This window comes from Pelomonas sp. Root1444 (genome assembly GCF_001426885.1).
Classification (GTDB): Bacteria; Pseudomonadota; Gammaproteobacteria; order Burkholderiales; family Burkholderiaceae_C; genus Pelomonas.
Genome location: NZ_LMFP01000028.1, coordinates 1,096,174 through 1,153,844, shown reverse-complemented (window position 1 = coordinate 1,153,844; position 57,671 = coordinate 1,096,174). Strand labels below are relative to the sequence as shown.

The window sequence follows — 57,671 nt, the reverse complement described above, 5'->3', positions numbered from 1 at the left end:
TCGTGCTCGTCGCCGCCCCGGTGCCCGAGCCGGCGAGCGCGCTGCTGCTCGTGCCCGGCCTGCTGGCCGTGGCCGCCATGGCGCGCCGCCGCAACCGCTGATCCCCCACCACAACCACACGGAGACATCCCATGAAACGCATCCTGACCCTGACCGCCCTCGCTGCCACCACCCTTGCCGCCCAGGCCGCCGGCACCGCGCTGACCCAGACCGACTTCGCCTTCACCGGCGTGAACGGCAACACGACGGTGGGCGGCTGGTCCTTCGTCAGCTTCGTCGACATCGCGGCGGGCACGACCATCTACTTCACCGACACGAACGTGCTGCAGACGACGCCGGCGGCCGGCGTGTTCTCGACGACGGCCGAGACGTTCTGGTCGTGGACGGCCGCCGCCGATGTCAGCGCGGGCACCTCCGTCGCGCTGCGTGGGACGGGCGTCAGCGGCCAATACGCCGCCAAGTCCGGCGCTGCGGGCGGCACGGCCAATGGCGTCGTCACCAATCTGAATGGCGCGTCGTCCAACATTTCCAGCGGTGGAGACATCCTCTACGCCTTCCAAGCCGCGTCCTACGCCACCAACTACCAGCCGTCGGCCATCACCTTCCTGGGCGCCATCTCCAACCGCGGCACCTACACCACCTCCGACAACCCGATGGCCGCCACCGGCCTGAGCGGCATCCAGCTGCGCGAGTACAAGGTCGGTGCCGACGCGACGCGCTACACCCAGTTCACTGCCCAGGTCACGACGAACGATGCACCGTTCGCTTCGATGGCCGAGCTGAAGACGGCGCTGGCCTCGAACGCGAACTGGACCACCATCGCCGCCTCCAACACCACGCCCATCGTGTCGGACGTGCTGGCCGTCGCGGCCGTGCCGGAGCCCGAGAGCTACGCGCTGATGCTGGCCGGCCTGGCGGTCGTCGGCGGGATCGCGCGGCGCCGCCTTCAGCGGTAACGCGCCAGCACGCGCTCCACGCTGCCGTCGCTGACGAGGCGGTCCAGCACCTGGGCCACCTCGGCGAACGGCACGCCGGAGCGCGCCGAGAAGGCACAGCGCGCGTCGAAGCGGTCGATGACCCAGGCGGTGCGCACCGGCGCATCCGGCTGGCCGCGCAGGAAGTACTGCAGCGAGGTCTTCTCCACCAGCGCGTAGCGCACGCGGCCGGCCGCAAGCGCGCGCAGGTTGGCGGCCATGCTGGGCTGGTCCGCGCGTTTGAGCCTCTTCTCCAGCAGTTGCTCGACGCGCGGATAGCGATAGCCCTGCACCGTGCCGACCGGCGTGCCGGCCAGCTCGTCCAGGCTCTTCAGCGCCGGCGCGTCGGCATGGGCGGCAACGAGGCTGGCGTCGGGAATCAGGCCGCGCGTCCAGCGGAAATCACCCTGCAGCCACTGCGGCAGCACGAAGCAGACCGCGTCGGCCTCGCCCGCCGTCAGGGCGGCGCTGACCCGCGAGGCCGGCAGCGGCACGAAGCTGACCGGCCGGCCCAGGCCCGTGGCGATCAGGGTGCCCAGGTCCTTGGCGATGCCGCCGACGAGCTGTTCGCCGGCGTCGAACTCGGCGATGGGCAGGGTGTTGCTGGTCGCGGCGACGAAGCGCAGCGGTGGGGCGGCGGCAGGCTGCGCCGTGGCCGCGCCGGTGAGCACGGCGGCCAGCAGCGGCGCTGCCAGCGGTTTCACGGCCTCAGCAGCTCCAGCAGCCGGTCGAGCCCACCTTCGTTGATGGCGATGCGAGCCTGCTCGCGCACCTTGGGCTTGGCACGGTAGGCCACCGACAGGCCGGCCGCGCCCATCATCGGCAGGTCGTTGGCGCCGTCGCCGACGGCGATCGCCTGGTCCGGGCGGCAGCCGATGGCCGCGCAGCTCTGCAGCAGCATCAGGCGCTTTTGCTCGCCGTCGCAGATGTCGCCCCAGTCCTGCATGACGACCCGGCCGGTGAGGGCACCGTCCTCGATCTCCAGCTCGTTGCTGCGCACGAAGTCCATGCCCAGCTCGGCCGCGACGAAGCGCGTGAAGAAGGTGAAGCCGCCGGACACCAGCACGAGCTTGAGGCCCGCGGCCTTGAGCGCTGCACAGAGTTCGCGCGCACCGGGGTTGAACGTCAGGCGCTCGGCCAGCACCCGGTCCAGCACGCCGGCCGGCACGCCGGCCAGCAGCGCCAGGCGACGGCGCAGGCTGTCCTTGAAGTCGGTGATCTCGCCGCGCATGGCGGCCTCGGTGATGGCGGCGACCTGCTCGCCCTTGCCGGCCAGCGCGGCGATCTCGTCGATGCACTCGATGCTGATCAGCGTCGAATCCATGTCGAAGGCGGCGAGCTTGAAGTGGGAGAGCGGCGGCAGCGCCGGGCCGTCGCGCAGGACGAGGGCGTCAGAGGCAAGGAGGGTCACGAGGTCGGGATGAAGCGGGCGGTCGATGTCCCGGATTATCCCGTTGTGTTCAGCGGCGAAGCCGGCCGTCGCGCCGCCCTGTCGGCGCCGGCTGAGACGGGCCTGAGACGCTGGCGCTGCAAAGTGCCTGGGCCCGCCTGGCGCCCAGGCACCCTGATGCGAAAGACCGCCCATGCCACGCCTTGCCCTGCTGCCCGCCGCCGCCCTGGTGCTCGCCTTTGCCGCCCCTGCAGAGAGCGCCGCCGCGAGCGCCGGCCTGAACCTGCTGATCGGCGACTTCAACGCCGCCGACTGGACGCTGCTGGCCATCACCGACGAGGGGCCGGCGGAAGCCGCCATGGTCATCGACGCCAACCTGGGCAACCCCGGGTCGCATTGGGTCATCAGCTACTCGACGCCACGGGGCGGCGGCGTGTCGAGCTCGGTGAACCGGCTCGGCGCCTTCTACACGGCGGCGGCGTACGACCCGGCCGTGTCCGGCGGGCTGCTGTCTCTGGCGTTCAGCGCCGACATCAAGGGGCTGTCCAGCAGCTTTGCCTTCGACTCACTGGGCCAGATCCGCCCGGCCCTGCTGCAGGACGGCGTGACCTACACCGTCATCGGCAGCGACTTCGTGGGCAGCAAGGCGCAGATCGGCACCTACCTGTCGCGCCGGTGGTCCTTCGAGGCCACGGCGGCGGACTGGGTGCCGGCCGTGGCGGGCTCCGCCCAGCGCCCCGACTTCAGTGCCGGCGCGGCGCCGATCTACGCCGGCTTTCGCTATGCGCTCGGCACCAGCTGCAGCAGCGCAAGCGGCTGTGCCGGCGCCAGCGCATTCCTCAGCCTCGACAACTTCTCGGCCACGCTGACGCCGGTGGCCGCGGCGGTGCCCGAGCCGTCGACCTGGCTGTTGTGGATGGCGGGCGTCGGCCTGGCCTGGCTGCGCCGTCGCGCTTGACCGGCCGGGGCGTCGCGGCACACTGCGCGCCATGCTGAAGCTGCTGGGAGTGCCGGCCTGGCAGGCCGAGGGGGCCGATCGTCCGCTGCCCACCACGCTGCCGGGCTGCCTGCTCATCCACCTGGCCTGCGCGGGCCACTGGGTGGAGCGCGGCCAACTCGCGGCGCTGTTCTGGCCCGATGCCGAGCGTGAGCAGGCACGCCACCACCTGCGCGTCAACCTGCACCGGCTGCGCCAGTGGCTGGACGGCATCGGGCAGGGGGACGCGTTGCTGGCCGAGCGCCAGCGCATCTGCCTGACCCTGCCGGGCGACCTGGCGCTGCTGGAGCAGGCCTGCCTTGAAGCGGATGGCGCTGCATTGCTGGCGCGGCCGGCGGCGGCCTGGCTGCAAGGCTTCCGGTCGGACGGCCTGGACACGTTCTGGGACTGGGCCGATCGCCATGGCGCGCGGCTGCAGCGCCGCTGGGACGACGCCGCCCGCCGCGCGCTGCAACGCGCCGGCAGCGCGGCTTGGCGGGCGCCGCTGCGGGCGCTGCTGGACGACGGCCCGGCGCCGCGGCAGACCGACGACGACGCGCTGTGCGGCCGGGCCGAATGGCTGGGCCGCGTCCGCCGCGAGACAGCGCCCGCGCTGGTGCTGCTGGGCGAGGCCGGCGTCGGCAAGACCAGCGTGCTGAAAGCCGCTTTCCCCGGTGCCCCCGTGCTGCAAGGCCGCGAAGGCCTGGCGCAGATGCCCTACCGGCCGATCGTCGAGCTGCTGCTGCCGCGGCTGGACGTGCTGCGTGCGCTGCTGCGCCAGCCCGAGCGTGGGCTGGCCGCTTACCGGCTGGACCTGGCGCGGCTGCTGCCCGAGCTCGCCGTCGACGAGCCGCTGCCGCCGCTCGACGCCTTGAGCGCCCGCGCCCGGCTGCTGGAAGGCCTGGCCCGCGTGCTGGAGGCGCTGGGGCCGCTGCTGCTGGTGGACGACCTGCAGTGGGTGGATGCAGCCAGCCTGGAGCTGCTGGCGCTGCTGAGCCACCGCGGCAGGCTGCGCTGGCGCGGCGCGGCGCGGGGCGAAGAGCTGCCGGCCGATCACCGCCAGTGGCTGGCTCGGCAGCAGGACCTGCGCTGCCTGCCGCTGCCCGGGCTGGCGCTGGAGGCGGTGCAGCTGCTGCTGGGCCGCGCCGGCCAGGACGCTGCCGACGCGCCCGCGCTGCTGGCGGCGAGCCACGGCAATGCCTTCGTGCTGGGCGAGCTGCTGCGCGCGCGGGCCGACGGCGTGGCCGTGTCGCCGCGCGTGCACGAATTGCTGCTGCGGCGCTGGCAAGCCCTGAGCGCCGCGGCGCGTGGCCTGATCGGCGCTGCTGCCATGCTGGCCCGGCCGCTGCCGCTGGCGGTGCTGGGCCATGTGGCCGCGGTGCCGGACGCCGAGCTGCTGACCGCGGCCCGGCAGGCCCTGGAGGCCGCACTGTTGCGCGAGGAGCCCGACGGCGCGCTGCAATGCCGGCACGACCTGGTGCGCGAGGCGGTGCTGGCCGTGCTGCCGGCGTTCGAGGCGCAGTCGCTGCGCCAGCGGGCCGCGCTGGCGCTGGGCGCGCGACCGGAAGGGGCCGCCGAGCCGCTGGCCGTGGCCGCGTTGTGGCAGGCGGCCGGCGAGACGCAGACGGCGCTGGCCTGGCTGCACCGCGGCGCGGCGCAGCAGAAGCTGCGCGGCCGCTACGAGGAGGCGCAGGCGCTGTGGCAGCGCATCGCGGCCGAGTCGCGCGAGCCGGCGCTGGCCTTGCAGGCGCGGCTCAGCCTGGCCGAATGCGCGCTGCTGCACGACCTGCCGGCCGGCCGCCAGGCGCTGCAGCAGGTGCTGGCGCTGGCCGGTGCGGTGGCCGACCCGGCGCAGCGCGAGCAGATCGAGGGCCAGGCGCTGGCCGGCCTGGTCGACAACGCGGTGTTCTCCGGCGACCTGGCCGCCGCCGCCGCGCTGGCCGAGCGGCTGCGGCCGCTGCTGCCGCGCCTGCCGCTGGCCGAGCGCTGCAATGCCTGCGAGGTGCTGATCGAGCTGGCCATGCGCGAGCCCGACATCCCCGCCGCCTGGGCGCTGCTGGGGCAGCTGCGCCAGCTGGCGCCGGCACGGCCCACGCTGCTGAGCTACGAGGGGCAGATCCACTGGTTCGGCGGCCAGGTGCGCGCCGCGCGCGACGCCTTCGAGCTGCTGCTGGCGCGCCACCCGGACTACTGCCGCGGCCTGACGATAGAGAGCGACCTGGGCGTCATGCTGCAGGCGCTGGGCGACCTGCCGCGCGCAGAAGCGATGGCGCGGCGCAGCCTGCAGAGCTGGCAGGGCGTGGCGCACACGGAAACGCTGTCGCTCTTGATGCTGGGCCTCACGCTGACCAGCGCCGGCCGCTACGGCGAGGCGCGCGGCGTGCTGGACCAGGCGCTGGCCCTGGGCCGCGCGCAGGGCTCGGCGCTGTTCGAGGCCGAGGCGCTGACGCGGCGCGCGCGGCTGTACTGGCAGAGCGGCTGCATCGAGCTGGCCGAGGCCGACCTGGCCGCTGCCGAACCGCTGTTGGCGGGCAGCCGCGACCCGCTGCGCGTATCGCACCTGTCCTGGCTGCGCGGCCTCGTGCGCGAGGCCCGCGGCCTGCCGCCCGACCCGGCGCTGGCGGCGCGCGTGCGGGCGCTGCTGCCGCGCAGCCACCATCCGCTGTTGCTGATCCGCCTGGCGCGGCTGGATGGGTTGGCCGGCGACGTGGCGGCCGCGGCGCGCCAGGTCGCCATCGCACGGGACGCCGGCCTGCTGGAGCCGCTGGCCGAAGGGTTGCTGCTGCAGGCGAGCGGCCTGCCCGCGCAAGAGGCGCGGCCGCTGCTGCTGGAGGCCGTGGAGCTGGCGCAGCGCCAGGGCTTCGTCGAGCTGCTGGGCCGTGCCGACGCCGCGCTGGCGTCGACCGGTCGCTAGCGGCGGCGCCGGGCCGCCAGCAAGGCGAGGCCGCCGACCAGCAGCGCGGCGCTGGCGGGTTCCGGCACCGGGGCCGTCACGAGGCTGAGCTGGAAATAGGCATCGGCGCCCACATGCAGCGCGCGCATGTCAACGTTGACCATGTGGTCCCCGAACGTGACGCGGGAGGCGTCCAGGCCGGCGATGTTGGTCGAGAGCTGCACGCCGGTGATGGCCGTGTCGTCGCCGTAGAGGGACGTGAACTGGAACCGGTTGTGCTGCACGTCCATGAAGTCCGCGCCGCCGCCCACGTAGGCGTAGCGGATGGCGTTCTCGCTGAAGTCCAGGCTCTGCGTCGGCGCGGTCAGCACGTTGCAGAGGTCGGCGCTGCTCGAGCAGGTCAGCTCGACACCGGCGCCCACCACGACCTTGTCGAGCGTGTTCACGGTCTGCGACCCGTCGACGAAGTGGTAATGCACGTTCACGGTGGAATCGAGCAGGCCAGCGGCACTGGCCAAGGTGGGCAGCAGCGCAGCCAGGGCGAGAAGCTTTTTCATGAGAGGGGGTCTCCAACGAGTTGTGGCGGCACTCTAGGCAGCCGCCACCGCGCCCGCAGTCCCTAGTTCGGTTGAATTGGTTTCCCGAGTAACCGCAAAACCTCTCTCACCGCCTGGGCGCGGTCCTGCGGGTTGCTGAGAACCTTTTCAATGCGCAACTTCTCGTTACCTACAAGCTTGATGTTGCGGTTCTTCTGCACCAGCTCGATCACGCGCAGCGGGTCGATGGGTGCGTCCTTGTGGAAGTTGATGTTGATCAGCGCCGGGGCCGCGTCGATCTTGCTGACGCCGTAAGGCCTGGCCAGCACGCGCAGGCGGTGCGTGTCGAACAGCGTCTGGCCTTGCGTGGGCAGCTTGCCGAAGCGGTCGGTGACTTCCTCGAGCATCGCGTCGATCTGCTCGTTCTTCTCTGCCGTGGCCAGCCGCTTGTAGAGCGACAGCCGCACCTGCACGTCGCCGCAGTAGGCGTCGGGCAGCAGCGCCGGTGCGTGCAGGTTGATCTCGGTGGTCGCGGCGAAGGGCGACAGCAGGTCCGGCTCGCGGCCGGCCTTCAGCGACCGCACGGCCTCGGCCAGCATGTCGTTGTAGAGCTGGAAGCCCACCTCCATCATGTTGCCGCTCTGGTTCTCGCCCAGCATCTCGCCGGCGCCGCGAATCTCCAGGTCGTGCATGGCCAGGTAGAAGCCCGAGCCCAGTTCCTCCATCGCCTGGATGGCGTCCAGCCGCTGCAGCGCCTGCTTGGTCAGGCCTTGCAGGTCCGGCACCATCAGGTAGGCGTAGGCCTGGTGGTGCGAACGGCCGACGCGGCCGCGCAGCTGGTGCAACTGCGCCAGGCCGAACTTGTCGGCGCGGCTGATGACGATGGTGTTGGCGCTCGGCACGTCGATGCCGGTCTCGATGATGGTGGAGCACAGCAGCAGGTTGTGCTTGCCGGCCACGAACTCGCGCATGACGCGCTCCAGCTCGCGCTCGGGCATCTGGCCGTGCGCCACGATGATGCGCGCCTCGGGCACCAGCTCTTCGAGCTTCTGGCGCCGGTTCTCGATGGTCTCGACCTCGTTGTGCAGGAAGTAGACCTGGCCGCCGCGCTTCAACTCGCGCAGCACCGCCTCGCGGATGGTGCCGCTGCTCTCGGCGCGCACGAAGGTCTTGATGGCCAGGCGGCGTTGCGGCGCGGTGGCGATCACGCTCAGGTCGCGCAGGCCTTCCAGCGCCATGCCCAAGGTTCTCGGGATCGGTGTGGCGGTGAGGGTCAACACGTCGACCTCGGCGCGCATCGCCTTCATCGCCTCCTTGTGGCGCACGCCGAAGCGGTGCTCCTCGTCGATGACCAAGAGGCCAAGGCGGTTGAACTTGACCTCCGCTGAGAGCAGCTTGTGCGTGCCGACGACGATGTCGATGGAGCCGTCGGCGATGCCCTCCATCGCCGCCTTGATCTCCTTGGCCGAGCGGAAGCGGCTCATCTCGGCGACCTTGACCGGCCAGGCGCCGAAGCGGTCCGAGATGTTCTGGAAATGCTGCTCGGCCAGCAGCGTGGTGGGTGCCAGGATGGCGACCTGCTTGCCGCCCATCACCGCGACAAAGGCCGCGCGCAGCGCCACCTCGGTCTTGCCGAAGCCCACGTCGCCGCAGACCAGGCGGTCCATGGGCTTGGGCGAAATCATGTCCTGGATGACCGCGTGGATGGCGGCGCGCTGGTCGGGCGTTTCCTCGAAGCCGAAGGACGCGGCAAAGGCCTCGTAGTCCTGGCCCGAGTAGCGGAAGGCATGGCCCTCGCGGGCGGCGCGGCGGGCGTAGAGGTTCAGCAGTTCGGCGGCCGTGTCGCGCACCTGCTCGGCGGCCTTGCGCTTGGCCTTTTCCCACTGGCCCGAGCCCAGCTTGTGCAGCGGTGCTTCCTCGGGCGACACGCCGGTGTAGCGGCCGATCAGGTGCAGCTGCGCCACCGGCACGTAGAGCGTGGCCTTGTCGGCGTACTCCAGGTGCAGGAACTCGGAGCTGCCGTCGCCCACGTCGATGTTGATGAGGCCCTGGTAGCGCCCGATGCCGTGGTTGATGTGCACGACCGGGTCGCCCACCTTCAGCTCCGACAAGTCCTTGATCAGCGCGTTGACGTCGCTGACCTGCTCCTGCTTGCGGCGGCGGCGCGTCGTCGGCGTCGTCGCGAAGAGTTCGGTCTCGGTGAACAGTTGCAGCGGGTGCTGCGCGTCGGTCCAGAAGAAGCCCTCGGCCAGCGGTGCCGCGGCGATCGCGTACTTCTCGTCGCTGGCCTGGAACTCCGCCAGGCTCTTCACCAGCGGCGGGTCGATCTTGTGGTCGCGCAACTGCTCCAGCAGGCTCTCGCGCCGGCCTTCGCTTTCGGCCAGCAGCAGCACGCGGTGCGGCGTGCTCTGCAGATGCTGGTACAGGCGCGCCAACGGCTCCTGCGCGCCGCGCTCGACGCTGATGTCCGGCAGCGGCCGCGCGAACTCGACCGGGTCCGACCCTCGCACCGACAGCACCGCATGCGGCTTGGTGAGGCCGAAGAAGTCCTCCGCCGTGAGGAAGATCTCCTGGGGCGGCAGCAGCGGCCGCTCGGGGTCGTGCTGCAGGAAGCGGTGGCGTTCCTTGGTGTCGGTCCAGAAGCGCTGGATGGCCTCGTCCACCTCGCCGTGCAGCGCCAGGCCGGCCTCGGCGCCCAGGTAGTCGAAGACCGTGGCCGTCTGCTCGAAGAAGATGGGCAGGTAGTACTCGATGCCGCCCGAGGCCATGCCGTCGCCGATGTCGCGGTAGATGCGCGACTTGGTCGGGTCGCCGTCCATCTTCTCGCGCCAGCGCTCGCGGAACTTCTTGCGCGCCGCGTCGTCCATCGGGAACTCGCGGCCCGGCAGCAGGCGCACGTCGGGCACCGGGTACAGGCTGCGCTGCGTGTCGGGGTCGAAGGTGCGGATGGAGTCCACCTCGTCGCCGAACAGGTCCACGCGGTAGGGCACGGCCGAGCCCATCGGGAACAGGTCGATGAGGCCGCCGCGCACGGCGTACTCGCCGGGCTGCACGACCTGGCTGACGTTCGTGTAGCCGGCCAGCGTGAGCTGCGAACGCAGCGAGGCCTCGTCCAGCCTGGCTTTCAGCTTGAAGTTGAAGGTGGTGCCGGCGAGGAAGCTCGGCGGCGCCAGCCGCGTCAGCGCCGTCGACGCCGGCATCAGCACGACGTCGATGGTCTTGCTCTTGCTGGCCTGCAGCAGCTCCCACAGCGTGGCCAGCCGTTCGGAGATCAGGTCCTGGTGCGGGCTGAAGCTGTCATAGGGCAGCGTCTCCCAGTCCGGGAACACGGCCACCTTCAGCTCGGGCGCGAAGAACTTCAGCTCGTCTTCCAGCCGCTGCGTGTCGCCCGGTTCGGCGGTGAAGATGGCGGCCATGCGCCCGGCGTCGCGCTGCTGCTGCACGAAGCGCGCGAGCAGCAGGGCGTCGGCGGAACCGACGGGGCGGGGGTGGGTGAACTTCTTGCCGGGCTGGATGGCCGGCAGCGAGGGCAGATTCATCGGGGCCTACAAACGACGACAGCCCCGGGGCGGGGCTGACGGAATTCTAGGGAACCCGTGCCCTTTGGCCTGCGCGCGGGGTCATGGCTAGCATCGCGGCACTGCCCATCGGAGATTTCATGCGCCGCCGCCACGCCATCAGCCTGCTCGCGACCTCACTGTCCCTGTCATTGCCCGCCTTCGCCGCCCCCACCGAGAGCCAGCGCTTTCACCGGTGGCTGGACGCCCAGTGGGAGCTGACGCTGCAGCGCCAGCCCATCCTCGCCACGTCTCTCGGCGACCCGCGCTACAACGACCGCCTCATCGACACCACGACCGCCGCCTACCGCGCCCAGGCCCGGCGCGAGCTGCAGGCGCAGATCAAGGCGCTGGCCGGTTTCGACAGGCGCAAGCTCGACCCCAAGGACCGCGTGTCCTACAGCATCCTCAAGCTCGACCTGGAGCAGAACCTGGCCGGCGAGCGTTTTCCGGAGTGGATGCAGCCCATCAGCCAGATCGGCGGGCTGCCCAGCTTCCTGGCCCAGATGGGCACGGGCCAGTCCATCCAGCCCTTCAAGACGACCAAGGACTACGACGACTGGCTCAAGCGGCTGGCGCTGGCCGTGCCGGTGTTCGACGGCAGCATTGCCAACATGCGCGCGGGCCTGAAGGCCGGCGTCACGCAGCCGCGTGCCGTCATGGACAAGGTGCTGCCGCAGCTGACGGCGCTGGCGGTGAGCGAGCCCGAGAAGAGCCTGTTCTGGGGGCCGATCAAGGACTTCCCCGAAGCCGTGCCGGCCGCCGACCGCGAGCGCATCACGGCGCGGATGCGCCAGCTGCTTTCCACCCAGGTGCTGCCGGCCTACGGCCGCCTGCTGGCCTTCGTGCGCGACGAGTACATGCCGCGGGCGCGGGCCAGCACGGCCTGGTCCGCGCTGCCCGACGGCAAGGCCTGGTACGCCCACCGCGTGCAGCAGTCCACCACCGTCGCGCTCACGCCCGACGAGATCCACGACATCGGGCTGAAGGAGGTGGCGCGCATCCTCGGCGAGATGGAGGGCGTGCGAAAGCAGGTGGGCTTCCAGGGCGACCTGAAGGCCTTCTTCAAGCACCTGCAGGACGACCCGAAGTACTACTACACCAAACCCGAGGACCTGCTGGCCGGCTACCGCGAGCTGCAGAAGAAGATCAACGGCCTGACACCCAAGCTGTTCGACATCGCGCCCAAGGCGGACTACGAGGTGCGCGAGGTCGAGGCCTTCCGCGCCGAGAGCGCCGCGGGTGCGTCCTACCAGGGCCCGTCGGCCGATGGCTCACGCGCCGGCGTGTTCTACGTCAACACCTTCAACCTGAAGGCCCAGCCCATCTTCGGCATGGAGACGCTGTCGCTGCACGAGGCCTCGCCCGGCCACCATTTCCAGGTCTCCATCGCGCAGGAAGACGCCAACCTGCCCAAGTTCCGCCGCTTCGGTTCGTTCTACGTCGCCTATGTCGAAGGCTGGGCGCTCTACGCCGAAAGCCTGGGCAAGGAGCTGGGCCTGTTCACCGACCCCTACCAGTGGTACGGGCGCCTGTCGGACGAGCAGCTGCGCGCGATGCGGCTGGTGGTGGACACCGGCCTGCACCACAAGGGCTGGACGCGCGAACGCGCGATCCAGTACATGCTGGACAACTCCTCCATGGCGGAGAGCGACGTGGTGTCGGAAGTCGAGCGCTACATCGTCTGGCCCGGCCAGGCGCTCGGCTACAAGATCGGGCAGCTGGAGATCAGCAAGCTGCGCGCCGAGGCCGAAGCCGCGCTCGGCGCGAAGTTCGACGTCAAGGGCTTCCACCGCGTCGTGCTGACGGCCGGGCAGGTGCCGCTGCCGGTGCTGCGGGAGCTGGTGCAGGAGTGGGTGGCGGCCAGCCGCTGAGCGCCGTCCGTCGCCGCCGGCTGCACCCTGTCCGGGCCGTCGGCCGGTGCGTCGCCCGCGGGTCGTGCTTGCCGTCCGCTATTCCGTAGGCTGCGGCTCATCCATCGAGGAGATCGTGATGAGCCAACGCATGTCGCGCCGTGTCGCAGCCGGATTGTGGTGGGGCTGCCTGGCGGCCTCGCCCGCCTGGGCGGACGACGCCAAGGCTTTCAGCATCGGGCTGCAAGGCAGCGGGCACGCCACGCTGGCCGACGTCGGCCTGCCCGGCTACCCAGGCGCCATGCCCAACGGCGAAAGCCATGGCGATACGCCCGCGGCGTCGTTCGGTGCGTGGGCTGGCTCCTTCGGCCTGCGCATCAACGTGATGAAGTTCCAGGTCGCCGACTCGCCGGCCCGCGTCGCCGCGTTCTACGCCAGGGCGTTGGGCAGGCATGGTGCGGTGCTGGATTGCCGCGAGCCGGCCGCCCGCGTGAAGCCACCCAAGGATTCGGACAAGCTCAGCTGCGACGAGGGCGTGCCGCCGGCCGGCGAATACGAGTTCCGCGCCGGCACTGCCAGGCAGTTCCGCGTCGTGCATGTCAGCCCGCAAGGCGATGGCGGTGCGCGCTTCGAGCTGGCGCGAATCGTTCTCGGAAACTAGGAACGCACGCGCGCCTGTCAGTCCTTGCCGCCGTCCAGCAGCGCGTCGCGCAACGGCTTGTCGGCCGGCGAGTCGCCGAACCAGATGCGCAGCACCAGCGTGAAGAACTCGTCGTCGCCGACCGGCTCGCCCTGCGCCTGGCCCTGGATGTAGAACTGCGTGCCCTTGCCGGGGACGAAGTCCATCGCGAAGGTGTCGCCCGGCATCAGCTTGGGCTTGCCCGAGAAGATTTCGATGAGCCGCGTCGTCGCCAGCGTGTGTCGGGTCAGTTGGGCGGCGGGCGTGTTGTCGCTGATGCCGCGCAGGAAGAGGCGGCCAAGGTCGGTGCCCGGCAGCTCGCGCAATGCGATGAACTGCAGCCGCTTCGCGCCAGGCAGCGCCAGCAGCTCCGCCGGCGTGCCCACGCGCTTGGTGGTGTACAGCCCCATGTCGTAGGCCTTGAAGACCAGCCGCACCCGCGTGCCCTTGCCGTTGAGCTGCAACGCGCTGCCGCCCACCTGCGCCGCGGGCTCGAACTTGTTGACGGTGGGCGCGGCCTCGGCCTGCAGGCACAGGGCGGTGCCGGCCATCACGAGTGCCATGCGCGCGCGCTGGGCCAGCGTCTGAAATTGGGTCATCTCTCCTCCGAATGGATGTGTTCTCACACCGGCCGGGGCCGATGCGGTGCCGCATTCTGCGGTTGGAATCGCCAGCACCCATCGCCATTCGACAGGTGAGGCTGCGGATATCAGGCGTGAATCCTCACCACCCGCGCCGGCCGGCCGACGGCTTCGCGGGCGCGCAGCTGGCCGCAGCCGCCTTCGACGTCCTGGCCGGCCGAGTCGCGCAGCTTGGTCAGCACGCCGCGGCGCGACAGCTCGGCGGCGATGGCGCGGGCGCGCTCCCAGCTCGGCCGCGTGAAGCCCAGGCCCGGCACCTCGTTGTACGGGATCATGTTCAGCAGCCCGTAGCGGCCATGCAGCAGCCGCACGATGCCGTCCAGCTCGGCTTCGTCGTCATTGACGCCCTCCAGCAGCGTCCACTGGTACTGCACCGGATAGCCGCTGGCGCGGGCGTAGGCCTCGGCGGCTTCGACCAGTTGCTCGGGCGTCAGCCGCGGCGCGCGCGGCAGCAGCTGTTCGCGCTTGGCGGCATCGGTCGTGTGGAGCGACAGCGCCAGCGCCGGCTTCACGCGCGCGGCCTGCAGGGCCGCGAAGGCGCGCTCGTCGCCGACGGTGGAGAACACCAGCTGCTTGTGCGCGAAGCCGCCCTCGGTGCCCAGCAGCTCGATGGCGTCCAGCACATTGGCGAGGTTGTGCGAGGGCTCGCCCATGCCCATGAAGACGACCTTGCGCAGCGCCGCCCGCTTGCGCCGCGCCAGCACCACCTGGGCCACGATCTCGGCGCTGCCGACCTGGCGTATCAGGCCGTCCACGCCCGTCATGCAGAACCGGCAGCCCACCGCGCAGCCGACCTGGCTGGACACGCAGACGCCTTCGCGCGGCAGCAGCACCGTCTCAACCGTCTGGCCGTCGGCCAGCCCCAGCAGCAGCCGCGCCGACGTGCCGTCGCCGCCGGCATGCTCGCTGCGCAGCTGGACGAGGCCGTCCAGCTCCGCCATCAGCCCCGGCAGCGCCGCCATGACGGCCTTGGGCAGCCAGCCCTGCAGCGGCTGCTTGCCGGCATCCAGCGGCAGCGCGCGCACCCAGTGGCGCAGCACGCGGCTTTCATGGGCGGGATTGGCGCCGAGCGCGCTCAGGCGCTGGCGGAGGTCGGCAATCAGCATGGGAACGGAGGTGACAGCAGCGCCGGGATTGTCGACGCTATGCTGGCCCACGCCTTTTGACGAGGAGACGCCCGTGATGCCCTATTGCGCCCCGGAGGAATGGGCCGCCCGCTGCGACCTGGCGGCGCTGTACCGCCTGGCCGCGCTGCACGGCTGGGACGACCTCATCTTCACGCACATCTCCGCCCGCGTGCCCGGCCCCGAGCACCACTTCCTCATCAACCCCTACGGGATGATGTTCGAGGAGATCACGGCCAGCAGCCTCGTGAAGGTCGACGAGGCCGGCGAGAAGGTCGCACCCAGCGACCACGGCGTCAACCCGGCCGGCTTCATCATCCACAGCGCCGTGCACGAGGCGCGCGAGGACGCGAAGTTCGTCATGCACCTGCACACGGTGGCCGGCGTGGCGGTCAGCGCGCAGCGCGAGGGCCTGCTGCCTATCTCGCAGCACAGCCTGTTCCCGCTCGCCAGCCTGAGCTATCACGACTACGAAGGCGTGGCGCTGAATCCCGACGAGAAGGCCCGCCTGGTCGCCGACCTCGGCCGCGCCTCGCTGATGCTGCTGCGCAACCACGGCCTGCTGACGCTGGGCCACAGCGCCGCGGACACCTTCCTGAAGATGTTCATGCTGCAGCGCGCCTGCGAGATCCAGATCGCCGCGCAGGCCGGCGGCGGTGAGCTGATCCGCATCCCGCCGCAGATCCTTGCGGGCATCCGCGCGCAAAGCGACAAGGTCATGCGCGGCTCGGGCGCGGAGCTGGCCTGGCCCGGCCTGCTGCGGCGGCTCAGGCGTCAGAACCCCGGGCACGACGCCTGAGAATGCCGGGGATGACGAATCCCCGCTTTTTCGCCCTCGTCCCCGCTGCCGGCGTCGGCGAGCGCTCCGGCGCCGGCATGCCCAAGCAGTACGTCGAGATCGCCGGCCGGCCGATGCTGGCGCACACGCTGGCCGCGCTGGCCGAGGTGCCGCGGCTGGCGCAGACGCTGGTGGTGCTGTCGCCCGACGATGAACGCTTCGAGGCTGCGCTGCCGGGCTATGCAGGCTGGGTGGCCCGCGTGGGGGGCGCCAGCCGCGCGGAAAGCGTGCTGGGCGGCCTGGCCGAACTCCGCCGCCGCGGTGCGGCCGACGACGACTGGGTGCTGGTGCACGACGCCGCCCGCTGCCTGCTGCGGCCCGAGTGGGTCGATGCGCTGATCGACGCCTGCCAGCACGACGCCGTCGGCGGCCTGCTGGCCCAACCCATCGCCGACACGCTGAAGGCCGGCGATGCCGGGGGGCGCGTCACCGCGACGGTGGACCGTCGCGACAAATGGGCCGCGCAGACGCCGCAGATGTTCCGCGCAGGCCTGGTCCAGCGCGCACTGGCTGCGCTGGGCGCTGCCGCGACCGACGAAGCCAGTGCGGTCGAAGCGTTGGGCCTCGCGCCGCGCCTGGTGCGCACGTCGATGGGCAACTTCAAGGTGACATGGCCGGAAGACTTCGAGCTGGCGCGCCGCCTTCTTGAGAACAAATAGATTTGTGTATTTTCCGTGGTTTGCTACATTCTATGAATGCCGAAGCAATCCAGCGCGCTGCAATCCATGCCCCCCGCGGTGCTTGCGCAGTTGCGCACCCTGGGCGATCACCTGGCCGTGGCGCGCAAGCGCCGGCTGGCATCGCGCAGGGCGTGGGCCGAGCGCGTCGGCGTGACAGAGCCCACGCTGGCGCGCATGGAAAAGGGCGACCCGTCGGTATCGATGGCGGCCTATGCGACGGCACTGTGGTTGATCGGCCGCTCGGCGGCGCTCGCTGAACTCGCTGCCCCCGTGCATGACCTCGGCGCGCTCGAGAGCGAGGTGAGGGCGGCGCAGGCGCGCGCGGTCCGCAAGCCCGCCTCGCTCAGCGCACGCCTGCAGCGTGGCGACGAGGAGGGCGGATGAGCGCTCCCGCCGGGCCGCCCCGTCCGCCTGGCGGGGCTCACCCGGTGAACGCCCCTTACGTGCCCTCCGCCACGCTCTTCCTCTGGTGGCTCGGCCAGCCGGCGCAGCCGCGCTGGGTGGGCACGCTGGCGATGGTGCAGGCGAGCAAGGGCGTGTCGCTGCGCTACGCGCCGTCCTGGCTGCGTCACGGCTTTGCGCTGAGCGAGGACCTGCCCCTGCTCGACCAGGAATGGCTGCCCGAGCAGCGTGAAGCCGTCGCTGGCGCGGTGGATGACGCCCGGCCGGACCGCTGGGGCGAGCGGGTCATCCGGTTCATAGACAAGCCGCCGCGGCTGGCGTTGCTGGACTACCTGTTCTTTGCGGGCGACGAGCGCTTTGGCGCGCTCGGCGTGTCCACGTCGCCCGACGTCTACATGCCGCGCCCGTTCGGCCCGCTGCCGGCGCTGGGGGACCTCGCCACCATCGACGAACTGGTGCGGCAGGTGCAGGCCGGCCAGCCGGTGCAGCCAGCCCTGCAGCGCCTCATCGCGCCTGGCGCCACGCTGGGCGGCGCGCGACCCAAGGCGCTCATCTCACTGGACGGCCACCCCTGGGTGCTGAAGTTCTCCGAGCTGGGCGAAGCGCTCGACATGCCGCTGATCGAGCACGCGACGATGACCCTTGCGGCCAAGGCGGGCATCACCCCTGCCGAAACCCGCCCGCTGCCGTTGCCAGGCGGACGACATGCGGTGGCAGTGCGTCGCTTCGACCGGGCGCCAGGGCAGCGCGTTCACGCGCTGTCCGCATTCGTCGCGCTGCGTGCGGCGGGCGAGGCCATGGGCTATCCGGAGCTCGCGCAACTGTTGCGGCGGCGCGGCGCGCTGGCCGAGGGTCGCAGCACCGCGGACCGACGTGAACTGTTCCGCCGCATGGTGTTCAACATCCTCATCGACAACACCGATGACCACGAGAAGAACCACGCGCTGCTGATGAACGATGCCGGTGACTACCTGCTGTCGCCCGCATTCGACGTGCTGCCCTCAGGCCAGGCGCTGGGCTACCAGCAGATGCGCGTGGGCCGCGACATGGCGGACTCGACGCTCGCCAACGCAATGTCCGAGGCCGCGGCCTTCGGGCTCAAGGTCAAGGAGGCTGCGGCCGAGGCGCGGCGCGTGGCGGCGGTGGTGGACGGCTGGCAGGCGCATTTCCGCGCCGCAGGGGTCCGCGCAGGCGACGTGGCGCTGCTGGCCGAGCAGATCGACCGCGAGCACCTGCGGCAACAGCGGCAGGTGGCGGCCTGACCTCAAGCGCGTGGGCGCTCCCGCGGCCAAGCGGCTACCAGCTCGGCCCCAGCAGCAGGTAGGCCGCCGTCTCGCCCTGGCGCGTCGTGCCCAGCGCCAGGTAGAACGGCCCGAAGCGCGTGTCCACGCTCAGGAAGCCGCTGGCGGCCTGCTTCCAGCCGCTGCGCGGCACGTTGGCGAACTTCAGGCCCGCGCCGTCGCCGACCGCGCCGGCCTCCAGCGAGAAGCCGATGCGCACCGCGCCGCCCAGGCCCACCGGCATCTCGCCGATGCGCCGCGCCATGACGACGCGGGCGAGCACCATGTTCTCGCCGACCAGCGAACCGTCCGGCGTGCCCGACAGGCGCAGGTAGCCGCCCAGCGAGCGCGCCTGGCCGCGCTCGGCGTGCGCGAACTCGCCGTACAGCTGGCCGGCCCATTCGCCCAGGCGGAAGGCCGTCAGCCCCAGCAAGGAGGCGTTGATGACGCTGCCCTCGCCGCGCGGGTGCAGCCATTCGATGCGCGCCGTCGTCCACTGGCCGCGGCTGGGGAAGGCCAGCGAGTCCAGCGTGTCGGTGTGCAGTTCCAGGTATTGCTGGCCATACGTCTGCGAGCGCCGGCCGTTGGTGGGGCTGACGGGCAGCACGACCTCGTCGCTGGCGCGCAGCTGGCCGACGCCGAAGCGCAGGTCGCCCAGGCCGGCGACGCGGTGGCCCAGTTCGAGCTGGGCGCTGGTCAGGCTGCTGGACAGGCGCAGCGCGCGCTGGCCCTGGTTGAAGACGTCGTTGTTGCCGGCCTCGTAGCCGAGCTTGGCGCTGGCGAACCAGCGCGAGCCCGGCCCCAGCGGCTGGTAGAACTCGGTGTTGAGGCCGCGCGTGGAGCCGATGCGCGCGACGCTGCGCAGCTCGGCGCCCCAGCGGTTGAGCCAGTTGGCCACGTGCATGGCGACCAGCGAGTAGCTGTTGGCGTCGGCGAAGTTGCTGTACAGCTCCAGCCCCAGGCGCACGCGGCTGGCGGCCCAGTCGGCCTCGGTGAGGCGGAACTCGACGCTGCGCCTGCCGTCGCGGTCGTCGATCTCGGTCTCGATGCGCTCGAAGTCGCCCGTGCCCTCCAGCTGCTCGACGGCGCGGTTCAGCTCGTTGCGCGCCACCGGCGTGCCGGGCGGCAGGGCCAGCTCGGCCTTGAGCGCCTCGGCGTTCAGGCGCCGCGTGCCGCTGATCGTCAACTCGGCCAGCGGCAGCGCGGGCAGCGCGGACTCCGGCGGCGCGAGGCGGCGCGACTGAATGGCAGCCTGGGCGGCCGGCGAAGCCAGCGCGGCCAGGCGCTCGCCGGCGGCCAGCGCCGCGCGTCGGCCGGTGGCCATGGCCTCGTCGGCGCGGTAGAAGTCCATGAAACCCATGCCGGGCAGGTCGGGGTCGATGATGATGTCCCGCGGGCGCAGCTCGCGCAGCGAGCGCTGCACGTTCTGCTCGGTCAGGATCTGCAGCATCTGGTTGGCCACCATGACGGCGCTGGTGATCTCGCCGTCTTCCAGCAGCGGCGTGCCGACGTTGACGGCAATGATGATGTCGGCGCCGAGCTGGCGCGCGATGTCCACCGGCAGGTTGCGCACCAGGCCGCCGTCCACCAGCGGCCTGCCGTTGACGCGCAGCGGCGCGAACACGCCGGGCACGGCCATCGACGCGCGCAGCGCGAGGAACAGCGGCGTGTCGGCCTGGTCCAGCATGGCGCCGGAGAGCAGGTCGGTGGCAACGGCGCGGAACGGGATGGGCAGCTTGCGCAGCGGTTCCTCGGCCATGGCCGCGGGCAGCAGCGACGACAGCGTGGCCTCCAGCTGGCCGTTGCCGGCCGCGCCGCCGGGCAGCATGGCGCCGCGCTGCAGGTTGAAGCCGAACTCGATGCGCGAGGGCAGGCGCTCGTCGTCCTCGCGGCGGCGGATGGACAGCCGGTCGCGCGCCGGGCGGTCGGCCAGGATGGCGTTCCAGGCGGCGCTCTTCACCAGCGCCTCCAGCTCGTCGACGCTGCGGCCGGAGGCGTAGGCGCCGCCGACGACCGCGCCCATGCTGGTGCCGACGATGAGGTCCACCGGCACCTGCATCTCCTCCAGCACGCGCAGCACGCCGATGTGGGCCAGGCCACGCGCGCCGCCGCCGGACAGGACGACGCCGATCTTGGGGCGGGGCGCTTGGGCGAGGGCGGCCTGGGCGATGGCCAGCAGGCAAAGGAGGGCGAGGCGTTTCATGGCGGGCCGCACCATAGCAGCGTCCAACGACAATCACGGCATGAACCCGCTGCCTCTTCTAAGAATCGGCGAGGGCTGGGACACGCACCAGCTCGTCACCGGCCGCCCGCTCATCCTCGGCGGCGTCACGATCCCGCACACGCACGGCCTGCTGGGCCACTCCGACGCCGACGCGCTGGCCCATGCCATCACCGATGCGCTGCTGGGCGCGGCGGCCCTGGGCGACATCGGCAAGCTGTTTCCCGACACGGCCGCCGAGTTCAAGGGCGCGGACTCGATGGTGCTGCTGGCCGAGGCCTGCCGCCGCGTGCGCGCGGCCGGCTGGCAGATCGTCAACGTGGACAGCACCATCGTCGCCCAGGCGCCCAAGATGGCACCGCACATCGCGGCGATGCGCGATCGCCTAGCCGAGGCGCTCGGCGTGGAGGCGGGCCGCGTCAACGTGAAGGCCAAGACGGCCGAGAAGATGGGCCCGGTGGGCGAGGGCAGGGCCATCGAGGCGCGGGCGGTCTGCCTGCTGGCCGGGGCATAGCAGGCGTCCCGCATCCCGTTCGTGGGCGCCGAAAAGGGCGGTTCATGACCGGTTTATCCCAGGGAGAGACGCGCCGGCCCGCGGGTAACATCGGCCGCATTCCCGACGACCGTTTTCCAATCATTTCGCCCGGTTCGGTACCGCCGGCGTGCCGAGTGAGAGGGTGAGATCCGATGCATGCGTGAATCCATCCTGCTGTTCCTGCGCGCAAATCGGCGTCACCTCGCCGACTTGGCCTTGGCGAGCCTGGGGGTCAATGCTTTCACGCTGGCGTTGCCGTTGTTCTCGATGCTGGTCTACGACAAGGCGGTCGGCAACGAGCTGCACGAGACGCTGTGGGCGCTGGCGCTGGGCATGGGGCTGCTGTTCGCGCTGGAGCTGGTGCTGAGGCTGTCGCGCGTGCTGCTCGTTGAGCATGCCGGCGCGCGCTGGGACATGCACCTGGACGAGCGCCTGTTGCGCGGCGTGCTGGCCGCACCGGCTTCGCGCCCGCTGGCCGTGGGCACGCTGCTGTCGCGCTACCGCGAGCTGTCGGCCTCGCGCGAGGTGTTGTCGGCCCAGTTCCTGCTGCCGCTGGCCGACCTGCCGTTCGCGCTGCTGTTCGCGGTCGTGCTGGCCGTCATCGCCGGGCCGCTGGTGCTGATCCCGCTGGGCACCGGCGCGCTGCTGCTGCTCGTGGGCGGGGTGCTGCAGGCGGCCGCCTCGCGGCGCTCGCAAGTGGCGGTGCAGGCGTCGGCCACCAAGTTCTCCTGGCTGGCGGACGTGCTGCTGGCGCGTGAAAGCATCATGTCCGCGGCCGGCGCGCGCGTGGCCGAGCGCGGCCTGCGCGAGCCCTCGGCCATCGCCGCGCGGGCGGCGTCGCGGGCGCGGGTCTGGCAGCAGGTCAGCCAGCAGCTGCTGCCGCTGGGCATGTCGGCCTGCACGGTGGCGACGCTGGTGGCCGGCGTCTACCGCATCGAGGCGCAGGCGCTGAGCATCGGCGGGCTGATCTCCACGGCGATGCTGGGCGGGCGCCTGGTCAGCTCGATGTGCATGGTCACGCCGGTCGTGCTGCGCTGGCAGGAGTTCATGCGCGCGCTGCGCGAGCTGGGCCAGGCCGTGGCGCTGGACGCCGCCGCGCTGACCGAGCGCGAGGCCGGCGGGCCGCTGGGCGCCGCCGCGGCCGAGGGCGTGCGCCTGGCCGGCGTGGGCTTCGCCTACCCCGGCCGGCCGCCGGTGCTGGCCGAGTTGACCGTGACGCTCAGGCCGGGCGAGCTGGTCGCCGTGGTGGGCAGCTCGGGCGCGGGCAAGTCCACGCTGCTGCGCCTGCTGGCCGGCCACCTCGCGCCGACCGAGGGGCAGTTCGCGATCGGCGGTCGCGTCGTCGCCGACGACCTGACGCGGCGCTGGCTGGCCGGCGCGGTGGCCTACAAGCCGCAGGAGCCGGGCTTCCTGGCCGGCCGGTTGCTCGACGTTGTCGCGCCCGGCGAGGGCACTCGGCGCGAGGCCGAGCTGCTGCACGCGTTGCGCGTGGCCGGCCTGGGGCCGCAGCTGGATCGCGGCGAGCTGGGCTTGAACACCGAGCTGGGCCCCAACGGCGCCGGCCTGTCCGGCGGGCAGCGCCAGATGCTGGCGCTGGCGCGCGTGTTGCACCAACCGTCGGACCTCGTGCTGCTGGACGAGCCCACGCTGGGCCTGGACCGGCAGGCCCAGGATGGCCTGCTGACAGCGTTGCCGGCTTGGCGGGACGGGCGCTGCGTCGTCGTCGCCACGCACAGCGCCGAGCTGATCCAGATCTGCGACCGCGTGCTGGTGCTGGAGCGCGGCCGCCTCGTCGCCGACGCGCCGCCGCAGCGCCTGCTGGCCCCCGGTGCCGTGGCCACGCCGCGCCGCCCGGCCGCGGCCGGCCCCACGTCTGCCTGAAGGAATGCGATCCATGTCTTTGCCCTTGCGTCGCTGGAGCGGGTCGGTCCTGCTCTGCCTGGCGCCCGCCTGGGCCGCCGCGCAGGCGGAGCCGCCGGCCGTGGCCGCATCCGCCCCGGCCGCCGAGGCCGCGCGGCCGCGCGTCGCCAGCCTGCAGCAACTGCTGGGCATGCCGCCGGTGCTGGCCCTGAGCGGCAACGGCCCGGCGCTGTCGCTGGGCGACGCGCTGCAGCTGGCCTGGCAGAACAGCCCCGAGGTGGCCGCCGCGCGCTTTCGCTCGGAGAGCTTCGACTACACCCGCAAGGCCGCGCGCGGCGCGCTGCTGCCGCGGCTGGAGGCGCGCTTCGCCGTGGGCCGCGGCCATTTCGAGACGCCCGACCGCAAGGACAACCTGGGCCGCGCCGACCATTCCGCCGTGCTGAGCCAGGCGCTGGTCGACGAGACCGCGCGCCACGAATGGACGCGCCAGGAGCTGCTGGCCGCCTCCGCCGAGGTGCAGCTGGCCGGCGTCGAGTCGCAGACGCTGCTGGACACCGGCACGGCCTGGTTCGCGGTGCTGCAGCAGCGCGTCGGCGTCGAGCTGGGCCACACTTACGAGGCCTCGCTGAACGAGCTGCTGCGCTACATCAGCGACCGTGTGGCGGCCGGCGGCGCCAGCCCCGCCGAGCGCGAGCGCATCACCGCGCGCGTGGCCAACGTGCGCTCCGGCCTGGCCGATTCGCGCGCGGCGCTGGCGGCGGCGCTGCGTAACTTCCAGCGCCTGTCTTCGGTGGCGCCCTTCGGCCTGGCGCTGGACGCGCCCCTGGACCTCTACCTGCCCGCCGACGCCGACGCCGCGATGACCGAGGCCGAGGCCGGCAACGCCGAGATGCAGTCGTCGCGGCTGGAGCAGCAGGCGGCCGAGGCCGAGCGCCGCAGCAACCGCTCGGCCTTCCTGCCGCGCCTGGCCGTCGAGCTGACGCATTCGCAGAACCGCAACGCCGCCGGCACCGAGGCGCAGCAGCGCGACAGCAAGGCGATGCTGGTGCTGACCGTGCCGCTGGCCAACGGCGGCGCCGACTACGCCCGCATGCGCGCCACCGAGGCCCGCCGCAACGAGCTGGAGGCGCGCGGCGAAGGCGTGCGCCGCCGCGTGCTGCAGGACCTGGAGACCAGCTACGCCAACCTGCGCGCGGCGACCGAGCGCTACGCGTCCGTGCGCGACGAGCTGGAGGCCAACCGCAAGGTCGTCGACGCCTTCCGCGCCCAGCTCACCGGCGGCAACCGTCAGCTGCTGGACGTGCTGGACGCCTACCAGCGCCTGCACCAGAGCCGCCTGGACGTGGTGCAGGTCGTCGTCAGCGCCGCGCAGAACGAGTGGCGCATCGCCCACCTGACCGGCGCGCTGCGCCAGGTCGTCGCGAGGTAAGCCATGGCAGGCGGCGGCAGCAAGAACGGGGACTACTGGCCGGGCTTCGTGGACGCGCTGACCAACGTGGTCATCGCGATGGTCTTCGTCATCGTCGTGCTGGCGATCGCGTTGAGCTTCTCGGCGCAGATGCTGGCCAAGCGCATGGCGGCCAAGATCGCCGAGCAGCAGGCCGAGCTGGGCCGGGCGCGGGCCGCGATCGCCGCGCCGGCCGCCGAGAAGGAGCGCCTGCCCGCAGGCGCGCCGCTGATCGAGTCCCAGGCGCCGCAGCGCACCCGCATCGCCGTGGCCGGCAACGAGGCCGCGCTGGCCGCCAGTGCGGCGTCCGCCAAGGTCAAGCCCGCGGAGCGCTTCCTGCAGCTGGACTTCGCGCCGGGCGCGCTGACCGTCGACGCGGCGGCCGCCAAGGCGCTGGCCGGTGCGCTGCAGCCGCTGAAGCAGCGCCTGGCCGAATCGCCGTCGGCGCGGCTGGAGATCGTCGCGGTCGGCCCCGAGATCCACCTCAGCGAGAACCAGCGCGCCGCGTTCATCCGCGCGATGGCAGTGCGCAACGAGCTGCTGGGCCAGGGCATCGCTGGCGACCGCCTCGTCACCCGCATCGACATGAAGGCCAGCGCCGCGGCGCCGGCCGTCGCGGTGCGGCTGGGGGACAAGCCATGACCGCGCCGCCCACCGCAGCCGCGGCGCCGGTGGACCTGCTGCTGTCCTGCTTCGACAGCACGCTGGGCCAGGGCCGCCGCCTGCGCCGGCCGCGGGCGCTGATCTATGCAGTGTCGGGCCTGACGCTGGCGCTGCTGGTGTGGACGGCGCTCGCCCGGGTGGACCTCGTCGTGCACACGCAGGGCCGCATCGTGCCCTCGGGCCGGCAGCAGCTGGTGCAGCACCTGGAGGGCGGCATCCTGTCCAAGGTGTTCGTGCACGAGGGCGACGCGGTGACCGCCGGCCAGCCGCTGGTGGCGGTGTCGGACCTGCAGGCCAGCTCCTCGCGCGGCGAGAAGGGCGCGCGCATGTCCGGCCTGGCGGCCCGCGTGGCGCGGCTGGACGCCGAGGCCAGCGGCGCTGCGCGCTTCCAGCCGCCGGCGGGCACGTCGGCCAGCGACCCCGCCGTGCAGGCCGAGTCCGAGGCCTTCGCGGCGCGCGCGGCCAAGCTGGCGCAGACGACCCGCGTGCTGCAGGAGCAGGCCACGCAGCGCCGCCAGGAGGCGGCCGAGGCGAGCGCGCGTGTCAAGGGCCTGCGCGCCGAGCTGGACGTGGCGCGCTCGCAGCTCAGCCTGGTGCAGAACATGGTGGCCCGCAACGCCGGCTCGCAGAGCGAGCTGCTGGACGCGCGTGGCCGCGTCGAGCGACTGACGACCCAGATCGCCGAGACCGAGGCCTCGTTGCCGCGGCTGGCGGCCGCCGCCGCCGAGCTGACGGCCCGGCAGGCCGAGACGGTGGCGCAGTTCCGCAGCGAGGCGCGCACGGCGCTGTCCGACGCGCGCGTGGAGCAGCGCCGGCTGGAGCAGGACATCAAGACCGAGGACGACCGCGTGCGCCGCACGGTGCTGACGGCGCCGGTGTCGGGTGTCGTCAACAAGCTGGCCAGCAACACGGTCGGCGGCGTCGTGAAGCCGGGCGAGACCTTGCTGGAGCTGACGCCGCAGGACGACGCGCTGGTCATCGAGACCCGCGCATCGCCGGCCGAGCGCGGCACGCTGCGCGTGGGCCTGCCGACGCGGGTCAAGGTGGCGGCGTTCGACTACACGTCCTACGGCACGCTGGACGCGCGCGTCACCGAGATCAGCGCGGACAGCCTCGTCGACGAGCGCGGCGAGCGTTACTTCCGCGTCATGGCCGCCGTGGACCCGGCCAGCGTGCGGCGCTTCGGCCAGCCGCTGGGCCCCGGCATGAGCGTCAGCGCCGACGTCGTCACCGGCCAGCGCACCGTCCTGCAGTACCTGCTGTCGCCCATCCGCGGCCTCGCCGACACCGCCTTGCGCGACCGTAAATGAACTCGAGGGACCGGAGATGAATTTCAAAGCCAACCGCAGAGACATAGAGACACAGGGGATCCACGGAGCGCGCTTCCGCGTGGCTGCGTGCCTCTCGGGTCGCATTTCCGCATCGGCCCAGGGATCCATGCCATGAATGCTCCCCACACCGCCACCGTGTCCGAGCCGCTGCCGCCGCGCGGGCCGCGGTCGCCGCATGAGCATGGCATCGGCGCGCGGCATGTCTTCTTCGTCGCGCTGCCGCTGCTGGCCATGCTGGCCGGCGCCGCGTCGATGTGGCACTTCGTGTCCTTCGCGGTCATGTCCAACCCCATCCTCAACGGCATCATCATTGCCGTGCTGTGCTGGGGCATGTGGACGATGGTGGGCCACCTGGTGGAGCTGTTCGGCGAGGACCGGGTCTTCCGCGCCGGCATGCGCTGGCTGCATGACGGCGACGCCAGCGGCGAGCAGCACCCGCGCCTGGGCCCGCCGGCCTTCGTGACCGGCATGCTGGACCGGCTGCAGAAGCTGGGCCTGGGCCACCAGGTCTACATCCACAGCTCAGCCATGGAGCCCGAGATCGAGGCGCTGGAGCAGTACCTCAACAAGCGCCAGGAGCTGAGCCAGTTCCTCGTCGGCCTGATGGTCGGCCTGGGCCTGCTGGGCACCTTCGTGGGCCTGCTGGAGACGCTGGTCGAGACCTCGGGCCTGATCGCCACCATCGCCAAGAGCGCCGGCGGCGGCGGCGACATCGAGGGCGAGTTCGCCAAGATCGTCGGCGGCCTGCAGAAGCCACTGTCGGCCATGGGCACGGCGTTCTCGGCGTCGATGTTCGGCCTGGTGGGCTCCATCGTGCTGGGCTTCCAGATGGTGGCCGTGCGCAAGGCCGCGACCGACCTCGTCGAGACCGTGCGCGGCCAGGTGCTGTCGCTGGCCGAGAAGAGCAGCGTCAACGAGAACGTGGAGATCAGCGAGCGCTTCCTCGCCACGTTGCTGGCCGACATCCTGGAGCAGCACCGCGCGTCCACGACCGGCCTGGCGGACGTCGTCTCGCGGCTGGACATGCTGGTGCCGCAGGTGGCGCAGATGGCCGGCGCGACGGCCAAGCTCACCCAGCGGCTGCACAGCCAGGAGGACGTGCTGGAGCGCACGACGGCGACCGTCGGCGGTGTCGGCGAGGTGGTGCCGGCGATGGCCAGGCTGGCCTCCGCCGCCGAGGGCATGCTGCAGGAAAGCGGCGCGTCCAACGCGCGTGTCGGCCGCATGCTGGACTTCCTGCCCGCGCAGGAGGCGCTGGTGGGCGACGTGCGCCTGGCGCTGAGCCGCGTCGAGAACCTGGAGCGCGAGATCGCCTCGCTGACGACCGCCAACCAGGGCCTGAAGGACGAGGTGATGCAGCAGGCGGCGCTGGTCAAGCGCATGGACTCGACGCTGTGGAACCTGGAGAAGGACCAGCTGCGCGACGCGCTGTCCGACGGCAAGGGGCCGCGTTCGTGAGCGCCACGCCGGGCCGCCCCGAGCAAGCTCGCTCCCGCTCGGCGCGAGAGGCCGCAGGCCGAAGGGTGCACCCATGAAAGCGCGCATGGACCAGGTGCGCGCCGCGGCGGGCGGGCAGCTGGCGCTGCCCTCGGTGCCGCGCGTGGTGCGCCGCCTCATCAGCCAGCTGCGCGACCCCGGCGCGTCGGTGAGCGATGTGGTCGACGAGCTGGAGCAGGAGCCGCAGCTCGCCGCGCGCACGCTGCGCATCGCCAACTCGCCCTATTACTGCGGCCGGCGCAGCCTCGCCAGCCTGAAGGACGCCGTCGCCATCGTCGGCACCGACACGCTGCGCACGCTGGTCATCAGCGGCGGGCTGGAGGCCGTGTTCGTGGCCGTGCCGGGCGTGAACCTGCGCCAGTTCTGGCTGGACGCGACGCTCACCGCCAAGGCCGCGCGCAGCCTGGCGCGGCTGGCCGGCGCGGATGCCGAGGCGGCCTTCCTGGCCGGCCTGCTGCACAACGTGGGCCACCTGATCCTGTGCCAGGCGTTTGCCGGCACGCTGCCCGCGCGGCTGGCCGGCGCGCGCTCGGTGCGCGGCGCGGAACTCGCGGCCCTGGAGCGCGCGGCCTGCGGCATGGACCATGCGCAGGTCGGCGCGGCCTGGCTGGACGAGCTGGGCTTCCCGGCCAGCGTGGTCGATGCCGTCGCCCACCACCTCGATGCCGGGCCGGCGGCCGGCACGCTGGCGCCGCTGCTGGCCCTGGCCACGCAGGTCGCGGCGGCCATCGAGGCTGGCGACAACGCGCAGCGGGCGCTGCTCAAGCTGGACGCCGGCCTGCTGGCCGCGGCCTCGCTGGTGGCCGAGAACCTGGACGCGCGCTTCGGCCCGCAGTACGAACAGATCGCCGCCGGGGGCGAGCCATGAGCATCGGCAGCGCCACGCGGCGGGCCGGCCTGGCCGTGGCGGTCGGCTTCGCGTTGTCCGCCGTGATCAACCTGTGGCTGCTGCGTGCGACGCTGACCGCGGGCCAGCTGGGCTGGCTGGCGCTGGTGCACGCGCTGGCCGCGGCGGCGACGCTGGCGGCCCTGGTGCTGCTGTCGCGCTGGTGGCTGCGCGGCGGCGAGCCGCTGATGGCGCAGCTCGACGCCGCCGGGCAGGGGCGCATCACCGAGCGCGTGCAGGACGGCCCGGTCGAATGGGCGCCGATGTCGCGCGCCATCAACGTCGCGCTGACCCGCATCAAGGCGCAGCTGGACGACCGTGACCACCGTTTGGGCGAACTGCATGCCGAGCTGTCGGTGGACCCGGTGACCCAGCTGTCGGCGCGTGCGCAGTTCATGGACCGGCTCGCCACGCTGCTGCACGAGCCGGCAGACGCCGTCGGCGGCATCGCGCTGCTGCGCATCGACGACCTGGCCGGCCTGAACCAGCGCGCCGGCCGCGAGCGCGCCGACGAGCTGCTCAAGCAGGTGGCCACGCTGCTGCGCACGCGCGCGCCGCGGCTGGTCGACGCCGGTGGCGTGATCGCGCGGCTCAATGGCGCCGACTTCGGCGTGCTGATGCCCTGCGTGCAGGCCGAGGCGCTGAACGCCTGGACGCGCGAGCTGTCCGAGGCGCTGCACGGCCTCAAGCAGCGCGAGCTGACGGACCGGCCGCGCGTCGGCTGGCTGGCGGCGGGCGTCTTCCATGGCGGCGAGACGATAGGCGCCGTGATGTCACGCATCGATCACGCGCTGCAGACCGGCGAAGGCGGCGACGCGCCGTGGATGATGGCGCGCGTCACGCGCTCCGGCCCGGCGGTGTCGCTGGCGCAGTGGCGCAGCCTCATCGACGAGGCGTTGCTCACCGGCCGCGTGGACCTGCAGCTGTCGCCCGTCACGACGCTTGACGGGATCACCACGCAACAGCTGGCGCAGGTGCGGCTGCAGAACGCCGAGGGCCGCGCCTTCGGTGCCGACGAGGTGCTGCCCTCGGCGCTGCGCACCGCGCGCATCGCCGACATCGACCTGCGCGTGGCCGAGCTGGCGCTGGCCCGCATCGCCGGGCATGAGCAGGCGCGGGAAGAGATCGCGATCCGCGTGTCGGCGCGCTCGGCCGAGCGGCCCACCTTCGTCAGCCGGTTCGAGGAGGCGTTGGCCGGCGTGGGCCCGCTGGCGCAGCGGCTGTGGGTGGAGTTCGACATCGACGGCGAACGCAACGTGGCCAGCGTGCTGGGGCCGCTGACGACGATGCTGCAGCGCCGTGGCGTGCATATTGGGCTGCGACGCGTGGTTACACCGCCCGAAGACCTGGCGCTGCTGCGCCGCCTTGGCGTAGGCTACTTGCGCCTGGGGCCGGCGTTGGGCGCCGACCTGGCTGGCGATGGCAGTGCGGGCAAGCGCCGCCTGCTGCAATTGATGGTGGAGCTGGGGGCGGCTGAGGGTTTGCGCGTGCTGGCCGGCGAGGCCGCCAGCGATTCGGATGCCCAGCTGCTGCGCAGGGTCGGCATCCCCTGCGCCTCGCCCGCCGAATCGCCGCCGACGCGCTGACACGGAGTAAGCAAACGATGGACAACGTCCCGGGCAAAGTCGTCATTCACGCCCCATCGAGCGACGCGACCATCAAGCTGGCGCTGTCGCGCGCGGCCGTCACCAAGGTGCAGGTGGCCGGCGTGGACCTGGTGCTGGTCATGTCCGATGGCACCCAGCACGTGCTGCAGGGCGCCGCATTGCGCGCGCTGGCCGACCCGGACTTCAAGCTGCAGTTCCAGGACGGCGCCATCGAGGCGTCCGCGCTGATCACCCAGGCCGGGCCGGTCAACATCACCGACACGCTGCTGCGCACCATCGAGAAGAACACGACGGACGAGGCATCGGCGCCGTCCGAGCGCGAGAGCAGCAGCGAGATGCCGCCGCCGCCAAGGCCGCTGGAGAGCGGCATGGTGTCGGGCACGGCGTCCGGCGAAGGCAGGTCCGCGGCCGAGTTCCACGACGAGGCCCGGCCGTTCACGCTGGTCATCCAGGTCGCGCCGGCACCGGCCGGTGGCCCCCCCGGCGGCCCACCGCCCCCACCGCCCGCCGGGCCCACGCTGACTGTGACCGGCCAGTTCCACAACGTCACCGGCCAGGAGGTCGGCACGACGACCACCGGCGCCACCATCACCGGCTCCGGCGGCTCGACCGAATCGGCCACCGACCTGTCGCCGGCCGCCCAGGCCTCGCCCGAGGTCATCACCGGCACGGCGGGCGACGACGTCATCAGCGGCGACGGCGGCCAGGGCATGGGCGCCGGCTGGGCGCGGCAGTTCGAGATCACGCTGTCGGCCAGGACCGCGCCCATCGTCAAGTCCCTCGTCATCAGCGGCCTGCCGGACGGCTTCGAGGTGGTGGGCGCCACCAAGGGCGCCACCGGCTGGGAGCTGCCGCTGCCGACCGACCCGACCGCCACCACGACGCACTTCAGCGTCATGGTGCGCTACCCGGTCCTGTCGGACACCGCCGGCGGCAGCCCGACGACCTTCGACCTCGTCGTCACGGCCTCGGCCGACGTGGGCGGCACCGTGCTGGAGGGCAAGCTGACGCTGCCGGCCATCGTGCGCGACGTCGCCAGCGCGGCGGACATGACCTACGCCGACGCCTCCGGCCGGGACGGCGTGGTGTTCCCGGCCTACGGCCTGGGCGACCTCATCGACGCCGGCGGCGGCAACGACACGGTCAACGGCCTGATCGGCGCGGACCGCATCTTCGGCGGCGCTGGCGCCGACAAGCTCGACGGCGGCGCCGGCAACGACTGGCTGGTGGGCGGCGAGGGCGCCGACAAGCTCACCGGCGGCAGCGGCGGCGACACGGCCAGCTACGAGGGCTCGCCCTTGGGTATCGGCGTGGACCTGGCCGCCGGCACCGCCAGCGGCGGCGACGCCGACGGCGACACGCTGGACGGCATCGAGAACCTCAGCGGCAGCGGCGGCGCCGACACGCTGCGCGGCGACGCCACTGCCAATCGCCTGGACGGCAGCGCCGGCAACGACCTGCTCGAAGGCCGCGGCGGCGCCGACGTGCTGGTGGGCGGCGCCGGCAACGACACGGCCGTCTACGCCGGCTCGTCGGCCGGCGTCACCGTCGACCTGGCCGCCGGCACCGGCAAGGGTGGCGATGCCGAGGGCGACACGCTGACGCTGACCGAGAACGTCACCGGCTCCGACCATGACGACACGCTGCGCGGCGACGCGCTGGCCAACGTGTTGCAGGGCGGCACGGGCGCCGACGTGCTGGAAGGCCGGGCCGGCGCGGACACGCTGCGCGGTGGTGGCGGCAACGACACGGCGACCTACGCCAGCTCCACGGCGGGCGTGAACGTGAGCCTGGGCACCGGCCAAGGCAGCGGCGGCGACGCCACCGGCGACCGGCTGGAGGACATCGAAAACCTGACCGGCTCCGCCGAGGACGACCTGCTGATCGGCGATGCCGGCGACAACCGGCTGGACGGCGGCACTGGCGACGACGAATTGGAAGGCGGCGAGGGCGCCGACGCGCTGGTCGGCGGCGACGGCCGCGACACCGCCAGCTACCTGGACGCCCAGGCCGGCGTCACCGCCAACCTGGCCAACGCCGCGCTGAACACCGGCGAGGCCTTGGGCGACAGCTACCAGTCCATCGAGAACCTGGCCGGCTCCGAGAACGACGACATCCTGATCGGCGACGGCTTCGACAACGTCCTGGTCGGCAACCCGGGCAACGACAGCCTGCAGGGCGGGGCGGGCGACGACCTGCTGGTGGGCGGCGCGGGTGCCGACCAGTTCGATGGCGGTGACGGCACGGACACGGCCAGTTATGCCGATTCGCAGGAAGGCGTGAAGGTCGACCTCAGCGGCGCCACGCCCAGCACGGGCGGCGACGCCGCGGGCGACACGCTGGCCAACGTCGAGAACCTGACCGGCTCGCGTTTCTCCGACCGGCTGGTGGGCGACGCCGGCGCCAACGTGCTGGACGGCGGCCGCGGCGCCGACGTGCTGACCGGCGGCACCGGCGCCGACACGCTGGTGGGCGGCGACGGCTCCGACACGGCCGACTACAGCACCTCTACGGTCGCGGTGCAGATCAACCTGACCACCGGCGTCGTGACCGGCGGCGACGCGACCGGCGACAGCTTCCAGTCCATCGAGAACCTGGCCGGCGGCAGCGGCGACGACTTGCTGACCGGCGAGGCCAGCGCCAACCGGTTGACCGGCAACGCCGGCAACGACACGCTGGTGGGCCTGGCCGGCAACGACGCGCTGGACGGTGGCGACGGCGACGACCTGCTGGACGGCGGCACCGGTGCCGACGTGCTCGCAGGTGGCGCGGGCACCGACACGGCCACCTACGCGGCATCCGCCCAGGGCGTGCAGGTCAACCTCGCCACCGGCATCGGCCAGCGCGGCGACGCCGAGGGCGACCGGCTGGCCGGCATCGAGAACCTGACCGGCTCCGACCGGGACGACCAGCTGACCGGCACGGCCGGCGTGAACAGATTGGTGGGCGGCGCGGGCGATGACGTGCTGGACGGCGGCGACGCGGGCGACGTGCTGGACGGCGGCGACGGCAACGACACCGCCAGCTATGCCAGCGCGACGGCGGGCGTCGGCGCCAGCCTGTCGGCCCCCAGCACCAACACCGGCGCAGCGGCGGGCGACAGCTACGCGTCCATCGAGAACCTGGCCGGCTCCAATTACAACGACGCGCTGGTGGGCGACGGCAACGTCAACGTCATCAGCGGCGGCGACGGCGACGACGCGATCGAGGGCCGCGGCGGCGCCGACGTGATCCACGGCGGGCTGGGCAACGACACGGTCAGCTACGCCACCTCCGGCGCGGCCGTGCAGGTGGACCTGGTGACCGGCATCGGCAACGGCGGCGACGCGCAGGGCAACCTGCTCGACGGCGTGGAGAACCTCGTCGGCTCCAACTTCGCCGACACGCTCAAGGGCGACGCCGGCGACAACCGCCTGGACGGTGGCAACGGCGACGACCTGCTGGACGGCGGCGCGGGCGCGGACCAGCTCATCGGCGGCGCCGGCAACGACACGGCCACCTACGCAGGCGCGACGGCCGGCGTGAAGGCCAGCCTCGTCAATGCGGCCAACAACGCGGGCGACGCGGCCGGCGACAGCTTCACCAGCGTCGAGAACCTGACCGGCTCGGCCTTCGACGACACGCTGGAAGGCGATGCCGGCATCAACAAGCTGCTGGGCGGCGCGGGCGACGACGTGCTGATCGGCGGCGCGGGCGCGGACCAACTCGTCGGCGGCGCAGGCAGCGACACGGCGAGCTACGCCAGTGCGCTGGCCGGCCTCACCGTCAGCCTGGCCGACACGACGCTGAACACCGGCGATGCGGCCGGCGACAGCTTCGATGCCATCGAGAACCTGACCGGCTCGGGCCTGGACGACGTGCTGATCGGCACGGCCGCGGCCAACCGGATCGACGGCGGCGCGGGCAACGACCTGCTGGAAGGCGGCGCGGGCGCGGACGCGCTGGTCGGCGGCGCCGGCCTTGATACGGCCACCTACGCGGCGTCCAGCGCCGCGGTGACGGTGAGCCTGTCCACCGGCCGCGGCAGTGGCGGCGATGCCCAGGGCGACACGCTGGCCGGCATCGAGAACCTGACCGGCAGCGCCTTCGACGATGTGCTGACCGGCGCGGCCGGCGCCAACGTGCTGGCCGGCGGCGCGGGCAACGACACGTACAACGTAGACGACTCCGCAGACCTCGTCGTCGAGGCGGCCGGTGAGGGCATCGACAGCGTCAACGCGTCGGTCAGTTATGTCCTGTCCGCCAACGTCGAGAACCTGGCGCTGACCGGCAGCGCCGACATCGACGCCACCGGCAACGCGCTGGACAACCAGCTGACCGGCAACGCCGGCAACAACCTGCTGGACGGCGGCGCGGGCAGCGACCGCATGGCCGGCGGCGCGGGCGACGACAGCTACGTGGTGGACTCGGCGGGCGACGTCGTCACCGAGAACGTCGGCGAAGGCACGGACACCGTGCGCTCGGCCGTCAGCTACGCGCTGGGCGCCAATGTCGAGAACCTGGTGCTGACGGGCGCCGGTAGCAACAGCGCCACCGGCAATGCGCTGGATAACGTCATCACCGGCAACAGCGGCAACAACCTCATCGACGGCGGCGCGGGCGCCGACACCATGGCCGGCGGCGCGGGCGACGACACCTACGTCGTCGACAACCTTGGCGACACCGCCACCGAGAACGCCGGCGAGGGTACGGACCTCGTGCGCGCCAGCGTCAGCTTCGTGCTGGGCAGCAACGTCGAGCACCTGACGCTGCTGGGTGCGGCCAACATCGACGGCACCGGCAATGCGCTGAACAACATCCTGCTCGGCAACGCCGGCAACAACCTGCTCGACGGCAAGGCCGGCGCCGACCAGATGGCCGGCGGCGCGGGCGACGACACCTACGTCGTCGACAACGCGGGCGACCAGATCATCGAGCAGACCAACGAAGGCACGGACGGCGTCAGGGCGTCCATCAGCTGGGTGCTGGGCGACAACCTGGAGAACCTGGCGCTGCTGGGTGCCGGCAACATCGACGCCACCGGCAACGCGGTGGACAACGTCATCACCGGCAATGCCGGCGCCAACCTGATCGACGGCAAGGGCGGTGCGGACACGATGGCCGGCGGCGCGGGCGACGACACCTACATCGTCGACAACACCGCCGACGTCGTCACCGAGGAGACCAACGCCGGCTACGACACGGTGCGAGCGAGCGTCAGCACCACGCTGTCGGCCAACGTCGAGGAGCTGCAGCTCACCGGCAGCGTCAACATCAGCGGCACCGGCAACGAGCTGGACAACCGCATCGTCGGCAACAGCGGCGCCAACCTGATCGATGGCGGCGCGGGCGCCGACGCGATGCTGGGCGGCGCGGGTGACGACACCTACATCGTCGACGACGCGGGCGACACCGTCACGGAAAGCGCCGGTGGCGGCACCGACCTCGTGCGCAGCGGCGTGAGCTTTGTGCTGGGCGCCAACATCGAGAACCTGACGCTGACCGGCACCGCGCCCATCAACGCGACCGGCAACGACCTCGACAACGTGCTGACCGGCAACAGCGGCAACAACGTGCTGGACGGTGGCGCGGGCACCGACACGATGATCGGCGGCGCGGGCAACGACAGCTACGTGGTCGACAACGCCGGCGACGTCATCACCGAGAACGCGTCGGAGGGCCTGGACACCGTTCGCGCCGGCTTCAGCTACGTGCTGGGTGCCAACCTCGAGAACCTGGTGCTGACCGGCAGCGGCGACCTGTCCGGTACGGGCAATGCGCTGGACAACCAGCTCACCGGCAACAGCGGCAACAACCTGCTGGACGGCGGCGCGGGAGCCGACGCGATGGCCGGCGGCGCGGGCAACGACACCTACCTCGTCGACAACGCGGGCGACACGGTTACCGAGAACGCCGGCGAAGGCATCGACCTCGTGCAGGCGGGCGTGAGCTTCCACCTCGGCGCCAACCTCGAGAACCTGACGCTGACGGGCAGCGCCAACATCGACGGCACCGGCAACACGCAGGCCAACGTCATCACCGGCAACGCCGGCAGCAACGTGCTGGACGGCGGTGCGGGCGCGGACGTGTTGGTGGGCGGCGCCGGCGACGACACCTACGTGGTGGACAACGCCGGCGACAGCATCGCCGAGCAAGCGGGCGAGGGCGCCGACCTGGTAAGGAGCTCGGTCAGCTGGACGCTCGGGTCCAACGTCGAGAACCTGACGCTGACCGGCGGCAACGACATCGACGGCAGCGGCAACGCCGCCAACAACGCGCTGCTGGGGAACGGCGGCAACAACGTGCTGGACGGCAAGGCTGGCGCCGACCAGATGGCCGGCGGCGTGGGCGACGACACCTACGTCGTCGACAACGCGGGCGACACCGTCACCGAGAACGCCGGCGAAGGCAACGACAGCGTGCGCTCAGGTCTGAGCTACACGCTGGGCGCCAACGTCGAGAACCTGGCGTTGACTGGCAGCGGCGACCTGAACGCCACCGGCAATGAGTTGGACAACGTGCTGGCCGGCAACGCCGGCAACAACATGCTGGACGGCAAGGCCGGCGCCGACCAAATGGCCGGCGGCGCGGGCGACGACACCTATCTCGTCGACAACGCGGGCGACACCGTCACGGAGGCGGTGGCCGAGGGCGTCGACCTGGTGTCTTCGAGCGTCAGCTTCCGCCTCGCCGAGAACGTGGAGGACCTGGTGCTGACGGGCAGCGCCAGCATCAACGCGACCGGCAACTCCGGCGCCAACCGCCTGACCGGCAACACCGGCGACAACGTGCTGGACGGCGGCGGCGCAGCCGATCAGATGGCCGGCGGGCTGGGCGACGACAGCTACGTCGTCGACAACCCCGGCGACACGGTCGCCGAGAACGCCGGCGAGGGCACGGACACCATCCGCTCGTCGGTCACGCTGGCGCTGCCGGCCCACGTCGAGAACCTGGTGTTGACCGGCAGCGCCGACATCGACGCCACCGGCAACGGGCTGGACAACACCCTCACCGGCAACGCCGGCAGCAACCTGATCGACGGCGCTGGCGGCGCGGACCGCATGGCCGGCGGTGCCGGCAACGACAGCTACATCGTCGACAACGCGGGCGACACGGTCACCGAGGCCGTCGGCGAAGGCATCGACACGGTCCGCAGCGGCGTGAGCTTCACGCTCGGCGCCAACGTCGAGAACCTGGTGCTGACCGGCAGTGGCGACCTGAACGGCACCGGCAACGAACTGGACAACGCCCTCACCGGCAACGCCGGCAACAACCGCCTGGACGGCGCTGCCGGGGCCGACGCGATGGCCGGCGGCGCGGGCGACGACACGTTCGTCGTCGACAACGGCGGCGACACGGTGACCGAGAACGCCAGCGAAGGCACCGACACCGTGCTGGCCTCGGCCAGCCACGCGCTGGCGGCCAACGTCGAGAACCTGACGCTGACCGGCAGCGCCAGCATCAACGGCACCGGCAACGAACTCACCAACGCCATCGTCGGCAACAACGGCAACAACGTGCTCGACGGCGGCGCGGGCGTCGACGTGATGACGGGCGGCCTGGGCAACGACACCTACGTCGTCGACAACCTCGGCGACAACATCGTCGAGAACGCCGGCGAAGGCAGCGACACCGTGCGCAGCGGCCTGACGTGGACGCTGGGCGCCAACCTCGAGAACCTGGTGCTGACCGGCAGCGCCGCCATCGACGGCACCGGCAACGCGCTGGCCAACGCCATCACCGGCAACGCCGGCAACAACCAGCTGGACGGCGGCGCGGGCGCCGACGCGCTGGCCGGCGGCGCCGGCAACGACATCTACCTCATCGACAACGCCGCCGACACCATCGTCGAGAACGGCGGCGAAGGCACCGACACCGCCATCGCGGTGGTCAGCTATGCGCTGTCCGCCAACGTCGAGCGCCTGGTGCTGGATGAGAGCGGCGGTGCCATCGACGGCACCGGCAATGCGCAGTCCAATGTCATCACCGGCAACACCAGCGACAACGTGCTGGACGGCGGCGCCGGTGCCGACACGCTGACCGGCGGCGCCGGCAACGACACCTACGCCGTCGACAACCTGGGCGACACGCTGGTGGAGGTGAGCGGCCAGGGCAGCGACACGGTGCGCGCGGCCATCAGCTGGACGCTGGCGACGAACTTCGAGAACCTGGTGCTGACCGGCACGTCGACCATAGACGGCAGCGGCAACGCGGTGGCCAACAGCCTGACCGGCAACGTGGCGGCCAACACGCTGGATGGCGGCGCGGGTGCCGACACCATGGCCGGCGGCGGCGGCGACGACACCTACGTCGTCGACAACGCGGGCGACCTCGTGCTGGAGAACGCCGACGAGGGCACGGACACCGTGCGTTCGTCGCTCAACCTGACGCTGGCGGCCAACGTCGAGAACCTGGTGCTGACGGGCAGCGCCGACCTCACCGGCACCGGCAACACGCTGGACAACCAGATCACCGGCAACGCCGGCAACAACACGCTGGATGGCGGCGCGGGCGCCGACACGCTGGCCGGCGCTGCCGGCGACGACAGCTACATCGTCGACAACCCGGGCGACCTCGTCGTCGAAAACGTGGGCGAGGGCAACGACACCGTGCTGGCCTCGGCCAGCCACGTGCTGGAAGCCAACATCGAGAGTCTCACGCTCACCGGCAACGCCAACATCGACGGCACCGGCAACGACCTGGCCAACACCGTCACCGGCAATGCCGCCAACAACGTGCTCGACGGCGGCGCCGGCGCCGACGTGCTGGCTGGCGGCCTGGGCAGCGACACCTATGTCGTCGACAACGCGGGCGACAGCGTGGTCGAAGCCCCCGGCGCCGGTACCGACACCGTGCGCGCATCGCTGAGCTGGACGCTGGGCACCGACGTCGAGAACCTGGTGCTGACCGGCAGCGCCAACTTCACCGGCACCGGCAACGACCTGGACAACCAGATCACCGGCAACACCGGCGACAACACGCTGGACGGCGGGCTGGGCGCCGACACGATGGCCGGCGGCGTGGGCAACGACACCTACCTCGTCGACAACGCGGGCGACATCGTCAACGAGCGCGCCAGCGAGGGCACGGACACCGTACGCGCCAGCGTGAGCCACGCGCTGGCGGGCAATGTCGAGAACCTGGTGCTGCTGGGTGCCGCCGCCATCGACGGCACCGGCAACCTGCTGGACAACGTCCTGACCGGCAACGATGGCGCCAACGCGCTGTCCGGCGGCGGCGGCAACGACACGCTGGACGGTGGCGCCGGCAACGACACCCTGAGCGGTGGCACCGGCGACGACACCTACCTGGTCAACGACGCGGGCGATACGGTGGTGGAGAACGCCAGCGAAGGCACGGACACTGTGCTCGCCTCGGTCAGCCACACGCTGGCGGCCCACGTCGAGAACCTCACGCTGACCGGCACCGCCGCCATCGACGGCACCGGCAATGCGCTGGACAACACACTCGTCGGCAACGGTGCGGACAACACGCTGGACGGCGGCGCGGGCGTCGACACGCTCGCCGGCGGGGCCGGCAACGATACCTATCTCGTCGACGACGCGAACGACGCCGTCGCCGAGAACGCCGGCGCCGGCACCGACACCGTGCGCTCGACGGTGACCTACACGCTGGCGGCCAACGTCGAGAACCTGGTGCTGCTGGGCAGCCTGGCGATCAACGGCACGGGCAACGCGCTGGACAACGTCCTGACCGGCAACGTGGCGGCCAACGTGCTCGCCGGCGGCGCCGGCAACGACACCTACGTCGTCGACAACGCGGCCGACGTGGTCACCGAGGCGGCCAACCAGGGCACGGACACCGTGCAGGCGTCACTCAACTGGACCTTGGCGGCCAACGTCGAGAACCTGGTGCTGACGGGTAGCGCTGCGATCAACGGCACGGGCAACACGCTCGCCAACGCCCTCACCGGCAACAGCGGCGACAACGTGCTGGATGGCGGGGCCGGCAACGACACGCTGGCCGGCGGGGCCGGCAACGACACCTACGTCGTCGACGGCAGTGGCGACGTCATCGCCGAGAACGTCGGCGAAGGCGCCGACACCGTGCAGTCGTCGGTGAGCTGGACGCTGGGCAGCAACCTGGAGAACCTGGTGCTGACGGGCAGCGCCAACATCAACGGCACCGGCAACACGCTGGCCAACAGCATCACCGGCAACGCCGGCATCAACGTCATCGACGGCGGCGCAGGCGCCGACACGATGGCCGGCGGCGCGAACAGCGACGTGTACATCGTCGACGACGCGGGCGATGCCATCGTCGAGGCCGCGAGCGCCGGCTGGGACACCGTGCGTGCGGCCGTCACGTACACGCTGCCCGTGAACGTGGAGACGCTGGTGCTGACCGGCACGTCGGCCATCAACGGCACCGGCAACAGCGGCGACAACGTGCTCATCGGCAACACCGCGGCCAACACGCTGACCGGCCTGGCCGGCAACGACGTGCTGGACGGCGGCAGCGGCGCCGACACGATGGTGGGCGGCACCGGCAACGACACCTACGCCGTCGACAACGCCGGCGACGTGGTGACGGAGAACGCCGCCGAAGGCACCGACACCGTGGTCTCGTCGCTCACCTACACGATCAGCGCCAACGTCGAGAACCTGGCGCTGTCGGGCAGCAGCGCCATCAGCGGGACCGGCAACACCGGCGACAACCTGCTGGTCGGCAACACCGCGGCCAACACGCTGACCGCGCTGGGCGGCAACGACACCCTCAACGGCATGACCGGCAACGACACGATGGTGGGCGGCACCGGCAACGACACCTACTGGGTCGACAGCGCCGGCGACGTCGTCACCGAGAACGCCGCCGAAGGCACCGACACCGCGATCGGCCTGGCGAGCGTGACCCTGGCCGCCAACGTCGAGAACGGCGCGCTGCGCGACGGCGTCAAGCTCGACGGCCAGCTGCAGCAGTACCTCACGCTGCCCAGCGTGACGGTGGGCGGCGACATGACGATGCAGGCCTGGGTCAACCTGGCGGGCAACCAGGGCAACTGGTCGCGCCTGTTCGACATCGCCGGCCAGTCCAACAACAACGTGCTCGTGGCCTTCAACGGCACGACGGTGGTGGTGCAGGACTACGTCGGCACGACCTTCGGCGGCGGCCTGAACGCGACCACGTCCATCGGCACCGGCTGGCACCAGATCAGCCTCACCATTGACGCGCAGGGCAGCAGCGCGCTCTACGTCGACGGCGTCGTGCGCTCGTCCGGCACGCTCGGCGTGCCGCTGGACGTGGCGCGCCAGTTCTTCGTCGGTAAATCCGGCTGGTCGGCCGACCCCTACCCGACCATGGTGGTCAACGACGTGCGCATCTGGGACCGCGCGCTCACGCAGGCCGAGGTGCTGGCCGGCATGACCATGCACTCGCTCACCGGCACCGAGAGCGGCTTGGTCGCCTACCAGCCGCTCAACGGCACGCTGGCCAGCGGCATCAGCGGCGGCGGCACAGCCACGTTCAGCGGCATGACCTACGGCAGCACGCTGAAGTACGGCGGCAACTTCGACCTGACGGGCGGCTACGCCGACCACAACCTCACCGGCAACGGCGCGGCCAACACGTTGACCGGCAATGGCGGCAACAACGCACTGGACGGCGGCGCCGGCGCCGACACGATGGCCGGCGGCGCGGGCGACGACAGCTACGTGGTCGACAACACCAGCGACGTCGTCACCGAGGCGGCCAACGCCGGCTGGGACAGCGTCAGCGCCTCGGTCACCTACACCGCGCCGGCGAACGTGGAGCGCCTGGTGCTGACCGGCAGCAGCGCCCTCAACGCCACCGGCGGCACGACGGCCGTGCGCATCGAAGGCAACAGCGGCGCCAACACCCTCAACGGCGCCAGCGCGGGCTCCTGGCTGTTCGGCGGCGGCGGCGCCGACGCCCTCACCGGCGGCGCCGGCAACGACGTGCTTGTCTCGCAGGCCTCGCCACAACTGGGCCTGAAGGGCGAGTACTACAACAACACCACGACCAGCGGCGCGCCGGTGCTGACGCGCTACGAGGCGGTGGACTTCCGGACCGACGGCAGCGCGGCGCCCGGCGTCGTCAACGGCGACAACTATTCGGTCAAGTGGACCGGCAACCTGCTGGCGCCGGCCTATGGCAACTACCAGTTCCAGTTCTTCGTCGACGACAGCTCGACGCTGACCATCAACGGCGCGACGGTGCTGACGCAGGCGTCCTACACGGGCTCGAACTCGGCCATCGCGAACGTCACGCTGCAGGCCGGCTACAACAGCATCCAGATGACGCTGGCCGAAGGCGGTGGCACGTCCGGCGCCATGCTCTACTGGCGGACGCCCAACGACGTGTCGATGAGCATCATTCCGCTCAACGCGCTGTCCTCGGGCACGGCCGCGGCCGATGCGAGCGCCGACACGCTGACGGGCGCCGCCGGCAACGACCTGCTGATGGGCGGCAGCGGCGCCGACACCCTGGCCGGCGGCATCGGCAACGACACCTACCTCGTCGACAACGCCGGCGACACCGTGACCGAGGCCAGCGGCGAAGGCACCGACACCGTGCAGTCCTCCATCACATGGACGCTGGGTGCCAACGTCGAGAACCTCGTGCTGTCCGGCGCGGCGGCGATCAACGGCACCGGCAACACGCTGGTGAACTCGCTCATCGGCAACGCGGCTGCCAACGTGCTGGACGGCGGCGCCGGTGCCGACACGATGACAGGCGGTGCTGGCGACGACACCTACGTCGTCGACGACGCTGGCGACGTGAGCGTCGAGAACGCGAGCGAAGGCACCGACACCGTCCAGGCCTCGGTGACCTTCACGTTGGCCGCCAACGTCGAGAACCTGGTGCTCACCGGCGTCGCCGCGCTCGACGGCACCGGCAACGCGCTGGACAACACCCTCACAGGCAACAGCGCCGCGAACACGCTGACCGGCGGCGCGGGCAACGACACATTGAGCGGCGGTGCTGGAGCCGACACGATGCTGGGCGGTACCGGCAACGACGGCTATACCGTCGACGACGCCGGCGACGCCGTCACCGAGAACGCGGGCGAGGGCACCGACACCGTTCAAGCCTCGCTCAGCTGGACGCTCGGCGCCAACGTCGAGAACCTCGTGCTGACCGGCGCCTCGGCGATCAACGGCACCGGCAACGCGCTGGCCAACGCCGTCACCGGCAACGCCGGCGCCAACGTGCTCGATGGCGGTGCGGGCGCCGACACGCTGGCCGGCGGCCTGGGCAACGACACCTACGTCGTCGACAACCCGGGCGACGTCGTCACCGAGAACAGCGGCGAGGGCACGGACACCGTCCAGGCCTCGGTCGGCTGGACGCTTGGCGCGAATGTCGAACATCTGGTGCTGACCGGTGCCGCGGCGATCAACGGCACGGGCAACGCGCTGGACAACACGATCACCGGCAATGTCGGCGACAACATGCTCGACGGCGGTGCCGGCGCCGACACGATGAGCGGTGGCGACGGCAACGACAGCTACGTCGTCGACAACGCCGCCGACTCCGTCGTGGAAGCGGCCAACGGCGGCACCGACGGCGTGCAGTCATCGGTCTCGCACACGCTGTCCGCCAACGTCGAGAACCTCACGCTGACCGGTGGCGGTGCGATCAACGGCAGCGGCAATGCGCTGGACAACCTCATCACCGGCAACGGCGCGACCAACACGCTCGATGGCGGCGATGGCAACGACACGCTCATGGGCGGCGGCGGCGCCGACGCATTGCAGGGCGGCAATGGCGACGACACGCTGATCGCCGCGTCACCCGCCGACCTGGCCTCGGCCCACGGCGGCGCCGGCACCGACCTGCTGAAGTTCATCACCGTCGGCGCGAGTTTCGACGTCGCCTCGCTGGTCAACGTGGCCCAGGACATCGAGGTGCTGGACCTGCGCAACGGCAGCGCTGGCGGCATCGACCTGTCCAGCCTCGGCCTCACCAGCATCACGGACGCCAACCATGCGCTGACGATCAAGCTCGACAGCGGCGACGTCATCAACGTCGCCGCCGACACGCAACTGCAACAGCTCTCGACCGGCACCGACGTCTATGGCAACGCATTGACCGACTACGCGGTGATGCAGCAGCAGGGCGCGGACTGGGTGCAGACGGCCACGCTGCATGCCGTCGTCGGCGCGGGCGGCTGACCCGCAGGCAGGCCGCCCGCTGCAGACAGGCAACAAAAAAGCACCGGGCGTTGCCGCCGGGTGCTTCCTGTTCCTACCGAATTTGGTAGGCGCGATTGGATTCGAACCAACGACCCCCACCATGTCAAGGTGGTGCTCTAACCAACTGAGCTACGCGCCTGAAGAGCTGCGCACTATAGCAGAAGTTTTTCGGGTCACTTGCGACGCGCGGAACGCACGCCGGAAATGGCGCAGAGCTCGCGCAACACCTTGGCCAGCTTGGTGGCGTCCGACAGCTCCAGCGTGAAGCTCATCCAGGCCGTGTCGCCGCCGCCGGCCTTGGGTTTGACGGCGCCCGGCTTGAGCGACTGCGTGTTCACCGCGACGACGTTCATCTTCTCCTTGGCGAAGATTTCCAGCACGTCGCGCAGCAGGCCCTGCCGGTCGCCGGCTTCGACCAGCACGTCGACCGGGTAGACCGGCGCGCCCTTGCCGACGCTCTCGCCGCCGCCCCAGGCCACCGCGATGACGCGCTCCGGCGAGCGGCGCTTCATCTCGGCGAGGTTGCTGCAGTCGCTGCGGTGGATGGCCACGCCCTTGCCGCGCGTGACGAAGCCCTGGATGGCGTCGGGCGGCGCGGGCCGGCAGCAGCGTGACAGCGTCGTCAGCAGCGAGTCGATGCCGACGACCAGCACGCCGCCGCGCCCGCCCGTGCCCACGCTGCTGGCGCTGCGCGTGTGGCGCTGCGCCAGCAGCTCGTCCTCGTCGGCGACCGGCTCGGGCGGGCGCAACAGCAGCTCGATGTTGCGCAGCGAATACTCGTCCTTGCCGACCACCTCGAACAGCGCATCGGCACCCTTGAAGCCCAGGCGCGAGGCCAGCTCGTCGAGCTTGAGCGCCGTCTTGCCTTCGCGCTGCAGCAGCTTCTCGACCAGCTCACGGCCCTTGGCCACGGTCGCCGCCTGCTGCTGCGCGTTGAACCAGGCGCGCACCTTGGCGCGCGAGCGCTGGCTCTGCAGGTAGCCCAGCTCGGGGTTGAGCCAGTCCAGCGACGGCCCACCCTCCTTGGCCGCCACGATCTCCACCGTCTGGCCGCTTTGCAGCGGCGTGTTCAGCGGCAGCATCTGGCCGTCGATGCGGGCGCCGCGGCAGCGATGGCCGAGGTCGGTGTGCACGGCGTAGGCGAAGTCCACCGGCGTCGCACCGGCCGCCAGCTCGACGATGGTGGCCTGCGGCGTGAAGACGTAGATGCGGTCGCTGAACCCGTCATCGCCCGTGCCGCCGTCGCCTTGCGCGGTGTCGCGCTCCCAGGCCAGCAGCTGGTTGAGCACGGCCTTGCGGGCGCGGGCGACCTGCTCCTCGAACTCGCCAGCTGCACTGACACCGGCGTAGCCGCGCGCGCCCGCCTCCTTGTAGGCCCAGTGCGCGGCCACGCCGTGCTCAGCGTGGTCGTGCATCTCGCGCGTGCGGATCTGCACCTCCATCGCGCGGCCGTCGGCGCCCAGCACGACGGTGTGCAGCGACTGGTAGCCGTTGGGCTTGGGCTTGGCGATGTAGTCGTCGAACTCGCCCGGCACGGGCGTGCAGACCTCGTGCAGCCGTGCCAGCGCCGCATAGCAGTCGGCCACGCTCGCGACGATGACACGCAGCGCCCGCAAGTCGAAGACGCGGTCCAGCGCCAAGGCCTTGCCCTGCATCTTCTTGTGGATGCTGTAGAGGTGCTTGGGGCGGCCCTGCACCTCGGCGGCGATGCCTTGCGCGTAGAGGTCGGCCTGCAGGGCCGCGCGCGCGGCCTCGATGCGCTGCTCGCGCTCGACACGCGTCTCGTGCAAGGCCTTGGCCAGCGCCTTGTAGCTGTCGGGCTCGCGAAAGCGGAAGGCCAGGTCCTCCAGCTCCCACTTGATCTGCCAGATGCCCAGCCGGTTGGCCAGCGGCGCGAACACGGCCTGCGATTCGTCGGCCAGCTCGCGCGGGCAGGGCTGCTTGCTGGCGGCGTACCAGCGCAGCGTCTGCAGCCGCGAGGCCAGGCGCAGCATGACCACGCGCAGGTCGCGCGAAAACGCCAGCAGCATCTTGCGCACGCGCTCGGTCTGCTCGGCGCGGATGTCGGCGCGGCGGTCGGTCTGCACCTTGGCATCGCGCGCCGCGCGCTGCAGCTGCACGAGGCGGCGCGTGTGCGTGACCAGGCTGGCGTAGCTGTCGCCGAAGGCCTTGGCGACCACCTCTTCGGGCTTGTTCAGGAAGTCGCCCGCATAGACGAGGTAGGCGGCGGCCTGCAGCTCCTGGGCAGCGCCCACGGCGTGCAGGATCGCGGCGACGCCGTCGGCGTGTGCCAGCGCGTTCTCGCCCGTATCGAGCTGCTCCGCGGCCAGCAGCGGCTCGGCGAAGGCGCGCGCGCGGACGACTTCGGCGTTGGAATGTGCCGCACCGGCGTCGAGCAGCGCGACGATGGGCGCGGTCGCAGCGCCCTCGGACATCGAGCCGGTCTTCATGTGCTGAGGAAGTCCCTCACGATGGCGATCTGGTCGTCGTGGATCAGGGTCGGTGCATGGCCGACGCCGGGCAGCTCCACGAGCCGGGCGTTCGGCCCGCGCTGCGTCATGGCGCGCGCCGTCTCGCTGCTGAGCAGGTCCGACTCGGCGCCGCGGATCAGCAGCGTGGGGCAGCGCAGCGCGTCATAGGCCGACCACAGCGCCGCCTCGCCGGCCGCGGCGACTTCGGGCGTGATGGCGGCGAAGGGCAGGGCGATGGCGGGGTCGTAGTGCAGCTTCCAGCCCTTGCCGTCCTCTTCGCGGAACAGCGGCGCGGACAGCGCCCGCCATTCCTCGTCGGTGTGCGGGCCGAAGCCCGGCGCGATGCTGCGCAGGTAGGCCGCGCCCTCTTCCAGCGACGCGAAGCGCGGCGCCTTGCCCAGGTAGGCACCAATGCGCTGCAAGGCCTCGAACTGGATGCTCGGCCCGACATCGTTGAGTACCAGCCGGCGGATGGGGCAGGGCACGCCTTCCGGCCGCGGCAGCGCGGCCAGGCCCAGGCCGATCAAGCCGCCCATGGAGGTGCCGACCCAGTCAACCTGCTCGACGTCGAGCCGCGCGAGCAGTGCCACCATGTCGGACACGTACGCAGGGATCTGGTAGCCGCTGGGCTGGCGCAGCCAGTCGGAGCGGCCGCGGCCGACGACATCGGGGCAGACGACGCGCCAGCGTGCGCTCATGACGCGCGCGAGCGCGTCGAAATCGCGCCCCTGACGCGACAGGCCGTGCACGCAGACCAGCACCGGCGCGTCCGCACTCGGGCCCGCCCACTCCCAGTACGCCATCCGGTGCAGGCCGGTGGCGTCCAGGCAGGTCACAAATTTCAAGCGGGGTTCGGTCATGATGGTGTCCTTCTCGAATTCATCGTAGCAACCAGCAAGGACTCTTCCATGTTGAAAGGCAAAACCGCCCTCGTCACCGGCTCCACCAGCGGCATCGGGCTGGGCATCGCCCTGGCGCTGGCGCGCCAGGGCGCCCATGTGATCCTGAACGGCTTCGGCGACGTCGAAGGCCCGAAGGCCGAGGTCGCGGCGCTCGGCGTCAAGGTCGGCTATCACGGCGCCGACATGAGCAAACCCGACGACATCGCGGCCATGGTGGCCTATGCGGACGCCGAGTTCGGCGGCATCGACATCCTGGTCAACAACGCCGGCATCCAGCATGTGGCGAAGGTCGAGGACTTCCCGGTCGAGAAATGGGACGCCATCATTGCCATCAACCTCAGCTCGGCCTTCCACACGACACGGCTGGCGCTGCCGGGCATGCTCAAGAAGGGCTGGGGCCGCATCGTCAACATCGCCTCCACCCACGGCCTGGTCGCATCCGCGCAGAAGTCCGCCTATGTCGCGGCCAAGCACGGCCTGGTCGGCTTCACGAAGAGCATCGCACTGGAGACGGCGACGACGCCGGTCACCGTCAACGCCGTCTGCCCGGGTTGGGTGCTGACGCCGCTGGTGCAGAAGCAGGTCGATGCGCTGGCCGCGAAGGACGGCGTGGACAACGAAGAGGCCAAGCGCCGGCTGCTGACCGAGAAGCAGCCTTCGCTGCAGTTCACGACGCCGGACGAGCTGGGCGCGCTGACGGTCTTCCTGTGCTCGGACGCCGCGATCAACGTGCGGGGCCAGGCCTGGGCGATGGACGGCGGCTGGACCGCCGTCTGACGTTGACTTGGGGCGCCCGCCGAGCCCAGGGCGTCATTTCGTGAGCTGTACCGAGCCGCTGACGTTCACCGTCACCGTGGCCTTGCCGGCTTCGGTCGGGAGTGCCGCGTCGGCCATCTCTGCTTTCATGCGCATGGCCAGCATGGGCCGCGGCGCGCCGGCGCCCTCATCGCTGGCGATGTTGACGTCGCCGACGACATAGCCGCCGTAGCCGAACAGCTTGGCGTAATCCGCCGCCTTGGCGCGGTAGCGGGCGATGGCCTGGGCGGTGATGTCCGACTCGGCCTTCTCGCGCGATTCGCGCGACAGGCTGTAGCCGACGCGGGCGATGCTCAGCGTGTTGATGCGACCGGCCAGTTGCGCGATGGCCGCCGTGTCGCGGCCTTCGACCTGCAGCTCCGCGCTGCCTTGCCAGCCATTGATCTTGCCGGTCTTGGGGTCATGCCGCGGGTAGAGCGAGAAGCCGCCGGTCTGCACGTCGACCTGGCCCGGCTTGGCGACCTTGCGAGCCTCGGCAAGCGCGGCATCCAGCGCCTGTTTCAGCGCACCCTGCACGGCGGCGGCCTCGGGGCCTTCACGTGTGGTCGAGAAGCTGATGCCCAGCACGTCGCGCGTGACCTCGGCGGTGGCGCTGGCCGACAGGCTCAGCCGCTCGCGCGGCGCATCGGCGGCCTGCGCCGCAGCGCACAGCGACAGGGAAAGGACGGAAAGACCAACGGCGAATGCACGCATAAGACTCCTTCAAGAACAACAGTTCAGCTTAGCGGCCCAGATCGCAACGATCTGTAACCCATGCCTGCTGTCCTACAAGCCGGGGTTTCAAACCTGAACACAATGGCGCTGTTACAAATTCAGGAACCGCGATGAACAGCACCGCGAACCCGCGCCAGAACCGAATCCTTGTCGTCGATGACGACGCCCGCATCCGTGACCTCCTGCGCCGCTATCTGACCCAGGAAGGCTTCGACGTCCTGCTGGCCGAAGACAGCCGGGCATTGAACAAGCAGCTGACGCGCGAGACCGTGGATCTCATCGTGCTGGACTTGATGCTGCCGGGCGAGGACGGTCTGACCGTCTGCCGCCGCCTGCGTGCAGCCAACGACCAGACGCCCATCATCATGCTGACGGCCAAGGTGGAGGACGTGGACCGCATCGTCGGCCTGGAGGTCGGCGCCGACGACTACCTCGCCAAGCCCTTCAACCCGCGTGAGCTGCTGGCCCGCATCAATGCCGTGCTGCGCCGCCGCCCGCCGCCCGAGGCCCCGGGCGCGCCGAGCAAGGAGCCGATGACGGTGACTTTCGGCCCGTTCGAATTCGACCTGGCGCTGCGCCGGCTGACCAAGAACGGTGAACAGCTGCCGCTGACGACCGGCGAGTTCTCGATGCTCAAGACGCTGGTGCGCCACCCGCGCCAGCCGTTGTCGCGCGACAAGCTGGCGCAACTGGCCCGCGGCCGCGAGTTCGAGCCGTTCGACCGCAGCCTGGACGTGCAGATCTCGCGCCTGCGCAAGATGCTGGAGGCCGACCCGGCGCAGCCGCGCTACATCCAGACCGTCTGGGGCGTGGGCTATGTCTTCGTTCCCGACGAGAACAGCTGACCGGCAGCCATCCCGGGAACGCAATCACCGAGGCACTGAGACAGCCCGGATGGGAGTTATCTCGGTGGCTCCGGGCCTCAGTGGTTGCATCCGAATCTAGTACATGGCCCGTCCTCATCTCGCGCTCAACCTCTTCTGGCGCACCTTTGCCTGGCTGGCGCTGCTCCTGGCCGGCGCAGTGCTGGCCTGGCAGCAGACCTTCAAGGCGCTGGAGGCCGAGCCACGGGCGCTGGAGGCGGCCGAGCAACTGGCCGGCCTCGTCAAGCTCAGCCGCATCGCGCTGGAGCACACCGACCCGATCAACCGCGTGGCCGTCATCACGTCGATGTCGCGCGGCGACACGGTGCAGGTGCGCGTCGCGGAGACCAGTGACCGCTGGCTGCCCTACGACACCAGCCCCTTCGCCAAGAAGCTCGCGGCCGAACTGGCGCATACGCTGGGGCCGGACACCGTCATTGCGCGCAGCGTCAACGATCGGTCGGGCCTCTGGGTGCGCTACATCGTCGGTGAGGACGCCTTCTGGCTGCGCACCAGCGCGACGCCGCTGTCCGTCTCGCTGACCACCAACTGGTGGTGGGTGCTGATCGCGCTGCTGGCCACCGTGGTGGGCTCGGCGCTGATCGCGCGCCTCATCAACCAGCCGCTGCGCGAGCTGGCCGACGCGGCCGGGCGCATCCGTGACGGCGAATATGACTCGCGCCTGGACGAGACGACGATGACCAGCGAGATCCGCGAGGTCAACATGGGCTTCAACCGCATGGCCCGCGAGCTGGCCAAGCTGGAGGAGGACCGCGCCGTCATGCTGGCCGGCATCTCGCACGACCTGCGCACGCCGCTGGCGCGGCTGCGGCTGGAGACGGAGATGAGCGTCAGCGACGAGCAGGCCCGTCATTTCATGGCGCAGGACATCGACCAGTTGGATGCCATCATCAGCAAGTTCATGGACTATGCGCGGCCCAACGAGACCCAGCTGCGCGAGACGCGGCTGAGCGACGTCGTCGAGCGCGAGGTGCAGGGCTTCCGCGACCCGGACCAGATCCGCTTCCGCGTGCAGGTCAGTTCAGCGTTGAAGGTGTTCGTCGACGACACGGAGCTGGGCCGCGTGCTGCTCAACCTGTTCGAGAACGCGCGCCGCTACGGCCACCAGCCGGGCGAGCCGGCGCGCGTGGACGTCAGCGCGACACGCCAGGGCGCCTGGGTGGAACTGCGTGTGCGCGACCATGGCCCTGGCGTGCCGCCCGACCGCCTGGCGCGCCTGACGACGCCGTTCTACCGTGGCGACGCGGCGCGCACCGCAGCCAGCGGCGCGGGCCTGGGCCTGGCCATCGTCGAGAAGTCCGTCCAGCGCCTGGGCGGCCAGCTGTCCATCAGCAACGCCGAGGGCGGCGGGCTCATCACGGTGTTGAAGCTGCAAGCTGGGTGATGCTGCCCCCTCGCCCAGACTCGCATCGCTGGACGCGAGCGAGTCTGGTCGGTCCCCTTGGTGAACGACGATGCTTGCGGCATCGAGCCTCAAGCATCGCCAGCGCGGGCCGGCTTGGGAGCGGCCCGGCGCTCGGCCCGGAGGGGGCCCGGCCGCGCTCGCGTCGGCGCCTCGTTTAAGTACAAACCCGCTCACGCTCCCCGTTATTGTTATCGCTATCATTAATTGATACGCATAACAATCTGGAGACGACGTGAGCGTGTCGAATCGACTCGGAACTGCCGTGTGGAGCATGGCCGTCGGCGTGGCGCTGCTGGTTGCCGGGTGCGCGCTGCGGCCGGGCGAGACGCCACCTGACACCGGCCGCTGGGTGGCCGCTTGGGGCAGCGCCCAGCTGGACCAGCGGGCCCCGGCCGCGGGCGAGGCCAGCGGGGGCAAGCCGGTGCCGGCTGTCTGGCAGCAGCCGCTGCGGGAGGCCACGGTGCGCCAGGTGGTGCGTGTGACTGCGGCGGGCCGGGCGGTGCGCGTGCGGCTGAGCAATGCCTTCGGCCGGGAACCGCTGGAGGTCGGCGCGGCCAGCGTGGCGATGGTCCAGCCGGCGACGGACGGTGCGGCAGCGCCCGTGCTGCAGGCCGGCAGCCTGCGCGCGTTGACCTTCGGCGGGCGCCGCGACCTGATCCTTGCGCCCGGCGCGGAGGCCTGGAGCGACCCGGTGGAAATGGCGGTGCCGCGGCTGGCCGACCTGGCGGTGCAGACCTACCTGCGCGCCGAGCCTGCCATCGCGACGGTGCACCCGGGCTCGCGCATCAGCAGTTGGGCGGTGGCGGGCAACCAGGCCGATGTGGCCCGGTGGCCCGAGGCGGCCGCACGCGACGGCTGGTGGCATCTGGCGGCGGTGGATGTGAGGGTCGCGGCGCCCCAGCCCGTGCTGGTCGCCATCGGCGACTCCATCACCGACGGCTACGGCGTGGCGCCGGGCAGTTACCAGCGCTGGACGGACATGCTGGCCCGGCGCCTGGTTGCCGCAGCGCGCGATGCGGCCGTGGTGAACACGGGCATTGGCGGCAACCGGCTGTTGCGCGACGGCCTGGGCCCGCATGTGTTGTCGCGCTTCGACCGCGACGTGCTGGACCGCACCGGTGCCACCCATGCCGTGGTGATGATCGGTGTGAACGACCTCGGCATCAGCCATCGTGGCCGGGCGACGACGCCGGAGTCTCGCGCCGCCTTGCTGGGCGAGTTGAAGGCTGGCTTTGACGCGATGGCGCGGCGCGCCCGCGAGCGCGGTGTCTGCCTGATGGTCGGCACCGTGATGCCTTACGGCGGCAGCGGCTACTACCAGCCCAAGCCCGAGAACGAGGCGGACCGGCAGGCGCTCAACGACTGGATACGGCAGGCCGGCTTCGACGCCGTGCTGGACTTCGACGCGCTGGCGCGCGACCCCGCCCGCCCCACGCACCTGCGCGCCGAACTCGACGCCGACGGCCTGCATCCGTCGATGGCCGGCTACCGCGCGATGGCGGATGCATTCCCGCTGGCGTTTCTCGACCGCCGCTGCGGCCAGGGAGGCGCCGCCTCGGCCGCGGCAATGCCGGCCACGTTCGACAACCCGGTCATCAGCGGATTCGCCTCCGACCCCAGCGTCTGCCGGGCCGGCGAGGATTTCTATCTCGTCACCAGCACCTTCGAGTACCTGCCCGGCCTGCCGGTCTATCACAGCCGCGACCTGGTGCATTGGCGCCTCGTCGGCAACGCCTTGTCGCGCGAGAGCCAGATCAGCTTCGTCGGCCGCAAGAGCTCCAAGGCCATCTTCGCGCCCACCATCCGCTGCGAGGCCGGCCGCTTCTACATCGTGACCACCGATGTCGAGGGCATCGGCAACTTCTTCATCACCGCCAGCGACCCGGCCGGCGAATGGTCCGACCCGGTGCGGCTGCCGGAGCCGGTCTTCGGCATGGACCCGTCGTTCTTCTTCGATGACGACGGCACCGTCTACTACACGCGCCATGGCGGCGGCCGCGACGGCGGTGTCTACCAGGCCCGTGTCGACCTGAAGACCGGCCGCTTGCTGGAGGAGCCGCGGCTGGTGTGGAAAGGCATGGGCGGCATCTGGCCCGAAGGACCGCACCTGTACAAGCGCAACGGCTGGTACTACCTGATGATCGCCGAGGGTGGCACGTCGTACGACCACCGCATCACGATGGCGCGCTCGCGCTCGCCGTGGGGCCCGTTCGAGCCGCACCCGGACAACCCCGTGCTGACGCACCGCAACCTGCCCGACCATCCCTTCCAGGCGCTGGGCCATGCGGACCTGGTGACCACGCCGCAGGGTCAGTGGTGGGCCACGCTGCTGGCCATCCGGCCGCAAGCCGCCGACGGCGGGCGCCACCACCACATCGGCCGGGAGACGCTGTTGGCACCGGTGCGCTGGCGTGCGGACGGCTGGCCCGAGTTCGGCCAGAACCGCATGCTGGCGCAGCCCCAGCCGACGCGCGGCCTGCCCGGTTGGGCGCCCTGGCCGCAGCCGCCGGTGCGCGAGACCTTCGCCCCCGACCGCAAGCTGCCGCCGCACTGGGCCTTCCTGCGCACCTTCGCGAAAGAGCGCTGGTCGCTGACCGCCCGCCCGGGCCAGTTGCGGCTCATCGGTGGCCGCACCGGGCTGGACGCCATCGGCACGCCGGCCTTCATGGGGCGGCGCCAGGAGCGCCTGAACCAGCGTTTTGCCACGCAGCTGGACTTCAACCCGACGGATGCCCGCGATGCCGCCGGCCTGGCGCTGCGGATGAACGAATCCCACCATGCGTTGCTGCGCCTGACGGGCGGGCCCGCGCGGCGCGTCGAATGCCTGCAGCAGCTGAACGGCCAGCCGCGCGTGCTCGCCAGCGCCGCCGTGCCGCCCGGCCCGATGCAACTGCAGGTGCTGGCCGAGCCCAGCCAGTACACGCTGGCCTGGCGCCGGGCAAACCACGGGCGCGACTGGCAGCCGCTGTGCCGCATTCCGACGCACCAGCTCTCCACCGAGACCTCGACCGGCTTCACCGGCGTCTACCTGGGTCTCTTCGCCTTCAGCGCGACAGCGGCGCCCGCGGTGGCGGACTTCGCGTGGGTCGATTTCGAGCCCCTGGGGCCTTGACGCCGGGCCGCCGGGCGCGATGCGACGGCGGCGGTGAAACAGCGTTTTAGGCATCAAAGCCACAGCCGTTTCGCGCCTCGGGAAAACCATGGCTCTGCACAGAATCGGCAGGGCTAGACTGAAATGATTGCGTTAACAATTTCTGTTTGATAACCAATATTTGAGCCAGGCTGCCGCCGTCGCAGCGCATACAGCAAAAGGCCCGCCAGGGCCAAAACAGGAGAGAGACATGAGTGGAGTTTCGATGGGCGCTGGGCAGCGCCGCATGGCCCGGGCACGTGACGTGTTCGCTACCACGGCGCTCGCCGCGATGATCGGCCACGCCTATGCGCAGACCCCTGTCGCACCCGCCGCCGCGGCTTCGGCCCCGCAGGCCAGGGCCAACACGCTGGACACCGTGACCGTCACCGGCTATCGCAGCTCGCTGGCCAATTCGGCCCGTGAGAAGCGCGAGGACGTGGGCCTGAGCGAGACCGTGTTCGCCGAGGACATCGGCAAGTTCCCCGATGCCAGCATCGCCGACTCGCTGTCCCGCGTCCCCGGCGTGCGCGTGAACCGCGCCACCATCGACGGCGAGGGCATGAACATCTCCATCCGCGGCATGGGCGCCAACTTCACCCGCGTGCTGCTGAACGGCGCGCCGATGGCGTCGGCCTCGGCCGGCTCCTGGGGCGGCAACATCAGCGCCAACCGTGAGGTCGACATGGACTTCCTGCCGTCGGAGCTGTTCCGCAGCGCGACGGTCTACAAGAGCCAGCGCGCCAGCATCCTGGAAGGCGGCATCGCCGGCACGGTCGACATGCGCAGCGTGCGGCCTTTCGACAAGCAGGGCTTCCGCTCGGCCTTCACGCTCAGCGGCAACTACCGCGAGACGGTGGGCAAGCTGAGCGATACCGGCTCGGCGCTGGTCAGCAACACCTGGCGCTCCAGCACCTTCGGCGAGTTCGGCGCCCTCGTCGGCGCGGCCTGGGGCCACACCAAGTACAGGACCACCGGCTTCCAGACGGTGGACATGCGCAACTTCCAGCTCAAGTCCTTCCAGGCGCTGGCCAGCGACAACCCCAACAACACCGGCGGCGGCTCGCAGTCCACGCCCGACACGGTGCCGTCCGGCCTGGCGCTGGCCGACCTGCCGGCCTTCGCCCGCCCCATCCTCGTGCCCGGCGCGCAGATCAACCGCGACATGCTGCTGGCGCTGAACCCGGGCGCCAACATCAAGCAGATCGACAACGCGCTGATGGGCCGCCTGGGCCGCCACCTGAACTACGAAGGCGAGCGCGAGCGCGCCAGCGGCGTGGTCAGCCTGCAGTGGCGCCCCAACGAGAAGTGGGACCTCTACCTCGACATGATGGCCGCCGAGAAGTCCAACAAGATGACCTACAACGCGATGAACGCCGGCACCCGTGCGAACACGCCCATCCCCATCGGCATGGAGTTCGACCGCAGCGACTGCACCAGCGGCTGCGTGCTGACCAAGGCCACCTTCGCCAACACCTTCTGGTCGCTGGAGTTCCGGCCGATGGAGGAGAAGACCAAGTTCTGGAGCTTCAACCCCGGATTCGAGCTGCGCCCCAACGACGACTGGACGATAGACGCGCACTTCAACATGACCTACAGCGACTTCTACCGTGACATGCCCACGGTGCTGCTGGCCACGCGCTCGCCCAACTCCGTCATCACCTACGACAACTCGCGCACCGGCGAGCTGCCGATCTACGGCAGCAACCTCAACATCAACGACCCGACCAACTTCGGCTGGTACCAGGCCGGGCAGGGCCTGTCGGGCCTGCGCATGGACCTCTACGACCGCCGCAACACGACCGATGGTGGCCGCCTGAACGTGAAGTGGGGCGACGAGAAGTTCAACGTCAAGGCCGGCGTGGCGCGCGACGACATCGAGCGCCGCTACCGCAGCTACGGCGTGGCCGACGCCTGGATGAACGTCGCCTGCGGCGGCAACATGAACTACCGCTTCTTCCAGCCCAACACGCAGCTGCAGTCGCCCGGCTGCGACGGCCGCACCACCACCGGCGCGGTGCCCGCGACGGCCTACCCGGGCTTCGGCACCGGCTCGACCGCCGGCGCGCCGGCGCTGGCCTACCTGGGTTCCGTCGTCCCCAACTCACGGGTGCCCGAGTACGCGATGGCCTCCAACCAGGGCTTCATCACCGTCAACTGGGACAAGTTCGCGAAGGACACCGACTACCAGTATTTCCGCGACAACATCCGCAAGGGCTTCAACAATGGCAGCGGCGGCTACATCCGCGAGGTGGTCGACGCGGCCTATGCCGAGGTCAGCGGCGTGCTGCGCCCCTTCAACCGCACGCTGCGCTACAACGCCGGCCTGCGCTTCACCGACACGCTGCAGACCATCGGCGAGGTGACCGCCCAGGCCGACCCGCGCAATGCCACGCTGACCAACGGCGGCCTGTACGACAACACCGGCGTGTGGGCCTACGAGTCCATCAAGTACACCAACCTGCTGCCCTCGTTCACGCTGGCCTACAACCTGATGCCGGACCTGATCGCCCGCGCGTCGGCGTCCAAGTCCATGACGCGCGCCAACCCGGCCGACCTGCGCCAGACGCGCGTTTCCATCGGCGACCAGGGCGCTCGCCAGGGCAACCTGACCAATCCCAGCCTCAAGCCCTTCAAGGCCAACAATTTCGACCTGGCGCTGGAGTACTACATGAGCCGTGAGGCCTATGTGGCAGTCAGCGGCTTCGGCAAGGACTTGACGGGCCGCCCGGCCTCGCGCCTGCGGACCTACACGCTGGCCCAGCTCGATGCGATCTACGGCACCATCGGCCTGACGGACGCGCAGCAGCAGGCGGTCAACGCCAGCGGCGGCCGCGACAAGCACCTGGTGGAGATCACCGAGCCGATCAACATCGCCGACAAGCTCAAGGTGCGCGGTGTGGAGCTCACCTGGCAGCAGCCGCTGGACATGCTGCCGGTCAAGGGCTTCGGCTTCACGGCCAACTACACCTACACCAAGCAGACCGACTCGCTGCCCAACGCGCTCCCCGTGGCCGGCGTGCCGCCGCGCACCAACAACCTGACCGTCTACTACGAGCGCAACGGCCTGAGCTTCCGCGTGTCGCGCCAGTACGCCTCGGAACACATCGTCAACGCCAGCGTCGGCCTGTCCTCGCCTGGCACGTACATGTGGACGACGGCGCGCACCCAGATCGACGCCTCGGCCGGCATCAACCTGAAGCAGGCCTTCGGCTTCCAGTACGACACCAGCATCAACCTGAGCGTGTGGAACGCCACCGACGCGATCAGCCGCACCTATGTGCAATTCCCCGGTGCGGTGTTCGACGAGTACAAGCCGGGCC

The 57,671-nt window shown here is 71.2% G+C and carries 33 protein-coding genes, 1 tRNA gene and 1 pseudogene (1 of these 35 running past the window's edge); 24 read left to right on the top strand and 11 right to left on the bottom strand.

Going from position 1 to position 57,671, the window contains the following annotated elements:
- Positions 1 to 101, top strand: partial view of a hypothetical protein gene (locus tag ASD35_RS22830; RefSeq protein ID WP_157275716.1) — the 3' end only. 655 nt of this gene lie to the left of the window's left edge; 101 of the gene's 756 nt are visible here — the last part of the coding sequence; its start codon lies off the left edge, out of view; its stop codon occupies positions 99 to 101.
- Between the two features lie 30 nt (positions 102 to 131).
- Complete coding sequence (locus tag ASD35_RS22825) at positions 132 to 956, top strand: PEP-CTERM sorting domain-containing protein (protein ID WP_056877207.1); 825 nt, start codon at positions 132 to 134, stop codon at positions 954 to 956.
- Here the strand turns inward: ASD35_RS22825 and ASD35_RS22820 are convergent.
- A complete protein-coding gene (locus tag ASD35_RS22820; protein WP_056877206.1) occupies positions 947 to 1,678 on the bottom strand; it encodes an ABC transporter substrate-binding protein in 732 nt (243 codons plus the stop codon). The two genes, ASD35_RS22825 and ASD35_RS22820, sit on opposite strands and share 10 nt — an antisense overlap.
- The gene (gene serB / locus ASD35_RS22815) at positions 1,675 to 2,385 is read right to left on the bottom strand and encodes a phosphoserine phosphatase SerB (protein WP_056877205.1); all 711 of its coding nucleotides are present in this window, start codon (positions 2,383 to 2,385) and stop codon (positions 1,675 to 1,677) included. Before serB ends, ASD35_RS22820 begins: the two co-directional genes overlap by 4 nt.
- Before the next feature lie 172 nt (positions 2,386 to 2,557).
- Here serB and ASD35_RS22810 point away from each other — a divergent pair, with 172 nt between their 5' ends.
- Positions 2,558 to 3,322 (top strand): PEP-CTERM sorting domain-containing protein, encoded by a 765-nt coding sequence (locus ASD35_RS22810; protein WP_056877204.1) that lies wholly within the window; start codon positions 2,558 to 2,560, stop codon positions 3,320 to 3,322.
- Positions 3,323 to 3,353: 31 nt separating this feature from the next.
- Positions 3,354 to 6,254, top strand: a complete 2,901-nt coding sequence (locus ASD35_RS22805; RefSeq protein ID WP_056877203.1) for an AAA family ATPase — start codon at positions 3,354 to 3,356, stop codon at positions 6,252 to 6,254.
- Here the strand turns inward: ASD35_RS22805 and ASD35_RS22800 are convergent.
- Entirely contained in the window at positions 6,251 to 6,790 is a 540-nt protein-coding gene (locus ASD35_RS22800; RefSeq protein WP_056877202.1) for a PEP-CTERM sorting domain-containing protein, read from the bottom strand. The genes ASD35_RS22805 and ASD35_RS22800 overlap by 4 nt on opposite strands.
- A 62-nt stretch (positions 6,791 to 6,852) precedes the next feature.
- The gene (gene mfd / locus ASD35_RS22795; protein ID WP_056877201.1) at positions 6,853 to 10,308 is read right to left on the bottom strand and encodes a transcription-repair coupling factor; all 3,456 of its coding nucleotides are present in this window, start codon (positions 10,306 to 10,308) and stop codon (positions 6,853 to 6,855) included.
- 119 nt (positions 10,309 to 10,427) lie between these two features.
- On the opposite strand from mfd, the gene ASD35_RS22790 reads away from it, so the two are divergent.
- Complete coding sequence (locus ASD35_RS22790) at positions 10,428 to 12,200, top strand: DUF885 family protein (protein ID WP_056877200.1); 1,773 nt, start codon at positions 10,428 to 10,430, stop codon at positions 12,198 to 12,200.
- 118 nt (positions 12,201 to 12,318) lie between these two features.
- A complete protein-coding gene (locus ASD35_RS22785; protein ID WP_157275714.1) occupies positions 12,319 to 12,840 on the top strand; it encodes a hypothetical protein in 522 nt (173 codons plus the stop codon).
- 17 nt (positions 12,841 to 12,857) lie between these two features.
- On the opposite strand, the gene ASD35_RS22780 is transcribed toward ASD35_RS22785, so the two are convergent.
- Complete coding sequence (locus tag ASD35_RS22780) at positions 12,858 to 13,457, bottom strand: chalcone isomerase family protein (RefSeq protein ID WP_056877198.1); 600 nt, start codon at positions 13,455 to 13,457, stop codon at positions 12,858 to 12,860.
- A 110-nt stretch (positions 13,458 to 13,567) separates the two neighbouring features.
- Positions 13,568 to 14,605: an RNA methyltransferase gene (locus ASD35_RS22775; protein ID WP_056877197.1), complete on the bottom strand. Its 1,038-nt coding sequence runs from the start codon at positions 14,603 to 14,605 to the stop codon at positions 13,568 to 13,570.
- Positions 14,606 to 14,681: 76 nt separating this feature from the next.
- Between ASD35_RS22775 and ASD35_RS22770 the strand changes: the two genes are divergently transcribed.
- From ASD35_RS22770 to ASD35_RS22755, 4 genes are read left to right on the top strand one after another with little or no spacing between them, the layout of a single operon-like run.
- Entirely contained in the window at positions 14,682 to 15,422 is a 741-nt protein-coding gene (locus tag ASD35_RS22770; RefSeq protein ID WP_056877492.1) for a class II aldolase/adducin family protein, read from the top strand.
- An 11-nt stretch (positions 15,423 to 15,433) separates the two neighbouring features.
- Positions 15,434 to 16,120, top strand: a complete 687-nt coding sequence (gene ispD / locus ASD35_RS22765) for a 2-C-methyl-D-erythritol 4-phosphate cytidylyltransferase (protein ID WP_056877196.1) — start codon at positions 15,434 to 15,436, stop codon at positions 16,118 to 16,120.
- Positions 16,121 to 16,156: 36 nt separating this feature from the next.
- Entirely contained in the window at positions 16,157 to 16,525 is a 369-nt protein-coding gene (locus tag ASD35_RS22760; RefSeq protein ID WP_056877195.1) for a helix-turn-helix domain-containing protein, read from the top strand.
- A gap of 44 nt (positions 16,526 to 16,569) precedes the next feature.
- Positions 16,570 to 17,805, top strand: a complete 1,236-nt coding sequence (locus ASD35_RS22755; RefSeq protein WP_235538430.1) for a type II toxin-antitoxin system HipA family toxin — start codon at positions 16,570 to 16,572, stop codon at positions 17,803 to 17,805.
- Between the two features lie 34 nt (positions 17,806 to 17,839).
- On the opposite strand, the gene ASD35_RS22750 is transcribed toward ASD35_RS22755, so the two are convergent.
- Entirely contained in the window at positions 17,840 to 20,026 is a 2,187-nt protein-coding gene (locus ASD35_RS22750) for a patatin-like phospholipase family protein (RefSeq protein WP_162254510.1), read from the bottom strand.
- Between the two features lie 40 nt (positions 20,027 to 20,066).
- Here ASD35_RS22750 and ispF point away from each other — a divergent pair, with 40 nt between their 5' ends.
- The 9 genes from ispF (at position 20,067) to ASD35_RS28430 (ending at position 44,005) form a co-directional block, all read left to right on the top strand.
- Entirely contained in the window at positions 20,067 to 20,558 is a 492-nt protein-coding gene (ispF, locus tag ASD35_RS22745; RefSeq protein ID WP_056877192.1) for a 2-C-methyl-D-erythritol 2,4-cyclodiphosphate synthase, read from the top strand.
- 177 nt (positions 20,559 to 20,735) lie between these two features.
- Entirely contained in the window at positions 20,736 to 22,460 is a 1,725-nt protein-coding gene (locus ASD35_RS22740) for an ATP-binding cassette domain-containing protein (RefSeq protein ID WP_056877191.1), read from the top strand.
- A 13-nt stretch (positions 22,461 to 22,473) separates the two neighbouring features.
- Positions 22,474 to 23,868 carry a TolC family protein gene (locus ASD35_RS22735; RefSeq protein WP_056877190.1) on the top strand — a complete coding sequence of 465 codons (1,395 nt, stop codon included), beginning with the start codon at positions 22,474 to 22,476 and terminating at the stop codon, positions 23,866 to 23,868.
- A 3-nt stretch (positions 23,869 to 23,871) separates the two neighbouring features.
- Positions 23,872 to 24,528 carry a hypothetical protein gene (locus ASD35_RS22730; protein WP_056877189.1) on the top strand — a complete coding sequence of 219 codons (657 nt, stop codon included), beginning with the start codon at positions 23,872 to 23,874 and terminating at the stop codon, positions 24,526 to 24,528.
- Positions 24,525 to 25,859, top strand: coding sequence for an HlyD family type I secretion periplasmic adaptor subunit (locus tag ASD35_RS22725; protein WP_056877188.1), 1,335 nt, complete (start codon positions 24,525 to 24,527; stop codon positions 25,857 to 25,859). Before ASD35_RS22730 ends, ASD35_RS22725 begins: the two co-directional genes overlap by 4 nt.
- 132 nt (positions 25,860 to 25,991) lie before the next feature.
- Positions 25,992 to 27,338, top strand: a complete 1,347-nt coding sequence (locus tag ASD35_RS22720) for a hypothetical protein (protein ID WP_056877187.1) — start codon at positions 25,992 to 25,994, stop codon at positions 27,336 to 27,338.
- 73 nt (positions 27,339 to 27,411) lie between these two features.
- Positions 27,412 to 28,245 carry an HDOD domain-containing protein gene (locus ASD35_RS22715; protein WP_082580367.1) on the top strand — a complete coding sequence of 278 codons (834 nt, stop codon included), beginning with the start codon at positions 27,412 to 27,414 and terminating at the stop codon, positions 28,243 to 28,245.
- Positions 28,242 to 29,849 (top strand): EAL domain-containing protein, encoded by a 1,608-nt coding sequence (locus ASD35_RS22710; RefSeq protein ID WP_056877185.1) that lies wholly within the window; start codon positions 28,242 to 28,244, stop codon positions 29,847 to 29,849. The genes ASD35_RS22715 and ASD35_RS22710 overlap by 4 nt, the downstream gene beginning before the upstream one ends.
- 17 nt (positions 29,850 to 29,866) lie before the next feature.
- Positions 29,867 to 44,005 carry an S-layer family protein gene (locus ASD35_RS28430; protein ID WP_056877184.1) on the top strand — a complete coding sequence of 4,713 codons (14,139 nt, stop codon included), beginning with the start codon at positions 29,867 to 29,869 and terminating at the stop codon, positions 44,003 to 44,005.
- An 83-nt stretch (positions 44,006 to 44,088) separates the two neighbouring features.
- Here the strand turns inward: ASD35_RS28430 and ASD35_RS22700 are convergent.
- From ASD35_RS22700 to ASD35_RS22690, 3 genes are all read right to left on the bottom strand, one after another.
- Positions 44,089 to 44,165: transfer RNA gene (locus ASD35_RS22700), tRNA-Val, on the bottom strand.
- A 34-nt stretch (positions 44,166 to 44,199) separates the two neighbouring features.
- Positions 44,200 to 46,476: a bifunctional (p)ppGpp synthetase/guanosine-3',5'-bis(diphosphate) 3'-pyrophosphohydrolase gene (locus tag ASD35_RS22695; protein WP_056877183.1), complete on the bottom strand. Its 2,277-nt coding sequence runs from the start codon at positions 46,474 to 46,476 to the stop codon at positions 44,200 to 44,202.
- The gene (locus ASD35_RS22690; RefSeq protein WP_056877182.1) at positions 46,473 to 47,357 is read right to left on the bottom strand and encodes an alpha/beta fold hydrolase; all 885 of its coding nucleotides are present in this window, start codon (positions 47,355 to 47,357) and stop codon (positions 46,473 to 46,475) included. The genes ASD35_RS22695 and ASD35_RS22690 overlap by 4 nt, the downstream gene beginning before the upstream one ends.
- A gap of 48 nt (positions 47,358 to 47,405) precedes the next feature.
- On the opposite strand from ASD35_RS22690, the gene ASD35_RS22685 reads away from it, so the two are divergent.
- Entirely contained in the window at positions 47,406 to 48,176 is a 771-nt protein-coding gene (locus ASD35_RS22685) for a 3-hydroxybutyrate dehydrogenase (RefSeq protein ID WP_056877181.1), read from the top strand.
- 33 nt (positions 48,177 to 48,209) lie between these two features.
- Here the strand turns inward: ASD35_RS22685 and ASD35_RS22680 are convergent, their stop codons facing one another.
- Entirely contained in the window at positions 48,210 to 48,908 is a 699-nt protein-coding gene (locus tag ASD35_RS22680; protein WP_056877180.1) for an SIMPL domain-containing protein, read from the bottom strand.
- A 131-nt stretch (positions 48,909 to 49,039) separates the two neighbouring features.
- On the opposite strand from ASD35_RS22680, the gene ompR reads away from it, so the two are divergent.
- The 4 genes and pseudogenes from ompR to ASD35_RS28630 all read left to right on the top strand — a co-directional run.
- Positions 49,040 to 49,774 carry a two-component system response regulator OmpR gene (ompR, locus tag ASD35_RS22675; protein ID WP_056877179.1) on the top strand — a complete coding sequence of 245 codons (735 nt, stop codon included), beginning with the start codon at positions 49,040 to 49,042 and terminating at the stop codon, positions 49,772 to 49,774.
- 103 nt (positions 49,775 to 49,877) lie between these two features.
- Positions 49,878 to 51,197: an ATP-binding protein gene (locus tag ASD35_RS22670; RefSeq protein ID WP_056877178.1), complete on the top strand. Its 1,320-nt coding sequence runs from the start codon at positions 49,878 to 49,880 to the stop codon at positions 51,195 to 51,197.
- 259 nt (positions 51,198 to 51,456) lie between these two features.
- Complete coding sequence (locus tag ASD35_RS22665; RefSeq protein ID WP_157275713.1) at positions 51,457 to 54,330, top strand: family 43 glycosylhydrolase; 2,874 nt, start codon at positions 51,457 to 51,459, stop codon at positions 54,328 to 54,330.
- Positions 54,331 to 54,559: 229 nt separating this feature from the next.
- Positions 54,560 to 57,671 (top strand): annotated as a pseudogene (locus ASD35_RS28630) (TonB-dependent receptor); the annotation flags it as partial.

Excerpts from the sequence above, each read along its gene's own strand:
- ASD35_RS22825 (WP_056877207.1), top strand. The coding sequence starts at position 132 with ATGAAACGCATCCTGACCCTGACCGCCCTCGCTGCCACCACCCTTGCC.
- ASD35_RS22810 (WP_056877204.1), top strand. The coding sequence starts at position 2,558 with ATGCCACGCCTTGCCCTGCTGCCCGCCGCCGCCCTGGTGCTCGCCTTT.
- ASD35_RS22805 (WP_056877203.1), top strand. The coding sequence starts at position 3,354 with ATGCTGAAGCTGCTGGGAGTGCCGGCCTGGCAGGCCGAGGGGGCCGAT.
- ASD35_RS22800 (WP_056877202.1), bottom strand. The coding sequence starts at position 6,790 with ATGAAAAAGCTTCTCGCCCTGGCTGCGCTGCTGCCCACCTTGGCCAGT.
- mfd (WP_056877201.1), bottom strand. The coding sequence starts at position 10,308 with ATGAATCTGCCCTCGCTGCCGGCCATCCAGCCCGGCAAGAAGTTCACC.
- ASD35_RS22790 (WP_056877200.1), top strand. The coding sequence starts at position 10,428 with ATGCGCCGCCGCCACGCCATCAGCCTGCTCGCGACCTCACTGTCCCTG.
- ASD35_RS22785 (WP_157275714.1), top strand. The coding sequence starts at position 12,319 with ATGAGCCAACGCATGTCGCGCCGTGTCGCAGCCGGATTGTGGTGGGGC.
- ASD35_RS22780 (WP_056877198.1), bottom strand. The coding sequence starts at position 13,457 with ATGACCCAATTTCAGACGCTGGCCCAGCGCGCGCGCATGGCACTCGTG.
- ASD35_RS22775 (WP_056877197.1), bottom strand. The coding sequence starts at position 14,605 with ATGCTGATTGCCGACCTCCGCCAGCGCCTGAGCGCGCTCGGCGCCAAT.
- ASD35_RS22770 (WP_056877492.1), top strand. The coding sequence starts at position 14,682 with ATGCCCTATTGCGCCCCGGAGGAATGGGCCGCCCGCTGCGACCTGGCG.
- ispD (WP_056877196.1), top strand. The coding sequence starts at position 15,434 with ATGACGAATCCCCGCTTTTTCGCCCTCGTCCCCGCTGCCGGCGTCGGC.
- ASD35_RS22760 (WP_056877195.1), top strand. The coding sequence starts at position 16,157 with ATGCCGAAGCAATCCAGCGCGCTGCAATCCATGCCCCCCGCGGTGCTT.
- ASD35_RS22750 (WP_162254510.1), bottom strand. The coding sequence starts at position 20,026 with ATGAAACGCCTCGCCCTCCTTTGCCTGCTGGCCATCGCCCAGGCCGCC.
- ispF (WP_056877192.1), top strand. The coding sequence starts at position 20,067 with ATGAACCCGCTGCCTCTTCTAAGAATCGGCGAGGGCTGGGACACGCAC.
- ASD35_RS22740 (WP_056877191.1), top strand. The coding sequence starts at position 20,736 with ATGCGTGAATCCATCCTGCTGTTCCTGCGCGCAAATCGGCGTCACCTC.
- ASD35_RS22735 (WP_056877190.1), top strand. The coding sequence starts at position 22,474 with ATGTCTTTGCCCTTGCGTCGCTGGAGCGGGTCGGTCCTGCTCTGCCTG.
- ASD35_RS22730 (WP_056877189.1), top strand. The coding sequence starts at position 23,872 with ATGGCAGGCGGCGGCAGCAAGAACGGGGACTACTGGCCGGGCTTCGTG.
- ASD35_RS22725 (WP_056877188.1), top strand. The coding sequence starts at position 24,525 with ATGACCGCGCCGCCCACCGCAGCCGCGGCGCCGGTGGACCTGCTGCTG.
- ASD35_RS22720 (WP_056877187.1), top strand. The coding sequence starts at position 25,992 with ATGAATGCTCCCCACACCGCCACCGTGTCCGAGCCGCTGCCGCCGCGC.
- ASD35_RS22715 (WP_082580367.1), top strand. The coding sequence starts at position 27,412 with ATGAAAGCGCGCATGGACCAGGTGCGCGCCGCGGCGGGCGGGCAGCTG.
- ASD35_RS22710 (WP_056877185.1), top strand. The coding sequence starts at position 28,242 with ATGAGCATCGGCAGCGCCACGCGGCGGGCCGGCCTGGCCGTGGCGGTC.
- ASD35_RS28430 (WP_056877184.1), top strand. The coding sequence starts at position 29,867 with ATGGACAACGTCCCGGGCAAAGTCGTCATTCACGCCCCATCGAGCGAC.
- ASD35_RS22695 (WP_056877183.1), bottom strand. The coding sequence starts at position 46,476 with ATGAAGACCGGCTCGATGTCCGAGGGCGCTGCGACCGCGCCCATCGTC.
- ASD35_RS22690 (WP_056877182.1), bottom strand. The coding sequence starts at position 47,357 with ATGACCGAACCCCGCTTGAAATTTGTGACCTGCCTGGACGCCACCGGC.
- ASD35_RS22685 (WP_056877181.1), top strand. The coding sequence starts at position 47,406 with ATGTTGAAAGGCAAAACCGCCCTCGTCACCGGCTCCACCAGCGGCATC.
- ASD35_RS22680 (WP_056877180.1), bottom strand. The coding sequence starts at position 48,908 with ATGCGTGCATTCGCCGTTGGTCTTTCCGTCCTTTCCCTGTCGCTGTGC.
- ompR (WP_056877179.1), top strand. The coding sequence starts at position 49,040 with ATGAACAGCACCGCGAACCCGCGCCAGAACCGAATCCTTGTCGTCGAT.
- ASD35_RS22670 (WP_056877178.1), top strand. The coding sequence starts at position 49,878 with ATGGCCCGTCCTCATCTCGCGCTCAACCTCTTCTGGCGCACCTTTGCC.